Below are 55796 nucleotides of genomic sequence, written 5' to 3' on the forward strand. Positions count from 1 at the left end.
CTGGATGTTTTCCTTCACCGTCAGCGCCGAGAACAGCGCTCCATGCTGGAAAAGCACGCCGAGCCGCATGTCGACCGTCATCCGCTCTTCTTCGGACGCGTTGTCATAGTCGACGCCGAGGATCTTGATCGTTCCGGAGCGATGCTGCAGCAGCCCGAGAACGGTTCGCATCAGCACCGACTTGCCGGTACCGGATGCACCGACGAAGCCAAGGATCTCGCCGCGGTAGATGTCGAGGTTCAGCTTGTCGAGGACGATCTTGTTGCCGAAACCGACCGTCACGTCGCGCACGGACAGCACAACCTGCCGGTCGTCCGATTTCGCCGTGGCCATGTCCGCCTGCCTCGTTTCCACATCCCCCTCCATCAGAAATCGATCGCGGAGTAGAAGATGGCAAACAACGCATCCATGAGGATGACGACGAAGATCGCTTTGACCACCGAAGCCGTCACGTGCTGGCCAAGTGACTCGGCGCTTCCGCCGACCTTCATGCCTTCGACTGCCGCGACGATGCCGATGCAGAGCGCCATGAACGGCGCCTTGATCATGCCCGATGCAACAGAGGTGTGATCGACGGCCTCATGCAGGCGCGAAAGGTAGGTGTCGAGTGTTATGCCGGAGTAGGCCCAGGCAACTACGGCCGCACCTGTCAGTGCCGCAAAGTTCGCGACGATCGTCAGCAGGGGAAGAGCCACCGTCAGCGCCACGAGGCGGGGGAAAATCAGCACGCCGACCGGGTTGAGGCCGATGACCGTCAGCGCGTCGATCTCCTCGCGCATCTTCATCGAGCCTATTTCGGCGGTGATCGCACTTCCCGATCGACCGGCGATCATGATTGCCGTCAGGAGCACGCCGATCTCGCGAAGCTGCAGGATGCCGACCAGATCGACCACGAAGATTTCCGCTCCGAAATAACGCAGCTGGAACGCCCCCTGCTGCGCGATGATCGCGCCGATCAGGAAGGACATCAGCACGATGATCGGAACCGCGCGAACACCCATCCGGTCGATGTGCGTCACCACGGACGCCGGTGACACACCCGCTCCTCGGCCGAACTTCATTTGCGCACCGCGCACGGCCGAACCGAGGATATGCATGGCCGCGTAGAAATCCGCCCCCAGTGCGACCATCACCTCGCCAACGGGTTCAAACGTGCGCTGGAACAGGTTGCCTTGTCGGCCTTGGTCGCGCGGTGGTGCTGGTGCCTTCTCAGGCAGAACGCCCACCAGTTCCTGGATTGGGCCTTCGCCACCAACGAGAACCGCCTCGCGCCCCTGCTCCGACTTCGCCGTCAGGAGCCGCCGGATCAGCCAGGCGCCGGCTGTGTCGATTCCTTCCACCCTGGTGAGGTCGATTTCGACCCGACCTTGTCCGCCCTGTTTTTCAAGCCGCTCGAAGTCGCTCAGGACCGAAGAAATCGTCGTGCCGCGCCATTCGCCGGCCAGCACATATCGCTCCCCGCCGCCGCCTGACATATCCTCGGCGTTGATTTGAGCTGCCTTCGACGTCACTGAGTTCTTTCACCAACGATTCAAGGAAACGGATGCGACAGGTTGATCGCATTTTCGGTAGGCGCAATATAGCCGCCTCGCCAGCTTTTACCATAACAGGACGCGTCGAAAACCATGGGCCGTAACCTCGAAGCCACAATCGAAACCTTCCCGATCGCAGGCACGTTCACGATCTCGCGAGGGTCGAAGACTGAAGCCGAAGTTATCGTTTGCACCATCACGGACGGCGCGCACTCCGGGCGCGGCGAATGCGTGCCCTACAAGCGTTATGGCGAAAGCCTTGAGGGTGTGCTTGCCGATATCCAGGCGATAGCTCGGAAGATCGAAGACTGCCTTTCCCGCGAGGACCTTCAGCGTGCGATGAAGCCGGGCGCTGCCCGCAACGCCGTCGACTGTGCGCTCTGGGATCTGGAGGCGAAACGCTCCGGCCTGTCGGTCAGCGAGTCGATTGGCGTGACCGGCGCCAGACCGCTTGCCACCGCCTTCACGCTCTCCCTCGGTGAGCCCGAAACCATGGCGGCGGAAGCGACAAAGAATGCCCATCGCCCGCTCCTGAAGGTCAAGCTCGGCACCGACAATGACGAGGCGCGGCTGCGCGCGATCCGCCACGCGGCGCCCAACGCAAAGCTTATCGTCGATGCCAACGAAGGCTGGACGGAAGAAAACCTCGCGCACCACATGGCCATTGCGGCGGAGCTCGGGGTGTCCCTCATCGAGCAGCCTCTACCCGCGGGCCGGGATCACGCGCTCGCCGGCATTGCCCGCCCCCCCGTCAGCATCTGTGCCGATGAAAGCGTCCACGCAACAAAGGATCTTGCGGCCCTGCGCGACCGTTATGATGCGGTCAACATCAAGCTCGACAAGACCGGCGGACTGACTGAGGCACTAGCGATGAAGGCGGAAGCGAAACGACTCGGCTTCCAGATCATGGTTGGCTGCATGGTCGGCTCATCGCTTGCCATGGCGCCCGCGGTGCTGCTGGCGCATGACGCCGACTACGTCGATCTCGATGGCCCGTTGCTCCTGGCGCGCGATCGCGTGCCCGCCTTGCGCTACGAAGGTTCGCTTATTTACCCGCCGGAGGCTGCGCTCTGGGGCTGAATGCGTGCGGCGAGCGCTATGATGCCCAGTCCGATCAGCGCCAGCAGCGCCATCGCCACATAGCTCGCCGCACCGAACTGGTGGTAGAGCACGCCGGACAGCAAGGTGGAGAGCGCCAGGAACACGCCGTTGTAGAACACATAGGCGCCCTGCACGGACGACTCCTGGTCCTCCCGCACCGAGTCGACCAGCCTGTTCTGCATGCCAATATGAATGAAGGCGAAGGTGAAAGCGTGTAGCGCCTGCAGCGCCGCAAAACCCCAGACGCCGAAATCCAGCGGGAACAGCGTCCAGCGGATCAACGCCACCGCGCAGCCTACCCGCATCAGCGTCCACGACGAGACGCGCCTCACGAGCCATCCGGAGATGAAGAACACCACGATCTCGCAGATCACGGAGATGCTCCACAAGATCCCGATCGTCCCGCTTGAGAAACCCATCGCCTGCCACTGGATGGCGCCGAACGTGTAGAACATGCCATGGCCGGCCTGCGCTACCGAAGCACCGATCATCAACAGGTGCAGGTCCTTGCGTTTCAGCGAGCTTGGTTTCAGCACACCGCTGGCGTCCGGCTGGACGATCGACCGCCCGAGACGCGGCGCCGCGAAGGCAACCAGGATCGTGAACAGGAAGCCGAGGGCCATGATGGCGGGAATGGCGTTAAGGCCCCAAAGCCCGCGCGCCTCCCCGGCAAGCAGCGTTACCGTCACAAAACCGATGGAGCCCCAGACCCGCATCGAGCCATAGTGGAAACCCCACCGGCGCACGCCGGAGACCGCAATCGACTCGACGATCGGCGCATAGGGCGCAAAGACCGTGGCCTGCACTGCAATCACCAGCAGCACGGCGAGGAAGTTATCCGTGAAGAACATGGCGAGCGCGGTAACGAAGGAAAGCCCGCCCGACCACGCAAGCATGGTCGTCTTTTCGTCCAGCCGGTCGGCCAGCAGGCCCGCCACGGGTGCCGCCAGCAGGCGCAGCACAAGCTGCATCGCCAGCACCAGGCCGATCTGGTAGTCGGAGAACGCCAGCCCAGAAAGCCAGACGGGAAGGAAGGGCAATACGACGCCGTTCACTCCCAACGGCGCAGCATAGGCGAGCGAGCAGCGGAGCTGGAAGAACGGCGGCGCGGCAGGCGCCTGTGCTTGGGGAATCACGGGTGACACGCGACAGTTGGAGAGACTTTGCAGGTCGTACCACAGGCCCTGAACGCAGCCTATGCCAAGTTGTGGCAGAGCGGTACGCTCGTGCGTGGCTTCGGCATTCCTACGAGCGCGACGATACGCCCTTTGCAATGTTCCAATTTCCGCCATCACTGCAAATTACCGGCTGTCGTGGCGGGTTGATTGATGTAATGAGGAGGCCTCCCGCCCAATCAGAAAAGACGAACGAAAAGCCCAGGAGCGAACAATGAACGCGCAGGACAAACCGAAGTCACCCGCAACCGCGGTCAGCGGTGATCTCGACGAACAGGCGCTGTTCTTCCACCGCTATCCGCGCCCGGGCAAGCTCGAGATCCACCCGACCAAGCCGCTCGGCAACCAGCGCGACCTCGCGCTTGCCTATTCCCCGGGCGTTGCAGCGCCGTGTCTGGCGATCCGTGACAACCCGGAAATGGCAGCCGATTACACGGCACGCTCCAATCTCGTCGCCGTTATTTCCAACGGCACCGCCGTTCTCGGCCTTGGCAACATCGGCCCGTTGGCCTCCAAGCCGGTGATGGAAGGCAAGGCGGTCCTCTTCAAGAAATTCGCAGGAATCGACGTCTTCGACATCGAGATCGATGCAGCCAGCATCGACTCCATGGTCTCCACCATTTCCGCGCTTGAGCCGACCTTCGGCGGCATCAACCTGGAAGACATCAAGTCTCCGGAATGTTTCGAGGTCGAGCGTCGCCTGCGCGAAAAGATGAACATTCCGGTCTTCCACGACGACCAGCATGGCACGGCCATCATCGTCGCGGCCGCGATCCTCAACGGCCTTGAGCTCGCCGGCAAGAAGATCTCCGACGTCAAGATCGTCACCTCCGGCGCCGGTGCTGCCGCGCTCGCCTGCCTTCACCTCCTCGTTTCGCTCGGCGCCAGGAAGGAGAACATCTGGGTCCACGACATCGAGGGCCTGGTTTATGACGGCCGCAACACGCTCATGGACGAGTGGAAGGAAGTGTACGCCCACAAGTCCGACAAGCGGGTGCTCGCCGAAAGCATCGACGATGCCGACGTTTTCCTCGGCCTGTCTGCCGCCGGTGTTCTGAAGCCGGAACTGCTGGCCCGCATGGCACCCAACCCGCTGATCATGGCGCTCGCCAATCCGACGCCTGAGATCATGCCGGAGCTTGCCCGTGCGGCGCGCCCGGATGCGATGATCTGCACCGGCCGGTCGGACTTCCCGAACCAGGTCAACAACGTCCTCTGTTTCCCGTATATCTTCCGCGGAGCGCTCGATTGCGGCGCAACGACGATCAACGAAGAAATGAAGATGGCGGCCGTGAAGGCGATTGCGGCGCTGGCCCGCGAAGAAGTTTCCGACGTCGCCGCGCGTGCCTATTCCGGCGAAACCCCGATCTTCGGTCCGGATTACCTCATTCCCTCGCCGTTTGACCCGCGCCTCATCCTGCGCATCGCGCCGGCCGTTGCCCGCGCTGCAGCCGAGACCGGCGTTGCATCGCGCCCGATCCAGGATTTCGACGCTTACCTCGACCAGTTGAACCGGTTTGTCTGGCGTTCCGGCTTCGTCATGAAGCCGATCTTTGCGGCAGCCAAGGATGCCGAAAAGAAGCGGGTGATCTTTGCCGAAGGCGAAGACGAGCGCGTTCTACGCGCAGCCCAGGTTCTGCTCGAAGAAAAAACCGCGACGCCGATCCTCATCGGCCGTCCTTCGGTCATCGAGGCGCGGCTGAAGCGCTTCGGCATTCGCATCCGCCCGGAAACCGATTTCGCCGTCGTCAATCCGGAAGACGATCCGCGTTACCGTGAATATGTCGACGAGTATTTCTCGCTCGTCGGCCGCAACGGGATCAACCCGGAGGCTGCGCGCACCATCGTGCGCACCAACACCACCGTCATCGGTGCACTTGCGGTGAAGCGCGGCGATGCCGATGCGCTGATCTGCGGCGTCGAAGGCCGCTACGACAAACATCTCGCCGATGTCCGGCAGATCATCGGCCGGCGCGAAGGTGTCTGCGCCTTCTCGGGCCTCAGCCTTATCATCTCTCAGCGCGGCGCGATCTTCTTCACGGACACCTTCGTGAACTACAACCCGTCCGCCCAGGAGATCGCCGAGATCACGGTTCTTGCGGCCGAAGAAATTCGCCGCTTCGGCATCACGCCAAAGGCAGCACTCATCTGCCATTCCAACTTCGGATCGCGCGATTCGGAAAGCGCCCAGAAGATGCGCGCTGCCCTGAAGCTGGTGCGCCAGCGTGCGCCGGATCTCGAAGTGGACGGTGAAATGCAGGGTGGCTCGGCGCTGTCCGAAACGCTGCGCAAGCGCGCCATGCCGAACAGCACGCTGACGGGCGAAGCGAACCTCCTGGTGTTCCCGAACCTCGACGCTGCCAATATCTCTCTTGGCATCGTTCGCAACATGACGGACGCCCTGCATGTCGGGCCGATCCTGCTCGGTGCAGCCATGCCGGCCCACATCCTGTCGCCGTCGGTCACGTCGCGTGGCGTCGTCAACATGGCAGCACTTGCCGTGGTCGAAGCCTCTCCGCCGATCGGCCGCGTCGTGCCTTAACTCCATCGTATGGCCGCGGCACCAGTGCCGCGGTCGCGCATTAGAGTATTATCAACCGGCGCAGGCCATGCTGCCGGTGCCTTGAACATCCTGCCGGACATCCCAATGCCCGCTCGCGCCATGCTCGCCGCTCTTCTTTTCCTCGCGCCCGTCGCGGCGTCTGCGAGGGACATTGCGACCTGCGCGGCGCTCTACAACCAGTTGAACAACACCCGGCAAGTCATTGGGAATACCGCTGAACGACGCCGCTATGCCCAGGAACTTTCGTTGCTCGGCAGCCAGATCCGCACGCTGCGCATCGAGATGCGACGTGCCCATTGCGCCGGCGGCAGCATCGTCGTGATCGGTGGAAATCGCGCGGCCGACTGCAAGGACAAGGAAGACCAGCTTCGGGCACTGGAAGCGGAACGCCAACGGATCACCACCGAACGGGAAGAGGCGCGGCTGAACCCCCCGTCTGAACGGGAAGCGCTGCTGGTATCGATCCGCGAAAACGCCTGCATTCCATCCGACCTGCAGGCGGTGGAGCGGGAGCGGCGCAAGCTGCAGGGCATCGCGCTTCCGAAGGAAGATGCATATTCGGCGATCACTGATCTCCGCACGACGACGCCGGTCGAAGCCGTCTCGGCTGCCGAGACAGTCAATCTTCCCGGCCCGGAGCGGCCATATGATCCGATCAAGAAGGTTCGCATGGTCGGGCCGATCTTCCTGCCCGAACAACAGATAGACCTCGCTAATCCTCGCCTTGGCGGCCCGCAGCCGCTGCAATAACCCTTGTTGCAGGTCAGACGGGAAAGTAACGGACGTACGCAAACTCGTCGCCAGCCGGTGACCAGTTCGGCGAGTTCATCGTGCCCTGCCCGCCAAACACCTCGAACAGCGTCTCGACATTGGCGCCGTCCATGTCCATCAGCCGGACCTCGATCTGCTGGTCCCGCGGATGGTCGAAGACGTCCGGCTTGTAGGAGATGAAGACCACCTTGTCGCCCTTCGGTGACGGATGCGGAAACCAGTCGCCGCTATTGCTGTTGGTGATCCGCTCGGCGACACCACCTTCTGCCGGAACGCGCCAGATCTGCATCAAGCCCGTCCTGCTCGAGTTGAAATAGATCCACGTGCCGTCCGGCGAATAGTCCGGTCCGTCATTGCGGCCCTCGCCAAAGGTCAGCCGCTTTTCCGCGCCGCCGTTGATGCCGATCGTGTAGATATCGAACTCGTCGTTGCGAATGCCGCAATAAGCGAAGCTTCCGCCATCCGGCGACCAGCCATGCCAGTAGGATGGCAGGTTTCGGGTCACCAGTTTCGGCGCACCACCGATGGACGGCAACACATAGATCGCGGACTTTCCGAACTCGGCCTTGTCGGAGATGGCGATCAGGCTTCCGTCCGGCGAAATGCCATGGTCGTTGTTGCATTGGGTGGCAAAGCCCGTATCGACCTTGACTGGCACCGGATCACCCGAAAGCGCCAAGCGGTAAATCAGCCCCTCGCTGTTCAGCATCAGGTACTGGCCATCCGGCGACCAGTTCGGTGCCTCGAACAGCGCCTGCGTCTGCCAGACCACCCGCTGCTCGCGCGTGCGGATGTTGAAGACCTCGATGGAACTGCGGAGCGCTGCCATGCCTCTACCTGTCGCGGAAGCGGTTGGTGATCGGGTAACGGCGGTCACGCCCGAAGTTCTTGCGGGTGATCTTTACACCCGGCGCCGATTGCCGCCGCTTGTATTCGGCAAGGTAAAGCAGATGCTCGATCCGTTGCACGGTCGCCACGTCGTGCCCGCGTGCCACGATCTCCTCCGTGCTCATCTCGAGCTCCACCAGGCATTCGAGGATGTCGTCGAGCACAGGATATGGCGGCAGCGAATCCTGGTCCGTCTGGTTCGGGCGAAGCTCGGCGGAGGGTGCCTTGCTGAGGATGTTCTTCGGGATCACCTCGCCCGACGGCCCCAGCGCCGTCGGCGGCACGTGCTCGTTGCGCCAGGCCGCCAAGGCATAGACCTGCATCTTGTAGAGGTCCTTGATCGGATTGAAGCCGCCGTTCATGTCGCCATAAAGCGTGGCGTAGCCCACCGACATCTCGGACTTGTTGCCGGTGGTGACCACCATCGAGCCGAACTTGTTCGAGATCGCCATCAGGATGGTGCCGCGGGCGCGGCTCTGGAGGTTCTCCTCGGTAATGCCTTCCTCGGTCCCTTCGAAGAGGTCCGCAAGCGACGAGGAGAAGCCGTCGACCGGCTCGGCGATCTGCACGATGTCATAGCGGCAGCCAAGTGCCTTTGCGCAGTCGGCCGCGTCCTTCAGCGACTCCTGGGAGGTATAGCGATACGGCAGCATCACAGCGCGCACCCGCTCCTCGCCGAGCGCATCGACGGCAATCGCCGCGCAAATGGCGGAATCGATTCCGCCCGAGAGACCGAGCACCACGCTCTTGAAGCCGTTCTTGTTGACATAGTCCCGAAAGCCGAGCAGGCAGGCGCGATAATCCGCCTCTTCCTTTTCCGGGATGCGTGACATCGGACCGCGGGCGCAATACCAGCTGTCGCCGATGCGACACCATTCCGTCACCGTAACGGCAGGTTCGAACTGGCTCATCTGAAAAGCCAGCGTCTTGTCTGCGTTGAAGGCAAAGCTCGCACCATCGAAAACCAGCTCATCCTGGCCGCCGAGCTGCGCCGCATAGATCAGCGGCAGGCCGGTCTCGATCACCTGCTTCAGCACCACCTGATGCCGGATATCGACCTTTCCCCGGTAATAGGGCGAGCCGTTCGGCACCAAGAGGATTTCGGCGCCACTTTCCGAGAGCGTTTCGCACACACCGAGTTCGCCCCAGATGTCCTCGCAGATCGGGATGCCGAGCCGCACGCCGCGGTAGTTCACCGGCCCCGGCATGTTGCCGGCAATGAACACGCGTTTCTCGTCGAACTCGCCATAGTTCGGAAGATCGACCTTGTCGCGGATCGCGATGATCTTGCCACCGTCGAGCACCGCAACAGAATTGAAGCGGCCCTTCTCGTCCTGGCGAGGAAAACCGATGATGACGCCCGGACCGCCATCCGCCGTGTCCGCGGCCAGCACCTGCACCGCGTCAAAGCACCGCTTGATGAAGGCTGGTTTCAGCACCAGGTCTTCCGGCGGATAGCCCGAAATAAACAATTCGGTGAAGAGAACGATATCTGCCCCTTCCCGTGCCGCATCGCGCCGGGCTTCGCGCGCGAGTGCCAGATTGCCGGCGATATCGCCGACCGTCGGGTTGAGTTGAGCAATGGCGATACGGAAGGTCTGGGCGATGTCCTGAGTCATGCTTCCGGTGTAGCGCCCTCATAAAAAACGGGCAATGTGGTCGCGCAGATTCTTCGCATCACCGAGTGGAGACCCCATCAGGAGGCATGAAAAAAAGGCCGGCGTCTCCGCCAGCCTTTGTGTCGTCTTTGATGCGTCGGGGCTTAGCCGTTGACGACCATCCGCTTTTCATCGCGACCGCTCTTCATGCGCTCGGCGAGCAGGAAGGCCAGTTCAAGCGCCTGATCGGCGTTGAGACGCGGGTCGCAATGCGTGTGGTAGCGGTCGTGCAGGTCGTCGGCGCTGACGGCGCGTGCGCCACCGGTGCATTCCGTCACGTCCTTGCCGGTCATCTCGATATGGATGCCGCCCGGATGCGTGCCTTCGGCGCGGTGAATCTGGAAGAAGCTTTCCACTTCCGACAGCACCCGCTCGAACGGACGCGTCTTGTAGCTGTTGAGCGTGATCGTGTTGCCGTGCATCGGGTCGCAGGACCAGACCACCTTCTTGCCCTCGCGCTCGACGGCGCGGATCAGCTTCGGCAGGTTGTCGGCCACCTTGTCGTAACCGAAACGGCAAATCAGCGTCAGGCGCCCGGCTTCGTTGGTCGGGTTCAGCGTATCGATCAACTCGATCAGGTTGTCCGGCTGCAGTGACGGGCCGCACTTCAGGCCGATCGGGTTCTTGATGCCGCGGAAATATTCGACATGCGCGTGATCGAGCTGGCGGGTTCGGTCGCCGATCCAGATCATGTGGCCCGAAGTCGCGTACCAGTCGCCCGAGGTCGAGTCGACGCGGGTCAGCGCTTCTTCATAACCCAGCAGCAGCGCTTCGTGGCTGGTGAAGAAGTCGGTCTCGCGCAGGCTCGGCTGGTTTTCCGCCGTAATGCCGATCGCATGCATGAAGTCCATCGTCTCGCTGATGCGATCAGCGAGCTTACGGTAGCGTTCAGCCTGCGGGCTATCCTTCACGAAGCCGAGCATCCACTTGTGGACGTTCTCGAGGTTCGCATAGCCACCCATGGCGAAGGCGCGCAGCAGGTTGAGCGTTGCCGCAGACTGGCGATACGCCATCATCTGCCGCTCGGGATCCGGAATGCGCGACTCCGGCGTGAAGTCGATGCCGTTGATGATGTCACCACGGTAGGACGGCAGTTCCACGCCGCCCTGCACTTCGACATTCGACGAGCGCGGCTTGGCGAACTGTCCGGCAATGCGGCCGACCTTTACGACAGGAAGCTGCGCACCATAGGTCAGAACGACCGCCATCTGCAGGAAGGAGCGGAAGAAGTCGCGGATATTGTCCGCGCCGTGCTCGGCAAAGCTCTCGGCGCAGTCACCGCCCTGCAGAAGGAAGGCATTGCCTTCCGCGACATTGGCAAGCTGCTTCTTCAGGCGGCGGGCTTCACCGGCAAAAACCAGCGGCGGAAACGTTGCGAGTTGCGCTTCCGTCGCGGCCAGCGCCGCTGCATCCGGATATTCCGGGACCTGCTGGATCGGCTTCTGCCGCCAACTGTTTGGGGTCCAGTTCTGTGCCATCTCACTCACCTAGTTCCGCCACGGCGTAAAGCGCCGAGGTCGCCTTCCTCGAAATTGAGGCGGCTTATAAACCTTAACGACTCGTTTGCCTAGACGCTGCGGACCGTCAGTGCGTGCTGGATAAACGTTAGATGCGCTCGCCGTTCTTCACCCGATAGGACGGGCTATACATGGTGACGAACTCCTCCGCCGCCGTCGGGTGAACGGCCATTGTGCGGTCGAAATCGTCCTTGGTGACGCCGGCCTTCAACGAGATGCCAAGCAACTGCGCCATCTCGCCAGCGTCGTCGCCAAGCACATGGGCGCCGAGTACCTTCCGGCTTGCGGCATCCACGACCAGCTTCATGATCATCTTTTCCGCACGGCCCGAAAGCGTCGCCTTCATCGGCCGGAACTCGGCGCGGTAGATCTCAAGCTCCTCGTAACGCTTGGCAGCCTCTTCCTCGGAAAGCCCAACGGTGCCGATTTCCGGCTGCGAGAAAACCGCTGTTGCGATGAGGTCGTGGTCGGGTGCCGTCGGATTGCCGCGGTACTCGGTCTCGATGAAGCACATTGCCTCATGGATTGCGACCGGCGTCAGTTGTACCCGATCGGTGACGTCGCCGAGCGCGTAGATATGCTGCACGCTGGTGCGGGAGTATTTGTCGACGACGATCGCGCCCCGTTCGTTCACCTCGACCCCTGCCGCCTCAAGGCCCAGCCCTTGCGTGTTCGGATCGCGACCAAGCGCCAGCATCACGACATCGGCATTGATCGTCGCGCCACACAACGTGTGCGCGCTCAACCCGCCTTCAGGCGCCTTGGAAACCTCTTCGATGACATCGGTGAGCACAATCTTGATGCCCTTCTCCACCATCGCCTTATGCAGTCCCTGTCGCATGTCCTGGTCGAAACGCGAGAGGATTTCCTTGCCGCGATAGATCAGCGTCGTGTCGACCCCAAGACCGTGGAAGATATTGGCGAACTCGACGGCGATATAACCGCCGCCGGCGATCAGGATCGAACGCGGCAGTTCCGGCAGATGGAAGGCTTCGTTGGAGGAGATGCAAAGCTCGTGGCCCGGCAGCGCCGCATGCGGATTGGGCGTGCCCCCTGTCGCGATCACGATCCTGTCGGCAGTCACCGTCTGGCCGGTACTGACGATGCGGATGGTATGCGCATCCACGAGTTCGGCGCGGCTCTCGAAGATCTGCGCCTTGTTGTTCTCCAGCCCCTTGCGGTAGAGGCCTTCGAGCCGGGTGATTTCCTTGTCCTTGGCCTCAATCAGCTTCTTCCAGTCGAAGCTGCTCTCGCCCACCTGCCAGCCATAACCGGCGGCATCCTCAAAATGCTCGTGATATTGCGAGGCATAAACGAAAAGCTTCTTGGGCACGCAGCCTCGGATGACGCATGTGCCGCCGAAGCGATATTCTTCGGCGATCGCAACCCGCTTGCCGAGCGAAGCAGCCACGCGGCCTGCCCGCACCCCTCCGGACCCGCCCCCAATCACAAACAGATCGTAGTCATAGGCGGTCATCGGATTCTCCTTCAACGGCGCACGGAACGGCGGAGCCCATATAGCGATCCACCGGCAAAAAGCAAAATGGCTGGTCAGTTGCGGGCGAGTTCGCTCTCGTCGTATCGCTGCCGCGCGGCCTTGACCGAGGCGTGATTTTGTTCAGCCCACAGAAGGACCTGGGCGAGCGGCTGAAACAGCGAATGCCCGAGATCTGTCATCCTGTATTCGACGCTCGGCGGCTTTGTCGGGAACACCTGCCTGTCGATATATCCATCGCGCTGCAGGTCGCGAAGCGTCTGCGTCAGCATGCGCTGGGAAATATCCGGCACGAGACGCCGCAGTTCGCCGAAGCGATAAGGCCGCTGCGCCAGCGCCTCCAGAAGCAGTGTTGACCACTTGCCGGCAATCCGGTCCATCACGTCCCGAACCGGGCAATTGCTCATGTCGGACGCGCTGTTGCCGCACGCCCCACTAGTTTGTGACTCCGCCTGAAGTAGCTTGCTGGACAAGGCAGGTGGTTCCTTTGAGGAAACGATGTGCCGAAAACCTGCCTCCTTTACCGAAGGCGGTCAATCACTATTGTAGTGCTGGTCTCTTTTTGAGAGCATCTTCAAGGTTCAATCCTTCCACCAGAGGAATTCACATGCCCAAGCTTCTCGTCACCGGTGCCGCTGGCCATCTTGGTCGCGCCGTCATTCACCACCTGCTGGAAACGGAACAGGTTGCGCCTGCCGATCTGATTGCCGGCAGCCGCGATCTGTCCAAGCTTTCAGACCTTGCGGCAAAGGGCGTCGAGATCCGCCGGGTGGACTTCAACGACGCCGAGGGTCTGGCCTCGGCTTTTGCCGGCGTGGAGCGCGTGCTGCTGATTTCGACCGATGATCTTGCAACGCCTGGCGGGCGCCTGAAGCAGCACCAGGCCGCAGTATCCGCCGCCACCAGCGCGGGCGTCAGGCACCTTGTCTACACCTCGATGCCGAACCCGGACCGATCGCTCGTCAGTTTCGCACCCGATCATCTTGGCACCGAAAAGGCGATCCAGCAGAGCGGCCTTGCCTATACCATCCTGCGTAACGCCTGGTACCACGACAACTACCTGATGGGCATGCCGCACAACCTCCAGGTTGGAAAGTGGTTCACCGCAATGGGCGACGGCCGCATCACCAACATCTCGCGCGACGACTGCGCCCGTGCTGCGGCCGCAGCGCTCGCCAGACCGGCTGCGGAAAACCGGATCCTCACTCTCACCGGCTCGCGGTCTTTGAATGCTCACGAGATCGCATCGCTTGTGACAGAAGCAACCGGAAAGCCGCTTGAGGTCGTGCCTGTGAGCGATGAACAACTGGCGCAGGGGCTGGCAGGCGCGGGCCTCCCCGACTTCGTCGTGAAGATGCTGGTTTCCGCCGATGCAAATGTCCGTGCCGGCTATTTTGATCTCGTCACCAACGACTTCAACGCCTTGACGGGCAGAGAGCCACAGTCACTCAAGGACTTCCTGGCGGCCCACCGGGATGCGCTGGCCACCGGACAATAGTGGCAGGATTGCTTTTCCAATCAGAAAGCGATAATTAGACAATCATTCTAATTTCGCTTCTGTTTGGAGAACATATGCGTCGCATCGGCTTGATTGGCGGAATGAGCTTTGAAAGCACCGCGGTCTATTATCGCCTGATCAACGAGATGGTGCGGGACCGCCTCGGCGGCCTCGCCTCAGCCGATATCCTGCTGCATTCCGTGAACTTTTCGGAGGTCGTTGAACTGCAGAAGGCGGGTCGATGGGATCTCGCCGCGGCGCATCTTGCAGCGAGCGCCGGTAAGCTTGCCCAGGCCGGCGCCGACTGCGTGCTGATCTGCACCAACACGATGCATTTGATCGCCGATGAGGTCCAGGCGGCCGTCGACGTTCCACTCATCAACATCATCGATGAGACGGCCGAGGCTCTCCAGGCGCGCGAACTGAAGCGACCGCTCCTGCTCGCGACCCGCTACACGATGGAGCACGGCTTCTATGCAGATGGCATGCGCAAGCATGGCATCGAGATCATGGTGCCCGACGAGCACGACCGAGCAGCGATGCACGACATCATTTTCGGGGAACTCTGCGCTGGCACCGTCAGCGATACCTCCCGCGCCAGAGCGCTGGCGATGATCGAGAAGGCGAAGGCGCAAGGCGCCGACAGCGTCATTCTCGGCTGCACGGAAATCTGCCTGCTGCTCGATCCCGAAAGCCTGCCGCTGCCGGGGCTCGACTCAACCGCGGTTCATGCCTGCGCCGCCGTTCGGTTCGCGCTCGCCGACCACGAAGGTGCACGCGTCGCCGCCTGAGACCGTGAGCCCGGCTGAGACGATCAGACGTCCTGGCCGCAGGCGCGCCTGAAACGCCGCACGGTTTCGGCCATCCCGTATTCCAGCGCGTCCGCCGTCAGGCCGTGTCCGATCGACACTTCCGCCAGATAGGGGATACGGCGCACGAGCGCCGGAAGGTTGGCGACCGTCAGGTCGTGCCCGGCATTCACCTCCAGCCCTTCGTCACGCGCGGCATCCGCCGTGGCACCGAGGTCGCGAAGAATGGGTTGCGCCCTCTCCTCGTCATCAAAGCAGCCGCCATAGGGACCCGTGTAAAGCTCGATCCGGTCCGCACCAGTCGCCTTAGCCAGTTTCACCGCTTCAACATCGCCATCCCCATCGGCAAATAGCGAAACCCGCATGCCGCCCCTCTTCAGGCGCGCCACGATCGGCTTCAGCATCTCGCCGCTCGCGCGGAAGTCGAAGCCGTGGTCAGAGGTTGCCTGGCTCGGATCATCCGGCACCAGCGTCACCTGTTCCGGCTCCGTCTTTTCGCAAAGTTGCAGGAAGTCTTCGCTCGGATAACCCTCGATGTTGAACTCGGCCTGCGGAAACTCGTCATCGATCAGTGCACGCAGCACCGGAAGATCGCTGAACCGGATATGCCGCTGGTCCGGTCGCGGATGAACCGTCAGCCCTGACGCGCCGGCCTCTAAAGCAATCCGCCCGATATTCTCCACGCTGGGCCATGGCAGGTCGCGTCGATTGCGCAGCATGGCGATGGCATTGAGATTGACGGAAAGCTTGGTTGGCATCGGGATCACCCTCTTTAGGCGCATTGGGGAGTGTTCTAGATCAAGCTTTGACCCGGCGCCATTCGCCTGCGTGAATTACACTCATAAAGAGTTTTTACAGGCGAGAATTCAGGTTAACGAAGATCTACCAATCGGAACAATTTTCTGTAAGTTGCCAATAACAGAATTCGCGGTTGAAGCCATTGGCGGCGGGACGGCGGATGCGGCGAATTCTGTTGTTTTTCTGCAGCACAAGGCACCGCAGCCCCATTCCCACGGATCTTGCACCACGACAACCTGTGGCTGCACCAGATTCCGCTGCATCCACCCTTTTGGGCCCTCTTCTCATTGTAGAATCAGCGAACCACCGTCAGCGTATCGGCCGCACGGGTGATCGCCGTATAAAGCCAGCGCTCGCGGGTATCGCGGAAAGCCCAGCTTTCATCGAATAGGACCACGTTGTTCCACTGCGAGCCCTGCGCCTTGTGCACCGTCAGCGCATAGCCGTAGTCGAACTCGTCGTAACGCTTGCGCGTTGTCCACGGAATCTCTTCATCGGTCTCGAACGCCTGCTTCAGGAGCTTGATCTTGGCCGCACCACGATCCATGTCGTCGTCTTCCGGGCGGATCATCAGGTTGATGCCGGGCTTCACCGTCTCGCGCGACGAACTCATCACCTGCCACAGCGAGCCGTTCAACAGCCCCTTCACCTGATCGTTGCGCAGGCAGACCAGTTTGTCGCCTGACTGCGGATAATCCGCGGTAAAGCCCTTCAACTCGCGAAGACGCTGGTTGTAGCGCTTGCGGGTCTTGTTGGTGCCCACCAGAACCTGGTCCGCCTCCAGCACCAGTTGCTGCGTCACCTCGTTGCGCGAGATCACCTGGGCCTTGCCGTAGTCGCCATACATGATCTCCTTGCCCTCGCGCACATTCATGGCGAGTTGGATGATCGGGTTGTCGCGGGCCTGGCGATGAATATCAGTGAGAAGGTAGTCCGGCTCCTGCTCGGTAAAGAACCCGCCGCCGGTAACCGGCGGAAGCTGTCCCGGATCGCCAAGCACCAGGATCGGCGTGCCGAAGCTCATCAGGTCCTTGCCCAGCGCCTCGTCCACCATCGAACATTCGTCGATGATGATCAGCGCCGCCTTGGCGAGCGGGCTTTGCCGGTTGATCGAGAACATCGGCGAGATGGACGTCTTGCCGGTTTCCTCGTCCTCGACCGCCTCCTCGCCGCGTGGGCGATAGATCAGCGAGTGGATCGTCTTGGCATTACGGGCGCCACGCGACCGCAGCACCTGCGCCGCCTTGCCGGTAAAGGCCGCGAACAGCACCTCGCCATCCACATGCTCGGCAAAGTGCTTGGCAAGCGTCGTCTTGCCCGTGCCGGCATAACCGAACAAGCGAAAAACCTGGCTGCGGCCATCCTTCAGCCAGCGTGAAACGGCCTTGAGAGCCTCATCCTGTTGGGGAGCAAATTGCATGGCCGGACTTGGCAGGATTCGGACGCGAATCGCAACCAAAAAAGAACGAAAGCGGAATCAAGCTTGTTGAGATGCAAGCAGCGGATCGTTGGCGAGTTCGATCGGCCTGCCATGCGGCGTCGCCTCCGCAGCGCGCTGCCAGCTGTGCTGCAGGGCAAGTATAGTCTCCTCATCCGCCAGCCCCTTGGCAGCCAGAAGACCCGAAAGCGCGGCGATCCAGCAGTCAAAGTAGTCGCTTCCATCCTCGGCGCGGCCCGCTCGGTGCACCTCGGTCGACAGCGCCTCGGCCCATTCACTCCAACTGAACAGGCCCCGTTCGTGCAGGTGCACGGTCATGGCAAAGGCCTCGGCCGCCCATGGTTCGGGAAAGACCGGCGCACCTTCCGGTGACTTCGGCAGCCCGACGGACTGAACAAGCGGTGACGTGGTTTCACAGGTGCTCAAGATAACTCTCCCAGGCATCGATCGACACGGTCAACATCGGGTCGGCGCCCTCGCCCCAGATTTCACCGGCATCGAACACCACGGTATAAACCCATTGCGGGTTTTCGCCCTTCCCATGGGCGTTTTCGTCCGGGAAAACGAAGGAGCCCTGAACCGCCTCGACCACACCGGTCTTGGCGCGCGCGTATCGCGGCAGCCGGGTATGGGTCTCCGGGTTGAAGTTCCTCGTGCGCACCTTGTCGCCCGGCCGGAACAGAGGTTGCGTCTCCACCGGCCGATCACACGGTCCGCCCTTGGCCAATACAGCCGGCACCATGTCCGCCTTCAGGATGCGCTTCGGCGTCGCCGGTTCGGTCAGCTTGACGCTGGCATCAATCTCGGCACGCGTCGCAAAGCCGTGTCGCTCCAGAAGCTCCTCAAGAGCACGCGTCCAGATCTCGTAGTAGCTGGCGGACAGGTATTCGGCCGGTGGGATCTTTTCGCGCGCATGCCGGCTTTCATCAATCGACCAGGCACCGAAGGCGCCGCAGGACAAAGTGATCCCGAGCGCCCTCTTTTCCCACTCGGCGTGGAAATACGGCTCGTTCTTTTCCGGCGCGACAGGTCCAAAGCCCATCTGTCCGCCAAGGTCATGCGGGCCGTTCATCGTGGTGCTCCGGCAACCGCCGTACCGATCATCGAGTCGCGGCTGACGAGTGCGGCCAGTTCCTCTTCGCTCAGCGCCTCGGTGCCGTCCGGGCGCTCCGGAATGACGAGGTAGCGAAGTTCAGCCGTGGAATCCCAGACCCGGATCTTCTTGGTCTCCGGCAGCCTCAGGCCGAACTCCTCAAGCACGCCGCGCGGATCGATGACCGCACGCGACCGATAGGCCGGCGCCTTGTACCACATCGGCGGCAGGCCAAGCACGGACCATGGATAACAGGAACAGAGCGTGCAGACGACGAGATTGTGCGTCTCCGGCGTGTTGAACACGGCGCGCATATGCTCGCCCTGGCGACCGGTATAACCAAGGCTGGCGATCGCGGCTGTCGCGTCTTCCTTCAGCCACTGCGCGAACTTTTCATCCGTCCAGGCCTTGGCGACGACGCGGGCGCCGTTGCGCGGACCGATCTTGGTCTCGTAGGTCTCGACAATGGCGTCGATCGCCGCCGGATCAATCAGACCCTTCTGCACCAGCACCGTTTCCAGTGCCTTCACCCGCGCCTGCATGTCGCTGTAGCGGTTGTCGTGATGGTGGTCGTGCCCGTGGGAGTGACCATGTTCGTGATCATGGTGATGATCATGATCGTGGGAATGATGATGGTCACCCGACATAGGACGTTCCCTCACTTCAGCATGGGCCAGAGGCTCGCAACCAGCAGCACGGCCATGGTGATGTTAAACCATTTCAGGCGTGCCGGAACAGAGAGCCATTCGCGCAAAGCCGAGCCGAACCCGGCCCAGGTAGAAACACTCGGCACGTTGACGAGTGCAAAGGCGACCCCGACCAGCAGCACCGTCATCCAGTAGGCGTCCGGATTGGTATAGGTCGCCATGGCGGTCACGGCCATTACCCATGCCTTCGGGTTGACCCACTGGAACGCGGCAGCCGCAAGGAAGCTCATCGGCTGCGCGCCGGCCTTGCCGTCGGAGAGCGTGCGGGAGCTGCCGATCTTCCAGGCGATCCACAGAAGATAGGCACCGCCAGCGAATTTCAGGATGGTGTACACGATCGGCACCGTCTGCAGCAGGGCGCCGAGCCCGAAGCCCACGCCGATCAGCAGCGTAAAGAACCCGACGCCGATTCCCAGCATATGCGGCACCGTGCGGGCGAAACCGAAATTCACACCGGATGCAAAAAGCATCATGTTGTTCGGCCCTGGCGTGATGGATGTCGTGAAGGCAAACAGGACGAGAGCCAGAAATGTTTCCAGCGGCATGCATACTCCTTCGATGCCAAGGGTCCCGTTGTTACTGCCATCTCGTTTAGCGGATGGCCGTGCTGCGTCATAGGATTGTTGCCGGCGCTGTTCAAGAAGAACTTGGAAGCGCTTGGCAATGCGTTATGTCTTGACCAATGCGCCACCCATAAAAAAACGAGTTCCATCATGGCTGAGATTCCGACTGTTGCACTACCCGGCGGCGCCACCGTTCCCGCCATTGGGCTCGGCACCTGGATGATGGGCGAGGATCCCGCCAAGGCCCAGATCGAGATCGAAAGCCTGCGGCGCGGGCTCGATCTGGGCATGACGCTGATCGACACGGCCGAGATGTATGGCGAAGGCGGCGCCGAAAAGATTACCGGCGCTGCGATCGAGGGCCGCCGCGACGAAGTCTTCCTCGTCAGCAAGGTCTATCCTTGGAACGCCAGCCGCCAGGGCGTGGTCGAAGCCTGCGAACGCAGCCTCAAGCGTCTCAAGACCGATCGTCTTGATCTTTACCTCCTGCATTGGCGCGGCGAGCATCCGCTGGCGGAAACGGTTGCCGGCTTCGAGGCGCTTCGCCAATCCGGCAAGATCGGCGCCTGGGGCGTATCGAACTTCCACCTCGACGACATGCAGGAACTGACGGCCGTGCCCGGCGGCGAGAATTGTGCGGCAAACCAGGTGCTCTTCAACCTGTCGCGGCGCGGCATCGAATACGACCTCCTCCCTTGGTGCCAGGAACGCGGCATCCCGGTCATGGCCTATTCGCCGATCGAACAGGGCCGGCTTGCCAAAAGCCCAGAACTGATCCGCATCGCCAAGGCTTACCAGGCAACGCCGGCGCAGGTGGCGCTTGCCTTCCTGCTCGAGAGAGACGGCGTGATCGCCATTCCGAAGTCGGCCAGTCCACACCGCGTCGAGGAAAATGCAGAGGCGGCAGAGCTTGATCTGAGCGACGATGACTGGTTGGCGCTCGATGCAGCTTTCCCGCCGCCAGAGCGCAAGACGCCGCTGGAAATGATCTAGTCGAGGTTCATCTGGCGGCGCTCTGCGGCCAGTGTTTCGATCGCCGTGAACACGTCGATTTCCCGCCAGCCGTTGGTATCGCGGTAGCACGGGTAGAGGCTGAAAGCGGCGGCCACCAATTGGTCGATGGAAGGCCTCGCCCTGCGCCGCCTCGCCACGACCCGTGATTTCCCTTCGAAGTGGTCGTCGGTCAGGCCCCACCCGGCGTAGGATGGCGCCGCATAACACCGCACCGGTGTCCCGCGGATCAACGCATCGAGGCCCATCTGGCTTGAAACCGTCCACACCTCGTCGATCACCTCGAGCATCGACGCAACGGAGACGGGCTCGGCAGTCACCACGACACCCGGCGTCCGGCGCGCCTGTTCCGTCAGGTAACCCTTGCGGAAACCCGCCATCACATCCGGATGGGTGCGCACCACGCATTGCATGTCGCTGGCAACCGCGTCCTGCAGCATGCGCTCGAAACTCGCCGCCGAGCCGCCAGCCATCGGCACGGAAACATCGCCGTAGACCTGGTCCACCAGCAGCACGCGGCGGCGGGTGGTGGCTTCAAGCTTTGGCGAGCGGTGCGGCAGGTTGTTGTATTTGGAAAGCTTCTCGCGGATCAGCGCCGCCCGGATTTCGGAGCCAAGTCCTCCGAAATTCATGCCCGCAGAGGCAGCAATCAACACCTCCAGACGTGACGGCCGCGACGCATCGACAGGCATGCCAAGGTCATCGATCTGGATGGAAATCGGCAAGGTATTTTCCTTGCCGAGCCCGACCGACCGAAGGAACCCGTCCTCCAGGTACCAGGACGGCAACCCGCGCAGCTTCGCAATGGCGCGCGCCGTCTTTGCGGGAATGCGTCCGCCCCATAATACGACCCCGCCGATGCCGGGCGCCAGGGTCGCGTCAAGCCGGTCGATGCCGAAATAGTGGCTCAGCCATGGCTGGGACCGGCGAACATAGAATGTGGCGCCAAGGCGCGTTCCAGGCTGAGGAAGCCAGTCTTTGTCCATCTGCCGTCCTCAGCCTGACGCGCGTTACATTCCCTGTTGCCCGCGGTTCATCGCTGCGATCCCCGTGCGGCAGACTTCGATCAGCCCGAGCGGCTTCAGCACCGCCACGAACTGGTCGATCTTTGACGACTTGCCGGTGATCTCCAGGATGAAGTGCTCCACGGTGGCATCCACCACCTTCGCATGGAAGGCGTCGGCCAGGCGCAGCGTTTCGGCGCGGCGTTCACCGGTGCCGACAACCTTCAGCAATGCCACTTCGCGTTCGATCGGGCGCTCCTGGCCCTGTTCACGCGCGCGCACCGTCAGGTCCACCACCCGGTGAACCGGCACGAGGCGATCGAGTTGGGCCTTGATCTGCTCGAGCACCGAAGGCGTGCCACGGGTGACGATGGTGATGCGCGACAGATGCGCCTCATGCTCCGTTTCCGAAACCGTCAGGCTTTCGATGTTGTAGCCACGGCCGGAAAACAGGCCGATGACGCGGGCAAGTACACCCGGCTCGTTGTTGACGAGAACGGAAAGCGTGTGGCTTTCGGCCTTGGCCGTTTCCGGCGCGATGAAATATGCTGATCCCGTCGGTTGCTGATGCGCATTCATGATGTTGGATCCGGTTCCTCAGTATCTGGTTGAAGAGCGACGGCCCGTCCTTAGACGAGCTGGCGACCCTTGGCATCGATGGCCGTGGCAACGGCTTCATCCGTCGCCTCGTCCGGCAACAGCATTTCGTTATGCGCTTTACCCGATGGGATCATGGGGAAGCAATTGGCAAGGTTCGCGACGCGGCAATCGAAGATCACCGGCTTCTTGACCGCAATCATCTCTTCGATCTTGCCGTCCAGTTCCTTCGGATCATCGCAATACATGCCGACCGCGCCATAGGCTTCCGCCAGCTTCACAAAGTCCGGCATGGCTTCCGTGTAGGAGTTCGACAGGCGGTTGCCGTGCAGCAACTGCTGCCACTGGCGCACCATGCCCATGTACTGGTTGTTCAGGATGAAGATCTTGACTGGCAGGTTGTACTGGATCGCGGTCGACATTTCCTGGATGCACATCTGGATCGAAGCGTCACCGGCAACGTCGATGACCAGCGCATCCGGATGCGCAACCTGCACGCCGAGTGCAGCCGGGAAGCCGTAGCCCATCGTGCCGAGACCGCCCGAGGTCATCCAGCGGTTCGGCTCGTCGAACTCAATGAACTGTGCCGCCCACATCTGGTGCTGGCCGACTTCGGTCGTGATGAAGGTATTGCGTCCGCGCGACAGCGCATTCAGCCGCTCAAGCGCATATTGCGGCATGATGACGTCGGTCGAATGCTTGTAGGAGAAGCTCTTGCGCGCGCGCCAGCGCTCGATGTCGCTGCGCCATTCTTCCGTCTGCGCCTTGGCCGGCTTTGCCGTGCGGGCACGCCATACGCGGACCATGTCTTCCAGAACAGTACCGACATCACCGATGATCGGGATATCGACATGGACGTTCTTGTTGATCGACGACGGGTCGATGTCGATGTGGACCTTGCGGGAGTTGGGCGAGAAGGCATTCAGACGACCGGTGATGCGGTCATCGAAGCGTGCACCGATGCAGACCATGACGTCACAGCTGTGCATCGCCATGTTCGCTTCGTAGGAGCCGTGCATGCCGAGCATGCCGAGCCAGTTGGGACCAGACGCCGGATAGGCGCCGAGACCCATCAGCGTGGAGGTGATCGGGAAGTCGGTCAGCTCAACCAGTTCACGCAGCAGCTTGGAGGCTTCCGGACCGGAGTTGATGACGCCACCGCCGGTGTAGAGGATCGGCCGACGTGCGGTCGCCATCAGTTCAACGGCTGCCTGGATGGCTTCAAGGTCACCCTTGGTTTTCGGCTGATAGCTGATATTGGCCGCCGTTTCCGGCTTCGGCGTATAGGTACCGGTCGCGAACTGGATGTCCTTCGGGATATCGACGACAACCGGGCCCGGGCGACCGGTCTGGGCGATACGGAAGGCCTCGTGGATGATGCCGGCAAGCTCGTTGACGTCCTTGACCAGCCAGTTGTGCTTCGTGCACGGGCGGGTGATGCCAACCGTGTCGCATTCCTGGAAGGCATCCGAGCCAATCAGCGTGGTCGGAACCTGGCCGGTGAGGCAGACGAGCGGGATGCTGTCCATCAACGCGTCCTGCAGCGGCGTAACGGCATTGGTCGCGCCCGGACCGGAGGTAACCAGCATGACGCCGACCTTGCCGGTGGAGCGGGCATAACCTTCGGCAGCATGGCCGGCACCCTGCTCGTGGCGAACAAGGATGTGCTGGATTTCGTCCTGCTGGAAGATCTCGTCGTAGATCGGAAGTACGGCGCCGCCCGGATATCCGAAGATATGCTCGACGCCGTTGTCCTTCAGCGCACGCAATACGATCTCCGCGCCTGTCATCCTGTTGCTGTCATCGGTCATTGTTCTCGTCCATTCGCTGCTGGATTTTTACCGGCGGCTCCCCTGAGCCGGATTAAAGGCATAAAAAAAGGCCCCTTGAGGAGCCTGTCTTTCCGCGCATGGGTGGCTAACGCCGGACGGTTACACCGTCCTGCCCATGCGCGTTCCCACCACAATAAGAGCGATCGAAAATTTCATGGGGCGGAGTGTTAGACAGATTAGGGACATTCGTCAACGCTGCGACGCACGAAAATTTCGCATGATGATGATTTTGCTGCAATTCCGCTCACAAGAGCCGAGATCGCTACACCAGTTATTAAGGGTCACAAGTTACATATCGCCCATACGTCGAGCAAACCCGCCAACCCCGACAAGGGGGAGATGTTGCTGAATAACGACCTACAACGTTCCGCGTCCGCCGGAGAGCAGGACCGCCGCGACATCCAGAGCTCGGGAAACCGCCTCCTCGGACGTGTCGTTGCCTGCAACGGCTCGCATGCCACGATTTCCGCAGTTGCCGAACATGGCGATACCGACCTGACCGAACTCTGGTCGGTCGGCCGACTGATTTCCATCAGCGTCGGACAAAACCGCGTCGTCGCCCTTGCCTTCGGCATGGAAGCCGATGACCGCGCCTGGAACGAGGGCAGCAACACCCAGTTCCGCATCGAATGCGAACTGCTCGGCGAAGTGCGCAAGAATGGCGAGGGACGCGACGAGTTTTCGCGCGGCATTTCGCGTTACCCTTACCTTGGCGCCGTCGCCCACCGCATCCGCGCAGCGGACCTCCTGCGCATCTATGACAGCGGCCTGAACGACACCTGCGTCATCGGAAAGCTGACGCAGGACGAAAACGTCGACGCCGCGATCCATATTCCGTCCATGCTGTCGAAGCATTTTGCGATCGTCGGCTCCACCGGCGTCGGCAAGTCGACGGCCGTCTCGCTGCTGCTGCACAAGGCGGTGGAAGCGGATCCCAAGCTGCGGGTACTGATTCTCGATCCGCACAACGAATTTGCGGCTGCCTTCCCTGATCATGCCGTCGTCATCGATACGGATACGCTCGATCTTCCCTTCTGGCTGATGCGGCTTGAGGAGTTCGCCGAGGTACTGTTTCGCGGTCGCCCGGGCGTGGCCGAAGAGCTGGACATCCTGCGCGACCTCATTCCCGAGGCCAAGCGCGCATTCCGCGGCAGTGATTCAAGCCTGATGCGCCGCGCCACTGAAAAGAGCTCGCTCACTGCCGATACGCCCGTTCCGTATCGCATGGCTGATCTCCTGGCGCTCATCGACGAGCGTATTGGGCGGCTCGAAGGCCGTGGCGAAAAGCCATTCCTGCGCTCGCTCAAGATGCGCATCATGTCGGCGATCAACGATCCGCGCTACCACTTCATGTTCTCCAACAACACGATCAATGACACGATCATGGAGACCATCGCGCATATCTTCCGCATTCCCGGCGGCGATCGCCCGATCTCGACCTTCCAGCTCTCGGGGATCCCGTCGGAAGTCGTCAATTCGGTTGCCTCGATCCTCTGCCGCATGGCCTTTGAGCTTGCGCTTTGGAGCAATGGCGCGATCCACATGCTCGTTGTGTGCGAAGAAGCGCACCGTTACGTGCCGGCGGACCCGAATCTCGGCTTTTTCCCGACACGCCAGGCCATCGCTCGCATCGCCAAGGAAGGCCGCAAATACGGCGTTTCGCTTGGCGTGATCACCCAGCGCCCGGGCGAACTCGACCAGACTATCCTGTCGCAGTGCTCGACAGTGTTTGCGATGCGCCTGTCGAACGATGTCGACCAGGACATCATCAAGTCGGCGATCCCGAATTCCTCGATCTCCACCACCAGCTTCCTGTCGTCCATCGGCAATGGCGAGGCGATTGCCTTCGGCGAAGCAATCTCTGTCCCGATGCGCATGAAATTCGCGCGGGTGGAGAAAAAATACCTTCCCAAGGCGAATGGCGCGCTGGACAAGGGTTCCGACGAAACGCCGGACACGGTGGATCTTCGAACCGTCGTCGCCCGCATGCGCGCAGTAAACGGCCCCGACATCTCATCTTTCCAGCAGAGCTATACTGCTGCGACCGTGGCGCCGCAGGACGGTTCCGCAACGGGCGACGAAGTTGATGACTACGGCCAGGAGAAGGATGCGGAACTGGAGCGTTGGGAGCGGGAGCTTCGCGCGAACGGCCATGTGACGGCCAACCCGGCAGCACCTGCGCCTCCCCGCCAGAGCCAGCCGGAACCCTACCGGCCCGACATGCTGCCGCGGACATCGGCGGAGCCCGCTCCAGCGCCACGCCCCGATCGCTACGCCGATCTGCGCCGCGAGCGCATGCCGGACCCGCAGCCGGTGTTCCAGCGCCCTGCCCAGCCGGAGATCGCGCCGCGCCCGAACCCGCTTCTTCGCCGTGAAGGATCGTTGCGCGAAAGCTTGCTCCGCAAACCCTTGAGCAGCCTCTACGACAAGGATTGAGCGAGCGCCGCCTGCTCGCCTAGTTCACCCGTCGCCAGGTCTGGTCCATCTGGTTGCGGAACCATGTCATCTGGCGCTTGGCATACTGGCGGGTCAGTGCCGAACAGCGCTCCACCACCTCGTCTGGCGTCATCCGCCCCTCGAGCATCTCGGCAATCTCGCGAACGCCGATCGCCTTCATCACGGGCGCATCGGCTGCGGGCTCCTTCGCCAGCAGCGCCCTCACCTCGTCCAGCGCGCCACTCTCCATCATCCGCTGGAAACGCTGATTGATCCGCTCGTGCAGCACCGCCCGGTCGGGAAGCACAACGAGTTTCGTCGCCCGCGCCGGATCAACGATCAACGGCCCGCGACGTTCCTGGAAGGCAAGCAGCGACGTTCCCGTCTCCTCCAGCACCTCGAGCGCACGAACGATCCGCTGGCCGTCGGTGGGCTGCAGTGACCTCGCCGCCTCCGGATCACGTTCGGAAAGCGCGGCATGCAGCGCCGGTGCACCCTGCTCCCTCAGCCGCAGCCGCACGGCACAACGGGTGTCCTGGGAAATTTCCGGCATGTCCGACAGGCCGCCGGTCAGCGCCTTGAAATAGAGCCCGGTGCCGCCGACGATCACCGGCATCCGCCCTTCGCCCTTCAGCGTCTCCAGGAGCGGCGTCACCTCCCGCAGCCACTCGCCAGTGGAATACGTCCTCGTCGCCGGAACATGTCCGTAAAGGAAATGCGGCACCCCCTGCATGTCCTCCTCGGACGGCCGCGCCGTCAGCACTTTCAAGGTGTCGTAAACCTGCATGCTGTCGGCATTGATGACGACGCCGCCGACATGCTTCGCCACCTCGACGGCAAGCGCGGACTTGCCGCTGGCCGTCGGCCCCGTTATCAGAACGGCGTCCGTATCTTCCAAAAGGTCAAACTTCATATGGCTCTCGTTGCCACGCTCATCGCCCATCCGTCAAACCCTGTTCTGACGCCCGCCCTGGGTGAAGCAGCCGCGGCAGCCGTTCAAGCCTCCGGGCTTTACTGGCTGGCAGACGGCGTGGCATGCGACATTGCCCTGCGTGATGGCGCGGATACGGCAGCAGCGGAGGCCGCGCTGCTGTCGGTCATCGGCCAGGCGCCGATCGACCTCGTCATCCAGCAGGCGGAAACCCGGCGCAAGAAATTCGTTATTGCCGATATGGATTCGACCATGATCGGCCAGGAATGCATCGACGAACTCGCCGACCTCGTGGGCCTGAAGGACAAGGTCGCGACCATCACCGCCCGCGCCATGAACGGCGAGATTGCCTTCGAGCCGGCACTGCGGGAACGCGTCGCACTCCTCAAAGGTCTGCCGATCAGCGTCGTTGACGACGTGATTGCCCAACGCATCACGCTTACGTCCGGCGGACCCGAACTTATTGCCACGATGAAGGCCAAGGGCTTTTATTCCGCACTCGTCTCCGGTGGCTTTACGGTCTTCACCAGCAGGATCGCCGCGACGCTCGGCTTCGATGAAAACCGCGCCAACATTCTTCTCGAGAAGGACGGATACCTCACTGGAGAAGTGGCCGAGCCCATTCTTGGCAAGCAGGCGAAGGTCGACGCGCTCACACAGATTTCAGCCAAGCTCGGCATTTCCACAGACGATGTGATGGCCGTGGGTGACGGCGCCAATGACCTTGGTATGTTGGAACTTGCAGGCTCCGGCGTCGCGCTGCACGCCAAGCCCGCCGTTGCGGCGCAGGCGAAGATGCGCATCGACCACGCCGACCTCACCGCATTGCTTTACATCCAGGGCTACCGGAAGACAGACTTCGTGACGCCATGACCGGCGCGCGGGTCGTCCTCCAAACCAAGCGCCTGCTGCTGCGGACATGGGTTTCGAGCGATCGGCACCTGTTTCGCGAGATCAACGCCGATCCGAAGGTGATGGAGTTCTTTCCGTTTCGTCGGAGCCATGACGAGGCAGACGCGCTGCTGCCGAAGCTGAACCAGATGATCGAGGACAACGGCTTCGGGCTCTTTTGCGTGGAGCTTCGTGATGAGGCAGAGCCGATCGGCTTCTGCGGCCTGTCTTATGCGAACATGCCGGACATCTTCCCGAAGGAAGTGGTCGAGATCGGCTGGCGGCTTGCGACCCGATATTGGGGCAATGGTTACTCCACCGAAGCGGCCCGGGCGGTACTGGAGTTTGGCTTCGTGGAAAAAAGCCTCGACGCCGTGCTCGCCTTCGCCGTCGCGGACAACCAACGCTCGACCGCGGTCATAGAACGCATCGGCATGCAGCGTATCAAGGCTATGGATTTCGACCATCCGCGCGTACCGGACACGCATCCTCACCTCAAGCGCCACGTCGTGTACGCGGCGACCAGGGATGCGTGGCAGGCGCAGTCGCGCGCCTGATCTGCCTTGGCTGGCTATTCCAGCGGCATCGCCACGAAACGCAGGTTGCCGGCCGTATCGGACACCATCACATGGGCGTTGCGGCGGCCTTCCGCCTTCAGCGCGTTGATGCGCTTCAGCACGTCTTCGGGCTTTTCGACGAAATCCTGCCCCACCTCGACGATCACCTCGCCAACCTTGACGCCCTTCTGCGCCGCAGGTGAATTCGGCGCCACCGCCGTCACGACCACGCCCTCGACGCTTTCAGCGATGTTGAAGCTCTTGCGCTGCTCCTCATCCAGCACCGCCAGCGTCATGCCGAAGGTCGAAGCGGCGCCCTTGTCAGCCTGGTCAGCCTGTCCGGATTGATCCGGCTGGTCGCCTGGAGGTGTTGCCTGCGGATCATTGTTCTCGCCCTGCTCATCGGGTGCATCGGGCTTGTCGGAATCGTCATCCGCATCGACGCTGTCTTCCAGGCGTCCGAGCGTCACCTTCACGGTCTGCTCCTTGCCGTCCCGCAGGATCACCACGTCGACCTGCTTGTCGACCGGGCTTTCGGCGACGATGCGCGGCAGGTCGCGCATCTCGTTCACCGGCTGGCCGTCAAAGGTGAGCACCACGTCGCCAGCCTTGATCTCACCGTTCTTGATCGGGCCATTGTTGACGACGCCGGAAACAAGCGCACCGCGCGCACGATCGAGGCCGAGGCTTGCGGCGATATCGTCGGTCACCGGCTGGATACGTACGCCGAGCCAGCCACGCCGCGTTTCGCCGAACTCAATCAGCTGGTGGACGATGTTTTCAGCCAGCTCCGTCGGGACTGCGAAGCCGATGCCGATCGATCCGCCGGACGGCGAGATGATCGCGGTGTTGATGCCGATGACTTCGCCGCGCATGTTGAACAGAGGCCCACCGGAATTGCCCTTGTTGATCGCCGCATCCGTCTGGATGAAGTTGTCATAAGGGCCGGCGTTGATGTTGCGCCCGCGCGCCGAGATGATCCCGAGCGTCACCGATCCGCCAAGACCGAACGGGTTGCCGATCGCCATCACCCAGTCGCCGATGCGCATCTGGCGCGAGTTGCCGAACCGCACTGCCTTCAACGGCGCCTTCGGCTCCACCTTCAGCACCGATAGGTCGGTCTTGGTGTCGGTGCCGACAAGCTTCGCCTTCAGCTTGCTGCCGTTCGGGAAGATGACTTCGATGTCGTCGGCGCCCTCGATCACGTGGTTGTTGGTGACGACGTAACCGGACGGGTCGATGACGAAGCCGGAGCCGAGCGAGGAAACCTTCTGGTTGCCGCCCTGGTTGCCCTCGCCGTCAAAGAAGTCGTCAAAGAACTCCTGGAAGGGCGAGCCTTCCTGGATCTGCGGCTGCGGTCCCGCGCCGTCGTCCTTGACGCTCTGCGACGTCGAGATGTTCACAACCGCATCCAGAAGCCCCTCGGCCATGTCGGCAATGGAGGCCGGTCCGGCAGATGCCATGGGCGCCGGCGCCGGAGGCGGATTGATGGACGGCGAGGCCGTCGGCGGAACCGGCAGCATCTGGCCGCCCGGATTGGCCGGCGCCGGATTTGCGTTCGGTGCGGCGGTACCACCTGGTGCAGGTTGCAAGGGTTGTGCAGGGGCCTGAGCCAGGGCCTCCAGCGGTCCACCGAGCAGTGCCAGGACTGCCGCCAGACTGACGGTACGCTTGAAGGTCGACTGAACCGAATGGGCCATCTGGCATCCTCGCTCATGCGTTAGTTGCTTCACCCGGAGGAGCAGGACTCAGCCGGTGGTTGGATAGGAGCCTTTGAATAGGGCGTAGTTTCGGCAGAAGATAGGACGGAACTGCATTGGAGGAAATTACCTTTTCGTGACCCCCTCGGGCAAGGTTCTAGAGCCTGAACCAGCCGATACGAAAAAGGGGCGGCCATGGCCGCCCCCTTGGGATCAGTTCGCCGGAGCCGGCGCCGCTGGCGCGGCCGGTGCCGCAGGCGTTGCGGTCCCTGCTGGCGCCGCCGGTGCCTGTGCACCCGCGGAGTTGAAGAACTTGAAGAACTCCGAGTCGGGCGACAGCACGAGGCTCGTTTCGCTGTCGGCCAGGGCGGCGACATAGGCACGCATCGAGCGGTAGAACTCGAAGAAGGCCGGGTCGCGCTGGAAGGCTTCGCCGAAGATCCGGTTGCGCTCGGCATCACCCTGACCACGCAGGATCTCAGAGTCACGCTGGGCTTCAGACACAAGCTCGACCACCTGGCGGTCTGCGATGGCGCGCCGCCGCTGGCCCTGCTCGTTACCGCGGGCGCGGATGAGCTCGGCTTCGGCAAGACGTTCGGCCTTCATGCGCTGGAAGGTCTGCTGCGAGACTTCCTGCGTCAGGTCGGTGCGCCGGATACGAACGTCACGGATGGTGAGACCAAGCGTCTCTGCCGCAGCGCTGAGATCGGTACGAACCTCCTGCATCATCGACGAACGCTCGTCCGAAAGAGCGGCATCGAAGTTGCGCAGACCGTAAACACGGCGCAGGGCCGCGTCGAGACGGGTGCGAAGGCGCGATTCGGCCGACTCGCGGTCGCCGGAAACCGTTTCACGGAAAATCCGCGGATCGGTGATCGCATAGACCACGAAGGCATCGACTTCATAGAAGGCGCCGCCACGGACCTGCACACGGATGTTGTCGAGGTCGAAACGAAGCGCGCGGTCTTCGACATACTGGACACGGTCGGCGTCCATGAACGCAAACGGCAGCTTGAAGTAGATGCCGGGCTCGCGCTTGACGTCCTGGATCTGACCGAAGCGGACGACGATTGCCTGTTCGCGCTCGTTGACCACGAACACGGACGAGTAGATCAGCACGAAAAGAACGGCCAGTGCGATCAGGAATGCTGGAAGCTTGCTCGAGTTCATCGGTTGCCCCCCTGCGTCGCCTGCGACTGCTTCATCAGTTCATTGATAGGCAGGTACGGAACGACCCCCTCCTTGTTGTCCAGGATGATCTTGTTGGAGTTCTTCAGGACAGCTTCCATGGTTTCGAGGAAGATACGGCGACGCGTCACGTCGGGCGCATTGGCGTATTCGTTGTAGATCGAGACGAAGCGCTGCGCTTCACCCTGTGCCTCGTTGACGACCTTGTCCTTATAGGCGGATGCCTCTTCGCGGATCTGTGCCGCCTGACCACGTGCCTGACCAAGCTTCTGGTTGGCATACTGGTTGGCTTCTTCCACGAAACGATCCTCGTCCTGCTCTGCACGCTGGACTTCTTCGAACGCGTCGGCCACTTCGCGCGGCGGCGCAGCGTCCTCGATCGGCACGGCATTGATGGAGATGCCCGAACCGTAGCTGTCCATCGTGCCCTGGATGATGTTGCGAACTTCCGTCGAGATGCCTTCACGGTTGTCGCGGAAGATATCCTGCGCCGGACGGCGACCGACCACTTCACGCATGGCGCTTTCGGCAACCTGCTGCAGCGTCGCAGCCGGGGTTTCCAGCTGGAAGAGATAGGCCTTTGGATCCGTCACCGTGAACAGCACCGAGAACTGCACGTTGACGATGTTCTGGTCGCCGGTCAGCATCCAGCCTGCGTTGGAGTTGGAACCGCGCGCCGCACCGATATTCTGCTGCTGCTCGGTGACCTTGACGATCTCCACCGATTCCAGCGGCCACAGATGGAAGTGCAGCCCCGGCATCGAGATTTCTTCCTTCGGACGACCGAAGCGCAGTTCTACGCCGCGTTCATCCGGCTGCACCGTATAGATCGACTGGAAGGCAAGGAATGCCAGAACGACCAAGAGAACGATGACGAAGGCGCCGCCGTTGAAGCCGCCGGGCATGACGCCACGCAGCCTGTCCTGGCTTCGCCGAATGATATCCTCCAGGTCGGGTGGGCCGCCATTGTTGCCGCCGCCACCGCCGCGTGGGCGGTTCGGTCCCTGCCCCCAGGGCCCTTGGTTATTGCCGCCACCGCCGCCCCAAGGACCGCCGCCGCCATTCTGATTGCTCCAGGGCATTCAAACCTCTTTGTTGTCTCTCCCGACCCTCGACCCTGCCATGCACAGGCGGAGCCAGCCAATGCCGTTATAGGTATGTGGCAGAGCGCTTTCAACGCGGCTTCAATAACTTCCAGTTCAACGCTAACGAAATGTTCCAGCTAAAGCGGCTCGACGCCTCAAAGGCTTTGAATGAAATTCAACTGCTGCTGCTCGATCTCGCTCTCTTTTCCAGGAGACACACCGTTCACCATCTCGTCCCAGCGCTTCTCGAATATTGGATTGCTCGCCTTGAACTCAGAGATGAAACGCTGCCGATGCTCACGCTTGCGCCGAACGAGATACGAAATCCTGAAATCAAAATCATCGACATCGGACTTGCGGAATTCGCGCTCATAGCGGAAGGACCACTCATTCGGAGGAAATTCGTAGTCAAACTTGGCATCTCCGTTTATCGGCCCAGTAAATACATCGGTCAAGAATATACCGTTGATGTATTTTGAGAATATGCCGTAGATATTCTCACCACCAATTACAAAGAACTGATTTTTGGCCATACAAATGGAATAGTAATCAGCGAGCAGAAGAGCCGTTTCCGGATTACGTGCCCACTTCAAATTTTCAGTGTCCTCAAGCTCTTCCCGAGAAAGAACAATGTTCACACGCCGCGGAAGAGGTTTCCCGATGGACTCGAAGGTTTTTCTTCCCATGATGATCGCGTGATCTTGTGTCAACGCTTTGAAGTTCTTCAGGTCTGTTCCAAGATGCCAAGGCAACTGGTTCTCGATACCAATGATGCGATCCGGGTAGCTTCTCGCCACAACCGTTACGGCTGACGGCATTTTTGCTCTCGGTTTATGGGACACTGCACTTACCTTCGTACTAGCTAGCTGTACCAACGCTTGGATGGCGCCACCTCATTCCACAGTTAATCAGCGGTGACAACCTCACCATTTCGACCACCACACGCGCGCCGCGCCCGACTGACACTGCAAGAAGAGGCGCCACCAGATGGATAAGGTGAGGTAGGGCTTAGGCAATTTGTCTCATTTTCAAGTTGGCAAAACTGCGTATGGGACCATGCGAGTTCTGTCAAAGCATGGCGTGCTCCTTCGCTACCGGGGGTAAGCCAGGGTTGACCAGCCTCACGCAATGGCCAGATGCTGGTTGTGTTGTGGCCTTCAGGGTTAGATAGATTCGGTTGCGGGTTATCCGCTCAAGCAAGAGGTTGAGAACAACCTGGTGTCTTTGTCCATGCCACTTCCCCAATCCGATCCCGCCCACATCCTGGTTGTGGACGACGACGGGCGGATCCGACAGATGCTGACACGCTACTTCGAAGGCGAAGGTTATATCGTCAGCGGCGCCGCCAATGGGGAAGAGATGCAGGCGCAGCTGGCGCAAAAGAACATCGACATCATCCTTCTCGACCTGTCACTGCCTGGTGGCAAGGATGGGCTGGACCTCGCCCGCGAGATCCGCGCCACCTCCGACATCCCGATCATGATGCTGACCGGGCGCGATGACGTCATCGACCGCATCATCGGGATCGAGATCGGCGCCGATGACTACATCGCAAAACCGTTTCACCTGCGCGAAGTGCATGCGCGGCTCAAATCCATCCTGCGCCGTCGCCATCCAATTCAACAGAAGCCCGCGCCCGCCGAAGACCAAATCGTTCGCTTCGACGGCTGGGCACTCGATCTCGTGCGCCGCCAGCTCCGTTCGCCGGCCGGAGCCGATGTCGAACTGACCACCGGCGAGTTCGACATGCTGGCGACCTTTGTGCAGCACGCCGGGCGAGTGCTGACCCGCGACTTCCTGATGGACGCCACGCGCGGCCGGCAGCTCGAAGCCTTCGACCGCACCATCGATGCGCAGATCGTTCGCCTGCGCCGAAAGATCGAGGCGGATGCCACCCAGCCGCAACTCATCAAGGCCGTGCGCGGCGTGGGTTACGTCTTCACCGGCAAGGTGGAGCACTAGGCCCCACCCCGGACACGATCAGACCGCCACCGGCGCTTCGATGGCAGGATAAGGATCGTAACCCGTCACCTCGAAATCCTCGATCCGGTAATCGTCGATCGATGCCGGACGCCGCGTCAGGCGCAGCTTGGGGAATGGTCGCGGCTCGCGCTCCAGCACGGTTTCCGCAAGATGCTGGTGGTCGAGGTAAAGGTGGGTATCGCCACCGACCCAGATCAACTCGCCCGGCACCATGTCGACCTGCTGCGCCACCATCGCCAGCAGTGCTGCCTGCTGACAGATGTTGAAGGGATTGCCGAGCCCGATGTCGCAAGAGCGCTGGTTGACCATCAGCGAAAGCCGCGGCTGGCCCTGGCCATCGAGGTTTGCCGCGTAGAACTGATAGGTCATGTGGCACGGATGCAGCGCCATCTGGCCGAGCTCCGGCACATTCCAGGCGTGGAACAGCATGCGCCGGCTCGACGGGTTCTTGCGCAGCGTCTCGATCACGTCCGCGACCTGGTCGTATTCCTTGCCGTCTGCGCCGAGCCATCGGCGCCACTGCTTGCCGTAGACGGGGCCGAGATCGCCCCACTGCCGCGCGAAATCGTCGTCGGCAAGGATTTTCGCCTCGAACTCTTCTTGCGAAATCTGTGTGCCCGTGGCCTTGCGATAGGCGGCAAGCGGCCAATCGGTCCAGATCCGCACGTTTTCGCGCAGGAGCGACTGGATGTTCGTCTGCCCGGTCAGGAACCAGAGCATCTCCTTGACCGCCGTCTTCCAGAACACCTTCTTCGTCGAATAGACAGGGAAGGTTCCGTCCGACAGGTCGAAGCGCATCATCGCACCGAACATCGAAAGCGTGCCGACACCGGTGCGGTCGATACGCTTGTCTCCCTTTTCCAGGAGATGCCGGATGATATCGAGATACTGGTGTTCAGGATGTCTGAGCATGGGCTCCAGGTCCTTCATTCGCTTGGTCGCGGCGCGGACGGCACGGCATTCGGCCGATTCGACGATCAGCAGTTCATACCGGGTATGGAAGGCGCCACCAATCGCGCACCCGCGATATCCCCACTTCAAAAGAAGTTATCCTGCGCACCCCGCCACCCCTTTTCATGTCGGCGGGGATTGCCTATATCTGTCCTTGCCGGGCGCAAGTCCGGCTATGGCAATAAACGGTCGGTGTAATAAACCTATTGGACCCGGGGGCGGTACCCGGCGCCTCCACCAAAAACCGGTCGGACTGGATGGTTATCTGGACCGGCTTTTGATGGGGGCGAAATAGGATCGACAAGGGCGTAAAGATCGAACTTTTGCTCGGCATGATACCACCGTTATCGGGTCAAAAAGTGTAGTTGCAAACGACAACAACGCTAAGGAATACGCTCTCGCTGCCTAATGGCGGTGCGGGAATTCCGACCTAAGTCCTTGGAGGTAGCACTTTAAGGCGGGGTCCGAAGGCACCTGGCAACAGAAGCCTTCACCTTAACGCGCCACTCGAATATCATCCTGCAAATCGGAGCATCAGGCGGGGCTTTCCTCCCTCGGCTTCCGCATGGCATAAGGCGTTTGATTCGTGAGACGAGATTAGGAAAGACAGGACCTTATGGGGCAGGATCATATCCGTTACGACATTCTGGCACAGGACGCTCTTCGTGGCGTCATTCGCAAGGTTCTGTCGGAAGTAGCGGCGACCGGCCGGCTGCCGGGTGACCACCATTTCTTCATCACCTTCCTGACCGGGGCACCGGGTGTTCGCATCTCGCAGCACCTGAAGGCAAAGTATGCCGAGCAGATGACAATCGTCATCCAGCACCAGTTCTGGGACCTGAAGGTCACCGAAACGCAGTTCGAAGTCGGCCTTTCCTTCTCCGACACGCCGGAACGCCTCGTGATCCCGTTCAACGCGATCCGCGGCTTCTACGACCCGTCGGTCAATTTCGAACTCGAGTTCGAAGTTCCGCTCGCCGAGGAAGACGAGCAGGCTTCCGCAGAGATCACAGCGATCCCGGTTGAGCCGGTCGCGAAGCCCGCCGAAGCAGACGAAGCGCCCAAGGGCGACGAGGAAAAGAAGCCTGCCTCCGTCGTTTCGCTCGATTCGTTCCGCAAGAAGCAGTAGCGGCTGAGCGATGAGTGCCGAGATCGTCAATCTTCGCCAGGCCCGCAAGGGAAAGCTGAGGGCGCAAAAAGAAAAGGCGGCGGAGCAGAACCGTCTTTCCTTCGGACGCAGCAAGGCCGAGAAGACGCTGACCAGGGCGCTCAACGAAAAAGCGTCGAAAACACTCGACCAAGGTCGCTTGGACGCTCCAAAAAGCGACAACTGAAACAGCGTGAAGCCACACGTAAATGCTTGGTTAACTTCTGGCCGAGCGCTTGGCTTGACGCTCCAATGTTCCCGGTATGAATAGCGGCAATTGTTCCGCCCCTCCCGGAGAGCTCCGTGATCCGCAAACATTCCGCGACGTTGCATGGGCATCGCACCAGCTTCTCGCTCGAAGACGAGTTCTGGACTGAACTGAAGGCGATCGCCGCCGAGCGTGGCGTCAGCCTTGCGAACCTCATCGCGGAGGTCGACGACCAGCGGCAGGCCAGCAGCAATCTGTCATCGGCCCTGCGCGTCTATGTGCTGCTGCAGCTAAAGGCGGCAGGCACCCGCTAAGCCAGCACCCGGGACTCGCATCCAACGTTTCGACGGTCCCGGAGAGCCCGGTGTCGCAGGCAGGCCGATGCTGCAGCTTGTCAACATATAAAGGAACCTTTATGTCTTTCGCGACAAAGGAGATCCTATGACGCCGCAGCCCAATCCCCTCTCAGATCTTCTTTCCGAAAAAGGCGTCCTCCTCGCCGATGGCGCGACCGGCACCAACCTCTTCGCCATGGGCCTCGAAGCGGGCGAAGCGCCCGAGCTGTGGAACGAGACCGAACCTGCCAAGATCACCAAGCTGCATCAGGATTTCGTGGATGCCGGTGCTGATATCATCCTCACCAACTCCTTCGGTGGAACACGCCACAGGCTGAAGCTGCACAAGGCTGACGACCGGGTTCACGACCTCAACAAACGCGCCGCCGAAATTGCACGAAATGTGGCTGATGCCGCTGGCCGCAAGGTCATCGTCGCGGGCTCGGTCGGCCCGACCGGTGAATTGCTCATCCCGCTCGGTGCACTTTCCTATGAGGATGCGGTTGCCGCCTTTGCTGAACAGATGGAAGGGCTGAAGGCTGGCGGCGTTGACGTCGCATGGATCGAAACCATGTCTTCGGCCGATGAGATCCGCGCCGCGGCGGAAGCGGCCGCCAAGGTCGGCCTGCCCTATACCTATACGGGCTCCTTTGACACGGCGGGCAAGACGATGATGGGCCTCCACCCGAAGGACATCCACGCCGTCGCAAAAGACGTGGGTGACGGACCTGTCGCCGTTGGCGCGAACTGCGGCGTTGGCGCGTCCGACATTCTTTCAAGCCTCCTCGACATGACGGCCGCCGAGCCGGATGCCATCACCATCGTCAAAGGCAATTGCGGCATTCCCGAATACCGCGGCGCCGAGATCCATTATTCCGGCACGCCGCCGCTGATGGCGGAATATGCCCGCCTCGCCCGCGATGCCGGCGCCCGGATCATCGGCGGCTGCTGCGGCACGTCCTGCGAACATCTGGCGGCCATGCGCAAGGCGCTCGACGATTATACACCGCGACCACGGCCAACGATCGAGGAGATTGTCGACAAGATCGGCCCGCTGCGCAATAAGACGGCCAGTGAATCAGGCGGCGACGCCGGCAGGGAAAGACGCCGGCGCCGCGGCTGAACAAGTCGAGGCAGGTGTCATGGCAAACATATCTCCAATCGGCAGCAGGGAAACCGTTGCAGAAAGTCTGGCCGGGTTTTCGCTCGAAAACCAGAACTGGCTGAAGCTGCTGATGGACGACCCCGCATCTGACGAGATGCTGCTGGAAGGCCTGCACCTCTTCCTCGACCAGGCGTCCGAGGCGAAGTTCCTCAACTCGTTGAAGCTCGGCAAATCCGGCGAGTGGATCGGTGAAAATGCCCCGGCCCGGCTGCAGATCCGGCTGATGGAAGCCGCCCGCTAAAGCCAGCATCCGGCCTATCAGGCGTTCAAGGATGGGCTGACCCGCTCCGGCGGACTGGAGCGCGCCTATCCTAAGGCGAAGATTTAAGAACACAGCCCATCCATGTGAAATCGCAGTTGTGCGGGCGGATAGCGATATTCTGCGCCGACCGGGCACGCATTGCGGGCGACGCAGCCTGATGCGAGGCATGTCGAGCGAGCGGCTTCGGTCCTCAGATAGGCGCGGCAGCTGGCAACGTCGAATCCGTCGGCTCGCACGGCACCGACCGGGCACGAGGTGGTGCAGGGTTTCGTCGAGCAGGATGCACAGGGATGTGGTGACGTTTCCGGAACGGTCTCGGTCGGATGGCGAAATGCCAGCGCGCCGCGATATCCGTGCCAGAGGCCGTAGACTGGATGAATGAGGATCCCGAGCGGCGAGGCCTGCATCGCTTCCGCCTTCATCGCCCATTGCTGGAACGGCTGCCACGGCGGATCGGACGGAAAGAAGGCTTCCGCCCCCATCTGCTCTGCGATGGGCTGGATGATTGCCTTCGACCATTGATCCAGCGGATGTAGCCCATCATAGTTTTCGCGCCACGCGTCAAAGCTCGTCCAGATGGACCCGCCCACGTTCCCTAGCAACACCACCGACCGCGCGGATGCGCCGTCGGCCAACACCGGCCCCTCGCCCGCCGCAAAATTGACGACGCCCCGCAAGTGAATGCCATGCGGGGCGAGTGCGTCTGATAGCTCTTTCAACATTTGGCGTGCCGCTCATCGCGGCCCCTTGTACCGGTAGTGCGGACGCCAGACCCCCTCTTGGATGAAGTCGGCGACCAGCCTCGCGCCGCCTTGCTCCCTGGCGGCATCGGGCTCTCTTCAGGTGAAAGCGTCCGGCATTGAATCCTTGCGGTCCTTGATGAAGGCCAGCAACGCCTCGTCCACAGCCGGGTCGAGCGGCGGCGCCTCGTAGGAGTCCAGCCAGGCGCGGCAAAGCGCATTGGCGCGTTCCTCGACACGCTTCTGCCCTTCGATCTCCCATTGCTCGAAGGAATTGTTGTCGGCAAGCGGCGAGCGGTAAAATGCCGTCTGGAAATGCGCCTGGGTGTGCGAGCAGCCGAGGTAGTGGCTGCCCGGTCCCACTTCACGAATGGCGGAGAGCGCCTGGCCTTCTTCCGAAAGATCCACGCCCTCAGCCATCTTCTGCATCATGCCGAGCTGGTCCTGGTCGATCATGAACTTCTCGTAGGACGACACCAGGCCGCCCTCCAGCCAGCCGGCCGCATGCAGGACGAAGTTCGTGCCGGCCAGGAGTGTCATGTTGAGCGTGTTCGCCGATTCATGCGCCGCCTGGGCATCGGGAACTTTCGAGCCGCAGAGCGAACCGCCGGTACGGAACGGCAGGCCGAGCCGCCGTGCCAGCTGCGCGGCGCCATAAGACACGAGCGACGGCTCCGGCGTCCCGAAGGTCGGGGCACCCGACTGCATGGAGATCGAGGCTGCGAAAGTCCCGAACAGCACCGGCGCGCCCTTGCGGATCAGCTGCGTTGTTGCAGCACCCGCGAGAACTTCCGCCAGGATCTGCGTCAGCGTGCCGGCCACCGTCACGGGGCTCATTGCACCCGACAGGATGAACGGTGAAACGACGCTTGCCTGGTTGTGGCGGGCGTAGACCTTCAGCGCGCCGAGCATCGTGCCGTCGAACACCATCGGCGAATTGGCGTTGATGAGGTTCAGCGTCACGCAGTTGTTTTCAACGAACTCGTCGCCGAACACGAGCTTCGCCATGGCAATCGTGTCCTCGGCGCGCTCCGGAGCCGTCACCGACCCCATGAACGGTTTGTCGGAATATTTGATGTGGCTGTAGACCATGTCGAGGTGGCGCTTGTTGACCGGGATATCGACCGGCTCGCACACCGTACCGCCCGACGAATGCATCGACGGCGCAAGGTAGGACAGCTTCACGAAATTGCGGAAATCCTCGATCGTCGCATAACGACGGTTGCCGTCGAGGTCGCGCACGAAGGGAGGACCGTAGACGGGCGCAAACACCGTCGCATTGCCACCGATATGGACGCTGCGCTCCGGGTTGCGGGCGTGCCAGGTAAATTCCTTCGGCGCTGTCTTCAGGAGTTCGCGGCAGAGCCCCTTCGGAAAGTGAACGCGGCTGCCGCGTACATCCGCACCTGCCTTGGCCCACAGGTCCAGCGCCTCCTCGTCGTCACGGAACTCGATGCCGATCTCCTCGAGGATCGTGTCGGCATTGCGCTCGATGAGCTGCAGCCCTTCCTCGTCAAGCACTTCGTAGACGCCGATCTTGCGGGTGATGAACGGCAGCGACTGGCCCGGACCGCTTCCCGAACGCGCTGCACGCCGCCCGGCTGCCCCTCTCTCGCCCCGGCCTCGCCGACCGCTCCCGCCTGCCGCCGTTTCCGTGTTCTGGGTGATCTCGTCCATGTCTCGTCCTCGCCTCGCGCCGTCCCGCGTCCTTTGTCTTGATGTGCCATGCTAGGGCGAACTGCAAGGCGAACCCTGCCAGTCTGCGCCACGGTTTTGCGCAACACAGACATCGGCGCACCCTCGCCGTCGTTTTTCCGACGTCGCGTTGTCGCAGTTGAAAGAAATCAACGGACATTTTGCGGCTAAAGATAAAGGCAGACGGAGGAGCGTCTGATTTGCCTTTCCCTCGTCATTGGCACTCGAACCCCAAGGGAAGCAGTCCATGTCCGACGACGAAATCATCCTTTCGGAGCTTTCCGACGAGGAACTCGTGCAGCAAATGCACGACGACCTTTACGACGGATTGAAGGAGGAGATCGAGGAAGCGACCAACATCCTCCTCGAGCGCGGCTGGACGCCTTACGACGTCCTGACCCAGGCGCTGGTCGAAGGCATGCGCATCGTCGGCATCGACTTCCGCGACGGCATCCTCTTCGTGCCGGAAGTGCTGCTGTCAGCCAATGCGATGAAGGCGGGCATGAACATCCTGCGCCCGCTCCTGGTCGAGACCGGCGCTCCGAAGCTCGGCAAGATGGTGATCGGCACCGTCAAGGGCGACATCCACGACATCGGCAAGAACCTCGTCGGCATGATGATGGAAGGCGCGGGCTTTGACGTCGTCGACCTCGGTATCAACAACCCCGTCGAAAACTACCTTGAGGCGATCGAGCGCGAGAAGCCGGATATTATCGGCATGTCGGCACTGCTGACGACCACCATGCCCTACATGAAGGTCGTGATCGACACGTTGAAGGAAAAGGGCATGCGCGACGACTATATCGTCCTGGTCGGCGGCGCACCGCTGAACGAGGAGTTCGGCAAGGCTGTCGGCGCGGATGCCTATTGCCGTGATGCCGCGGTCGCCGTGGAAACGGCCAAGGACTATATTCGCCGCAAGCACAACAGCCTAGCGGCCGGCGTCTGAACACAGGACCGGCCGCGGCTGCAGTTGATTGAGGCTTAGCGTGCTGCGCGATCGACCCGGCGGCCGGCATCCTGCGTTGCATCAACGGCATTTGCCGTATCCTGGCCTACGCCGCGGATCGTATTGCCGCAGGAAGAGAGAGAAACCATCGTCGCGAAAAGTGCGGCGATTACCGTGACTGTCTTGGCCGTCATGATGGAATACTCCGATGGATGTGGATCATATGGGTCCGGAAATCCTGCTTCCTGAGGAAGCCGCTTCTCCGGCTAAGGAACGTTCAACTTCTGAAAAAGTTCACGTGATCGCTTGCGGCGCGATTGCACGCGAAGTGCTGGCCGTCTGTCGCCAGAACAATCTCGACCACATCCACCTCAACTGCCTGCCCGGCATCTGGCACGCCTACCCGCAAAAAATCGTGCCCGGACTGGAGCAGGCGATCCGTGAAGCCCGTGATGCCGGCTTTTCGCGGATCTTCCTCGCCTATGCCGATTGCGGCACCGGCGGCGGCATCGATGAGCTCTGCCAGCGCGAAGGCGTCGAGCGCATTGCTGGCCCGCATTGTTATTCCTTCTTCACCGGCAACGAGCGCTTTGCCGAGCGGGACGACGACGTCTTTTCCTTCTTCCTGACGGACTTCCTTGCCCGCCAGTTCGAGGCCTTCGTGGTCGAGCCGCTCGGGCTCGACCGGCATCCGCAGCTGAAGGAGATGTATTTCGGCAATTACCGCAAGCTCGTCTACCTCTCCCAGGAAGAGGACGAGGCCCTGCAGCGCAAGGCCCGCGAAGCAGCCGATTTCCTCGGGCTGGAATATGAGTACCGCTTCACCGGCTACGGCGATTTGCGCCACGCCCTGCACTCCGTTTAACGGTTTTTTCTCTCACTCGCCGCAAAAGTGTCGCCCAGGAACAAGGAGTGGCACATGCGGGAGCAGGATCCCCTGGTCGTTGTGATGACTACTGGTGGAATGAACCCGCAGGTGATGATCAATGCACTGAGCGAGCGCTTCCCCAACCTGCACGTCATCGAGGAACAGCCGGAGACCAAGGGCATGCTCTTGAAGCGGCGTGCCCGTCGCTTCGGATGGATCACCGCGCTCGGCCAGCTCGCAACCATGGTCGCGTCGCGGTTGGGCAAGAGTGTCGCCGCTAGGCGCTCGGCCGAGATCCTTCGTGACTACGGCCGCTCTGCCGAAAAAGACCCGTCCGTGCCCGTCACTCGCGTTGCCTCGCTCAATGACCCCACCTGTCACGCAGCGGTGACAGCCCTGCAGCCGAAGGCCATCTTCACCATTTCCTGCCGCATCCTCTCGGCCCGAACACTTGCCGCCATGCCCTGCCCGGTCATCAACTTCCATGCCGGGATCAACCCCATGTATCGCGGCCAGATGGGCGGCTATTGGGCGCGTGTCGCGGGCGATGAAGAGAACTTCGGTGCCACCGTACATCTGGTCGACAAGGGCATCGATACGGGCGGCTCCCTGTACGAGAAGCGCATCAAGCCTTCTCCCTCCGATAGCCTTGCGACCTACCCGCTCCTGATGACGGCAGCCGCCGTCGACATCAGCATCCAGGCGATCGAGGATGCGCTGAACGGTACGCTGAAGCCTTACCAGCCGAGCGGCCCGTCGCATCTGCGCTATCCGCCACCGGTCTGGACTTGGGCCTATCACGGCTTGACCAGGCGGATCTGGTAGCGACGTCCCTCCACGTCGCTTTTCGCGCCTGCTACGTCGTGGCAAGCGCAGTGTGGCGTCCTCCTCCGGTGCATGCTCGGACTGAACGGAGGAGTTCATGGCAGATCGCATCATCGTCTACTGGCGCGACATCCCGGCTCAGGTGATCATCAAGCAGGGTCGCAAGACCGCAAAGCGCGAGCTGTCGCTCCGGTTCACGGAAGCGATCGACATGTGCGCCATGCGAACCGGCGCAGCCGAGACCGATGATTATCTTGCCGAATGGCGCAAGGCCGATCCGGTGCCGGTCTCGGACGATCTCGAGGCCGAAGCCGACAAGGCGGCCGCCGAACTCGAACAAGCATACGACAAGCAACGCCTCGTCGCGCTGGTGAAGGCCGGCGGTCGCGAATTGCAGCAGACGCAATGAGATTGGCACCCGCCGATACGGCACAGGGATCAGGAGCTATAGACCAGGGATGACCCGCACGATCGTCGCATCCGCCACCCGCGAAGTTGTCATCGGCTTCGACCAGCCCTTCTGCGTCATCGGGGAACGCATCAATCCCACCGGCCGCAAGAAGCTTGCCGCCGAGATGATCGAGGGTAACTTCGACACCGTCATCAAGGATGCGCTTGAGCAGGTTGCGGCCGGCGCCACCATGCTCGATGTCAATGCAGGCGTCACCGCTGTCAATCCGAACGAAACCGAGCCACCGCTGCTCGTGCGCACGCTCGAAATCGTCCAGAACCTCGTGGACGTGCCGCTGTCGATCGATTCCTCCGTCACGGCCGCCATCGAGGCCGCGCTGAAGGTCGCCAAGGGACGCCCGCTCGTCAATTCTGTCACTGGCGAGGAAGAAAAGCTCGAAGCGATCCTGCCACTCTGCAAAAAGTACGACGTGCCGGTCGTGGCGATCTCCAACGACGAAACCGGCATTTCCATGGATCCCGACGTGCGTTTCGCTGTCGCCAGGAAGATCGTCGAACGGGCTGCCGATCATGGCATCAAGAGCCATGACATCGTGGTTGACCCGCTGGTGATGCCGATTGGTGCGCTTGGCTCCGCCGGGCTCCACGTCTTCGCCCTGCTTCGGCGCTTGCGCGAGGAACTGAAGGTCAACACGACCTGCGGCCTTTCCAACATTTCCTTCGGCCTGCCCCACCGCCACGGCATCAATGCAGGCTTCATCCCCATGGTCATCGGCGCCGGCATGACGAGCGCCATCATGAACCCCTGCCGCCCGCAGGAAATGGAAGCGGTGCGCGCCGCCAATGTCTTGAATGGCACGGACCAGAACTGCTCGAACTGGATCATGACCTATCGTGACTACAAGCCCGCCGAAGCCGGAGTTGCCGCGACAATGGCCGCTCCGGCAGCCTCGGCCGGTCGTCGTGGTGGTCGAGCAGCCCGTGCCGGCGCGGCCGCTCGCATGGAATAAGAACTCGGCTCCCGGAGCCGCAGGCAGAAATGAAATGAATGACACGCCCTCGCATCCCCTCGTCCTTTTCATGCCCTCCGGGAAGCGGGGTCGGTTCCCGGTGGGCACTTCCGTGCTCGATGCCGCCCGCCAGCTTGGGGTCTACGTGGAGAGTGTCTGCGGCGGGCGGGCCACCTGCGGCCGATGCCAGGTCTCCGTCCAGGAAGGGCATTTCGCCAAGCACGGCATAAGTTCCGCGCAGGACCATCTTTCGCCGTTCGGCCCAAAGGAAGAGCGTTACGATCGCGTAAGAGGCCTGCCGGAGGGGCGTCGCCTGTCCTGCTCTACCCAGATCCTCGGCGACCTCGTCATCGATGTGCCGCAGGACACGGTGGTGAATGCCCAGGTGGTGCGCAAGGCGGCCGACGAGCGGGTTTTCGAACGCAACCCGGCGGTGCGCATGTGTTATGTCGAGGTCGAGGAACCCGACATGCACAAGCCGCTCGGTGACCTCGATCGCCTGCTGGAGGCCCTGAAGCGAGACTGGCAGTTTGAACGTCTGGACATCGACGTTCACCTCTTGCCCAAGGTGCAGAAGATCCTGCGCCAGGGCGAGTGGAAGGTCACCGCGGCGGTTCACCACGACCGCGCCGCCGACAGTGCGCGGGTCATCGCGCTCTATCCGGGCCTGAAGAACGAGGCTTATGGCATTGCCTGCGACATCGGCTCGACGACGATTGCCATGCATCTGTCCTCGCTCCTGTCCGGGCGCACGGTGGCGTCTGCCGGCACCTCAAACCCGCAGATCCGCTTCGGCGAAGACCTGATGAGCCGCGTGTCCTATGTGATGATGAACCCGGATGGTCGCGAGGCGATGACGGCCGCGGTCAGGGACGCGCTCAACAGCCTGATCGACAAGGTCTGCGAGCAAGGGGGCGTGTCGCGCACCGACATCCTCGATAGCGTCTTTGTCGGCAACCCGATCATGCATCACCTGTTCCTCGGCATTGATCCGACGGAACTCGGCGGTGCGCCCTTTGCGCTCGCCGTATCCGGAGCAGTCGAGCTGAAGTCTTCCGACATCGGCTTGCTCATGAACGAAGGCACGCGGACTTACGTCCTGCCCTGCATCGCCGGCCATGTCGGCGCGGATGCCGCCGCCGCGGCCCTTTCGGAAGGGCCGCATCGACAGGACGAGATGATGCTGCTGGTCGATATCGGTACCAATGCCGAAATCGTGCTCGGCAACGCCGCTCGTGTCGTCGCAGCGTCCTCGCCCACCGGTCCCGCCTTTGAAGGCGCGGAGATCTCCGCCGGGCAACGTGCAGCACCCGGCGCCATCGAACGCGTGCGCATCGATCCCGTGTCGCTCGAACCGCGCTTTCGTATCATCGGCGCCGAGCAATGGTCGGACGAGCCGGGCTTCGCCGAGGCTTCCACGGCAACCGGCATTACCGGCATCTGTGGCTCCGCGATCATCGAGGTCGTGGCGGAAATGTTCCTCGCCGGCATCATATCCGAAGACGGCGTCATCGACGGCGCGCTTGCCGCCCGCAGCCCTCGCATCCTGCAGAACGGCCGCACCTTCTCTTACCTGCTGCACGACGGCGAGCCGCGCATCACCGTCACCCAGAACGACATCCGGGCGATCCAACTTGCCAAGGCCGCGCTTTATGCCGGGGTCAAGCTGCTGATGGACAAGCAGGGCGTCGATCATGTCGACCGCATCGGGCTTGCCGGCGCCTTCGGCACCTTCATCGATCCGAAATATGCGATGGTGCTCGGTCTGATCCCTGACTGCGACCTCGAGAAGGTGAAGGCGGTCGGCAACGCTGCCGGCACGGGTGCGCGCATGTGCCTGCTCAACCGCGACTACCGGCGCGAGATCGAAGACACCGTGCGCCGGATCGAGAAGATCGAGACCGCGCTTGAGCCGAAATTTCAGGAACACTTCGTTGCCGCCATGGCGTTGCCGAACAAGGTCGACCATTTCCCGCAACTGTCACGCGTCGTAACGCTGCCGGAGCGGAAGCAGTCGGCCGATGCGACAGCCGACGGCGGAGCAAGACGCCGCCGTCGCTCGCGCGAAAGCGGCGGTGCTGTTCCGGAAGTTTAAGCCGCAGCCGCCGACATCGAACCGAAGGCTTCGCGGATACTCTGCGCCACGGCCTTGGCGGGCACGGAAAGCTGCGGGCTCGTCAGCAGCCGGATGTCGAAGGTCATCAGTTCCGGCAGGCCCTCCTTCGGCCCGAGGATCTGCATGTCGCTCGTGACATAGGACAGCGGGAACGGTGCGATCGCCAGATCCGACAGAACCGCCGCACGCTGCGCCATCGTATGCGCGCTTGCATACGCGATGCGGTAGTTGCGCTTGTGCTTCTCGAGTTGCGTGATTGCATCCTGGCGCCAGACGCAGCCGTCCTCCCAGACCGAGATCGGCAGCGGATCGCGCAGATGTGCCGTACCGCATTTGACACCCGCCCACACGAGCTTTTCCGTATGGATGATCTCGCCGCTCGTCGGGAATGGCCGCGTCGCGCAGTTGAAGAGCGTCAGGTCCAGCCGCTGCTCCTCGATGCGCTTCCTCAGAGCCAGGCTCATGTCGACGGTCACGTCGACCATGATGCCCGGAAACCGCTCGCCAAAATCCTTGAGCACCTTCGGAAGCAGCCGCTCGGCAATGTCGTCCGGCGCACCAAGCCGCACGACGCCGGAAAGCTCCGGCATCACGAAGCGCGACACGGCCTCATTGGAGAGCGCCAACATCCGGCGCGCGTAGGACAGCAACATCTCGCCGTGCTGGGTGAGCGTCACCGAACGCGCGTCGCGCAGGAACAGCGTCGTGCGCAACTGCTCCTCGAGTTTCTTGATCTGCATGGAAACGGCCGACGGCGTACGTAGCACGGCTTCGGCCGCCGTGGAGAAGTTACCGGTCTCGGCGATCGCCACGAAGGTACGCAGGACGTCGTTGTCGAGCAGCGGCAGCGGCTGGCGGAACGGAACGGTCATGACGCCTCCTGTCAATTTTCTTGAACTTTAACACCATATCATTTCGTTTGATTGAAAGTCAATCGAGGCGCATCTTGAGCATCGTCGAAGGCAGCACCGATTTCCACCATCACGGAAAATCATCAATGACATCTGCGGCATTCGATTGATTGATGGAATGTAGAGATCCATCCTCCCAAAGATCAAGATGAAGAAGGACTAGAAACAATGGCTTTGACCAGCTTCAACGACCTTGGAAGGTCGTCCCTCTCCTCCGCAGGCCTAGGCACCGTGCTGCGGTATCCGTATCAGCTCGCTCTCAAGGGCCGGGAAAACTGGCGGCGCCGGCAAACCCAGAAGATGATCGAGTCGCTCGATCCTGAAATCCGCAAGGACATCGGCTGGCCCACCAGCTTTACACGGGACGGCAAGTAAACGATGCCGCATTTCAACTCCGGGTCCGCCCGTTTTAACATGTGCGGACCCGCTTCCTTCAGGACCAAACCCTGGCGCTGAAGCAACAGCGCAGAAGCGACGCAGCAATGTCGCAAAAATGTTCATGGCCGGTCGCCAAAACCCCTTTCCGGCTTCCAGATTTCGTGTCAGTGTCGCTTTTAAAGCAGAAGCAGGCCACACAATAACAGGGCGCGCCGAAGGGGAAGACACAATGGATTTCATCGGCAAGAGCCAGAGCAAGAAACGCTCGATCGTTTTCTTCCTCGTCCCCAATTTCACCTTGCTTCCCTTCTCCGCCGCCATCGAAACCTTGCGCATCGCCAACCGCATGCTGGGCTACTCCGCTTATACCTGGCGCCTGTGTTCGGCGGATGGTGAGAAGGTGCAGTCCTCGAGCGGCATCTGGCTCGAAGCAGACTCCTCGCTTGCCGACGAGCGGCGCTACCTGTCTGGCGAAAACCGGCCGAACATGGTGCTGGTCTGCTCCGGCGTTTATGTCGAGGAATTCCAGAACAAGTCCGTCAATGCCTGGCTGCGCGAAACCTACAACCGCGGCATCGCTGTCGGCAGCCTTTGCACCGGCGCCCATGTGCTGGCCCAGGCCGGCCTCCTCAACGGCAAGCGCTGCGCAATCCATTGGGAGAACCTTCCGGGTTTTGCCGAAGCCTTCCCGCAGGCGGAAGTGTATGCCGACCTCTACGAGGTCGACTCCAACCTTTACACCTGCGCCGGTGGCACCGCCTCGCTCGACATGATGCTGAACCTCATCGGCCAGGATTTCGGCGACAACCTCGTCAACAAGGTCTGCGAGCAGCAGCTGACGGACCGCGTGCGCAACCCGCATGACCGGCAGCGCCTGCCGCTGCGCGCCCGTCTCGGCGTCCAGAACGCCAAGGTCCTGTCGATCATCGAGGTGATGGAGAACAACCTGTCGGAGCCGCTGTCGCTGGTGGAGATCGCCGATGATGCCGGCCTTTCGCGCCGCCAGATCGAGCGCCTGTTCCGCCAGGAAATGGGCCGCTCGCCCGCCCGGTATTACCTCGAGATCCGGCTTGATCGCGCCCGCCACCTGCTGGTGCAGTCGTCCATGCCGGTGGTTGAAGTCGCGGTTGCCTGCGGCTTCGTCTCGGCTTCGCATTTCTCCAAGTGTTACCGCGAGGTCTATAACCGCTCGCCGCAGCAGGAGCGCGCCGAGCGCAAGCTGAGCGTCACCAACGCCCGCGCCGGCATCGCAGCCTGAGCCAGGATCAGCTTCGCAGCCGGTAGCCTGTCTTGAACATCCAGCCGATCAGCGACAGGCAGGCGACGAGGAACAGGCACACCATGCCCAGGCTCACGATCGGATTGACGTCGGCAATCTCGTAGAAGCTCCAGCGGAACCCGCTGACGAGGTAGAGTACCGGATTGAGGTGGCTTACCGCCTGCCAGAAGGGCGGCAGCATGTCGATCGAATAGAAGCTGCCGCCAAGGAAGGTCAGCGGCGGCACCACCAGCATCGGCACGATGTTGAGCTGCTCGAAATTTTTCGCCCAGATCCCGATGATGAAGCCGAACAGGCTGAAGCTGATCGCCGTCAGCACCATGAACACCAGCATCATGAACGGATGCGCGATCGAGATATCGACAAAGAAGGATGCGGTAAGAAGGATGATGAAGCCGATGATCAGCCCCTTGCTGGCGGCCGCTCCCACGTAACCGATCAGGATCTCGGTCATGGCGATTGGTGCGGACAGGATCTCGTAGATCGTGCCGGTGAATTTCGGGAAATAGATGCCGATCGAGCCGTTGGAGATGCACTGCGTCAGCAGCGTCAGCATGATCAGCCCGGGCGTGATGAAGGAGCCATAGGAGACACCCTCGACGCTCTCGATGCGCGAGCCGATCGCCGTGCCGAACACGATGAAATAAAGCGAGGTGGTGATGACTGGCGAAATCACGCTCTGCAGCAGCGTGCGGCGCATGCGGGCCATCTCGAACGAGTAGATCGACTTGATCGCTTCCGTGTTCATGCCTGTTCTCCCGCCTGCTGGGCCACCAGCGCCACGAAGATGTCCTCGAGCGAGCTTTGCCGGGTGGAAAGATCCTTGAAATGGATGTCTTCGGCCGCGAGCATGGCAAGCAGCGAGGCGATGGATCCTTGGCCCTCATCACCCTGGTATTCGTGAACCAGCGCACTGCCGTCGTCGCTCAGCGCAAGGTCATAGGCGGCGAGGCTCGCCGGCAGCGTCGCCAGGGGTTCGGCCAGTTCCAGGCGCAGCTGCTTGCGGCCGAGCTTGCGCATCAGCGCGTTCTTTTCCTCGATCAGCAGCAGCTTGCCGCCGTTGATCACGCCCACCCGGTCGGCGATCTCCTCCGCCTCCTCGATGTAGTGCGTGGTGAGGATGATGGTGACGCCGTTGGCGCGCAGCTTTTCCACCACCTGCCACATCTCGCGGCGAAGGTTGACGTCAACACCCGCGGTCGGTTCGTCCAGAAACAGGATCTTCGGCTCGTGGGCCAGCGCCTTGGCGATCAGCACACGGCGCTTCATGCCGCCGGAAAGCTCACGCAGCATGTTGTCCTTCTTGGACCATAGCGAAAGATCCCGCAGAACCTGCTCGATCACCTGGGGGTTCGGCTTCTTGCCGTAAACGCCGCGGGAGAAGCTCACCGTGTTCCACACGGTCTCGAACATGTCGGTCGTCAGTTCCTGCGGCACCAGGCCAATGAGCGATCGTGTCTGGCGAAAGTCGCGCACCACGTCATGACCGCTGACCAGCACCTGTCCAGCGCTCGGGTTGACGATCCCGCAGATGATGGAGATCAGCGTGGTCTTGCCGGCACCGTTCGGGCCGAGAAGCGCGAGGATCTCACCCTCGCGGATCTCCAGATCGACGCCCTTCAGCGCCTGGAACCCGTTGCCATAGGTCTTGGTGAGGTTTTGGACGGAAACGATCGGAGCCATGCAGGATGCATCTTCTGAAATGATTTTGCAAAGGAAGCCGGCAATATAGGCGGCGTTTCTCGCCTGACCATCCTTGTTGGGAGAACATAGCGGACGATTTCAGAGGACAATCGTCAGGAAGAACTGGATGGAGATCAACGTCAGGAAGATCCCGAAGCCAGCTTCGAGCTGCCGTTTGGACATCGCATGTGCAATCCTCGCACCGACCGGCGCGAGATAAAGCGTGATCGGTATCAGCAGCAGCACCGCAATCCAGTTGACGTAACCGGTGGAGAACGGCGGCAGGCCAGGCGTTCCCCAGCCGCCAAGGATATAGCCCGCAAGCCCCGGCAGCGAGATCAGCACGCCAACCCCGGATGAGGTGGCGACGCCTTGGTGAATGGTGCGCCCGTACAGGGTCATGAAGGTGTTGTTGAGCACGCCGCCCCCAATCCCCATCAGGCCGGACAGCACCCCGATGCCAGCACCGACGAGAAAGCGGATCGGGTTGCCCGGCAGGTCATCGCCCAGCCGCCAGCTGGCCCGGTTGAAGATCATCCGGAAGGCCAGCACCAGCGCGATGATTGCGAAGATCACCCGCAGTTCCGCGCTGGAAGCCTTGGCCGCAACGGCGGCAGCAACCAGCGTACCGAGCGGCACGGCGATCGTCCAGCTGCGCAACAGCGCCATGTCGACCGCGCCACGCTGCCGATGCGCCATGAAGGAACGCACCGATGTGGGAACGATGATGGCAAGGGAGCTGCCCAGCGCCAGCTGCATTCGGACATCTTCCGGAATGCCAAGCAGTCCAAAGACGTGGAAGAAGATAGGTACGAGTATCGCGCCGCCGCCGATGCCGAACATGCCGGCGAGGATCCCCGCCACGGCCCCCGCGGCGACCAGCGCCAGGATGAAGGGCAGAAGTTCGGTGAGAAATTCCATGTCGGATGCGTGCTCCCGCAGGCTCCGGAATCACTCCCGCTCCGACGCCGTCACTGGGCTTTGATCACGAATATGCGGCGGCACACAAGCGGCTGCACCAACATGGGACGTGGCTGCGCCGGAGGTGAAAGGCAGTGGAGACCCGGAACGCGGGGCATGGGTCAGGTCGTGTACCGGGTCTCCCGCTGCAGGCGGGGTACGTCGGGGGGACGGACTGCAGCACAGGCATAGTTGCTGCGCCGCCGCTTATGGTTCCAGTTCCGTTGCCCAACGTGGTTTACGAAGCATTGATCTCCACAGCCTGGGACAGCGACAGCCGCCGACGCAGCCGCTCGTCAGAGGCTGCAGTGGCGCTTGCCTGACTTCCGCGATCGCAGGTCGAAGTGGAAGTGGTTCCAGTGTTCGGCGTTGCTGCCCGGGCCAAGCACGGTGTTGAAATACTTGCAGCTGTCGCTGCGCACCGATTTCAGCAATCCGCCTTCGCGCAGCGAGAAGAGCCCCTTCTTGCGCACGTCGATTTCATGGCCGTTCTTCAGCACGATCTGGCCGATGTCGATCGCATTGCCCTTGGCGTGTTCCGACATCGAGTTGTTGCGCTGGCGGCTGTTGTTCATCCGACGGCAGGAATAGCCGCCCATCGGCACGATCTTCTTGACGCCGGTGAGGTAACGCATGCGCGCCGATGGCGCGAGTTCGTTCTTCACCCACTTCGCAAAAGCCAGTGTCACCTGGCAGTTGAGCGTCACGGCCGGCTTCACGTCGATATTGCCCGAGAGGCCCGACAGCTTGACTGGATGCGCAATGCCGCAGCTTCCGCCCTGGCTAATCCGCGGCCGGTCCTCAAACGCAACGCCGAGACGACGCAGCTCGGCCCGGCAACTCACCTCGGATTGCGGCATCACTTCCCGCGGCCACGACTGTTCGCGCTGGCTCATCGGCGCATCGCTTCTCGTCGGGTTGTTGGGGCGAAGCATGGCGACCTGCTGCGTTCCCGCTGGCGCATGATTTGGCGCCCTCACCCGCGATCCGTCACCCCAGGTCATCGAACCGGCCGTGGAGGGTTCACGTTTCAAACCCGCGCCCGTCCGCTTCGGCGGTACGTTGACATAATCGCTGCCGATATCCTGGGCGATCGCCTGCCGGCGCGGCTGCAAGGCCACCGGATTGTCCGTACCAATGCCATCCACCACTGGCTGGTCGCCCACGCCTTCGGCGATGTCGCTGTCCTGCTCTTCGGCGAGGCCCGTCACTTCGCTTTCATCGGGACCGAAGCCGAGCTCAGCGTCGATATTGACGCCCTCGTCCGGGATGCTCATAGGCCCGACGGGTGCGGCCGCCCGCGTCGTTCTTTGCGGGCCGAGCGACGCCTGCTGTTGCATCGCCTCCTCGCTGTCGATCATCGGCAGGCGGCTCGCCTGGATCGTTGAACCACTCATCGAGAGTGTGCCGAGATTGGACGGCGGCGCGCCCAGCACCTGCCCTTGGCCCTTGTACGGCTGGTTCTGGTCGGGCGCGCCGAGATACTGCCCCCCAGTGCCGGCCTGGATGTCACCTTGCGGAGACGGTCCGGTGGAATAACCGTAGTCGACGGCGCTCGCCTGGCTCACCGGCGCCTGGTTCAACGGGTAGGCTTGCTGCGAGACTGGCTCGCGCGGCAGGCTGCGCACCGGCGTGATGGCGCCAACCTGCGTGCCGGTATCGATGGACCCGGGCGGAACGAGATCGCCGGAAGAACAGGCCACCAGCATTGTTGATATCATCAACGAGCTGATCGCCCGCCGAAAAAGGGAAGCATACGCCATACAGATTGCCACTCTTCCGGTGCCGAAATGACACAGAACCTCAAATTAGAGGAATCGGGTAAACGAAGCCTTGAGCAACCAAGGCCATTTGGTGACGCGTAGGCGACGAAGAGACGGCGCCCGGTATGGGATTGCTGGTGTGAGGCAGGACAGCGAAAGGCCCACCGGACGTCATCCGGTGGGCCTTCTTGTCGGGTACCCTTCGTGGCTTAGGCCGCGTGCGACTGCCAGCCCTGCGCCTGCTGGGCACGACCATGGTCGAGCTTGAAGGCGGCAAGCAGGTTGCGCAGGTGCACGCTCTGCTCGGCCAACGTCTGGCTTGCAGCCGTGGTTTCTTCCACCATCGCGGCGTTCTGCTGGGTCATCTGGTCCATGTGGTTCACGGACGAGTTGATTTCCTGCAGGCCGGTCGCCTGTTCGCGGGCGGCCGTCGCAATCGTGTCGACATGCGCGTTGACCCGGTCAACGAGCGTCGCGATCTCGACAAGCGCATCACCGGTGGAGCGAACCAGCGCCACGCCACCTTCCACCTCGCGGGCGGAGTTGGAAATCAGCGTCTTGATCTCCTTGGCGGCCCCCGCCGAACGCTGAGCCAGTTCGCGCACTTCCTGCGCCACGACTGCAAAGCCGCGGCCTGCCTCACCCGCACGGGCGGCTTCGACACCGGCATTGAGCGCCAGCAGGTTCGTCTGGAAGGCGATCTCGTCGATCACCGAGATGATCTGGTTGATGCGGTTCGAGCTGTCCTCGATGCGGCCCATGGCGTCGATCGCATTGCGGACGATCTCGCCGGAGCGACCCGCACTTTCCTTCGTCTCGCTCACCATCACGCGAGCCTCGCTGGCCCGCTCGGACGCCGTGCGAACCGTGGCAGTGATCTCGTCGAGCGCCGCTGCGGTTTCTTCCAGGGCCGCCGCCTGCTGTTCGGTGCGCTTGGAGAGATTGCCGGTCGCACCCGAGATGTCGGAGGCGCTGTCACGAACCACGAAGCTCGTCTCGGCGATGTCGGAAATCGCGCGGTGCAGCGAACCGACGGCCGCGTTGAAGTCGTCACGCAGCTTGGCATATTCCGGGCCGATGTCGTCGAGAACGACCGAGAGGTCCCCGGCAGCGAGCTGCTCCAGCGCATGGCCAAGCTCGTTCATGGCGTGGGCATGGCGCTCGGCATTGGCCGACAGCACCCGTTCCTTGCCGGAGCGTTCCTCGGCAAGCGCCCTGCTCTGCTCCGCTTCGCGGGCCTGCAGCTCGGCGCGTTCGGCAACCGATTCCCTCAGAACGTCGAGTGCGCGGGCCATCTCGCCCAGTTCGTTCTTCTGACC

The 55796-nt window shown here is 61.9% G+C and carries 54 protein-coding genes, 1 other RNA gene and 1 pseudogene (2 of these 56 only partly in view); 24 read left to right on the forward strand and 32 right to left on the reverse strand.

Annotated elements, in window-relative coordinates:
• Positions 1–333 carry the start of an ABC transporter ATP-binding protein gene (locus CYG48_RS07330; protein WP_118849764.1) on the reverse strand. It extends 483 nt beyond the left edge of the window, so 333 of the gene's 816 nt are visible here — the first part of the coding sequence; the start codon lies at positions 331–333; the stop codon falls past the left edge of the window.
• A gap of 32 nt (positions 334–365) precedes the next feature.
• The gene (locus CYG48_RS07335; protein ID WP_118851539.1) at positions 366–1475 is read right to left on the reverse strand and encodes an ABC transporter permease; all 1110 of its coding nucleotides are present in this window, start codon (positions 1473–1475) and stop codon (positions 366–368) included.
• 150 nt (positions 1476–1625) lie between these two features.
• Between CYG48_RS07335 and dgcA the strand changes: the two genes are divergently transcribed.
• On the forward strand, positions 1626–2612 hold the full coding sequence (gene dgcA / locus CYG48_RS07340; protein ID WP_118849765.1) for an N-acetyl-D-Glu racemase DgcA: 987 nt from the start codon (positions 1626–1628) through the stop codon (positions 2610–2612).
• Here dgcA and CYG48_RS07345 read toward each other — a convergent pair.
• Positions 2582–3769 carry an MFS transporter gene (locus tag CYG48_RS07345; RefSeq protein WP_245450441.1) on the reverse strand — a complete coding sequence of 396 codons (1188 nt, stop codon included), beginning with the start codon at positions 3767–3769 and terminating at the stop codon, positions 2582–2584. The genes dgcA and CYG48_RS07345 overlap by 31 nt on opposite strands.
• Positions 3770–4022: 253 nt before the next feature.
• On the opposite strand from CYG48_RS07345, the gene CYG48_RS07350 reads away from it, so the two are divergent.
• Together CYG48_RS07350 and CYG48_RS07355 are read left to right on the forward strand one after the other, a co-directional pair.
• Positions 4023–6350, forward strand: coding sequence for an NADP-dependent malic enzyme (locus CYG48_RS07350; protein WP_118849767.1), 2328 nt, complete (start codon positions 4023–4025; stop codon positions 6348–6350).
• Positions 6351–6455: 105 nt separating this feature from the next.
• On the forward strand, positions 6456–7121 hold the full coding sequence (locus tag CYG48_RS07355) for a hypothetical protein (RefSeq protein ID WP_150132707.1): 666 nt from the start codon (positions 6456–6458) through the stop codon (positions 7119–7121).
• Between the two features lie 13 nt (positions 7122–7134).
• Here the strand turns inward: CYG48_RS07355 and CYG48_RS07360 are convergent, their stop codons facing one another.
• The 5 genes from CYG48_RS07360 to CYG48_RS07380 all read right to left on the reverse strand — a co-directional run bounded on the left by CYG48_RS07360 (position 7135) and on the right by CYG48_RS07380 (position 13173).
• The gene (locus CYG48_RS07360; RefSeq protein ID WP_118849769.1) at positions 7135–7971 is read right to left on the reverse strand and encodes a TolB family protein; all 837 of its coding nucleotides are present in this window, start codon (positions 7969–7971) and stop codon (positions 7135–7137) included.
• A gap of 4 nt (positions 7972–7975) precedes the next feature.
• On the reverse strand, positions 7976–9649 hold the full coding sequence (locus CYG48_RS07365; RefSeq protein ID WP_118849770.1) for an NAD+ synthase: 1674 nt from the start codon (positions 9647–9649) through the stop codon (positions 7976–7978).
• 143 nt (positions 9650–9792) lie between these two features.
• Positions 9793–11166 carry a class II 3-deoxy-7-phosphoheptulonate synthase gene (locus CYG48_RS07370; protein WP_118849771.1) on the reverse strand — a complete coding sequence of 458 codons (1374 nt, stop codon included), beginning with the start codon at positions 11164–11166 and terminating at the stop codon, positions 9793–9795.
• Between the two features lie 127 nt (positions 11167–11293).
• Positions 11294–12682, reverse strand: a complete 1389-nt coding sequence (gene gor, locus CYG48_RS07375) for a glutathione-disulfide reductase (RefSeq protein ID WP_118849772.1) — start codon at positions 12680–12682, stop codon at positions 11294–11296.
• A 74-nt stretch (positions 12683–12756) separates the two neighbouring features.
• Positions 12757–13173: a winged helix-turn-helix transcriptional regulator gene (locus tag CYG48_RS07380; protein ID WP_245450442.1), complete on the reverse strand. Its 417-nt coding sequence runs from the start codon at positions 13171–13173 to the stop codon at positions 12757–12759.
• A 134-nt stretch (positions 13174–13307) separates the two neighbouring features.
• Between CYG48_RS07380 and CYG48_RS07385 the strand changes: the two genes are divergently transcribed.
• Positions 13308–14198 carry an SDR family oxidoreductase gene (locus tag CYG48_RS07385; protein ID WP_118849774.1) on the forward strand — a complete coding sequence of 297 codons (891 nt, stop codon included), beginning with the start codon at positions 13308–13310 and terminating at the stop codon, positions 14196–14198.
• Positions 14199–14272: 74 nt separating this feature from the next.
• Positions 14273–14989, forward strand: coding sequence for an aspartate/glutamate racemase family protein (locus tag CYG48_RS07390; RefSeq protein WP_118849775.1), 717 nt, complete (start codon positions 14273–14275; stop codon positions 14987–14989).
• Positions 14990–15012: 23 nt separating this feature from the next.
• Here CYG48_RS07390 and CYG48_RS07395 read toward each other — a convergent pair whose 3' ends face one another.
• The 6 genes from CYG48_RS07395 to CYG48_RS07420 all read right to left on the reverse strand — a co-directional run bounded on the left by CYG48_RS07395 (position 15013) and on the right by CYG48_RS07420 (position 19588).
• Positions 15013–15765, reverse strand: coding sequence for a pyridoxine 5'-phosphate synthase (locus CYG48_RS07395; RefSeq protein WP_118849776.1), 753 nt, complete (start codon positions 15763–15765; stop codon positions 15013–15015).
• 335 nt (positions 15766–16100) lie between these two features.
• Positions 16101–17225, reverse strand: a complete 1125-nt coding sequence (locus tag CYG48_RS07400; protein ID WP_118849777.1) for an ATP-dependent DNA helicase — start codon at positions 17223–17225, stop codon at positions 16101–16103.
• 57 nt (positions 17226–17282) lie between these two features.
• Positions 17283–17669, reverse strand: a complete 387-nt coding sequence (locus CYG48_RS07405; RefSeq protein ID WP_118849778.1) for a nitrile hydratase accessory protein — start codon at positions 17667–17669, stop codon at positions 17283–17285.
• Positions 17656–18315, reverse strand: coding sequence for a nitrile hydratase subunit beta (gene nthB / locus CYG48_RS07410; protein ID WP_118849779.1), 660 nt, complete (start codon positions 18313–18315; stop codon positions 17656–17658). Before nthB ends, CYG48_RS07405 begins: the two co-directional genes overlap by 14 nt.
• A complete protein-coding gene (gene nthA, locus CYG48_RS07415; RefSeq protein ID WP_118849780.1) occupies positions 18312–18983 on the reverse strand; it encodes a nitrile hydratase subunit alpha in 672 nt (223 codons plus the stop codon). The genes nthB and nthA overlap by 4 nt, the downstream gene beginning before the upstream one ends.
• Before the next feature lie 11 nt (positions 18984–18994).
• Entirely contained in the window at positions 18995–19588 is a 594-nt protein-coding gene (locus tag CYG48_RS07420) for a LysE family translocator (protein ID WP_118849781.1), read from the reverse strand.
• Positions 19589–19756: 168 nt separating this feature from the next.
• Here CYG48_RS07420 and CYG48_RS07425 point away from each other — a divergent pair, with 168 nt between their 5' ends.
• The gene (locus CYG48_RS07425; RefSeq protein WP_118849782.1) at positions 19757–20599 is read left to right on the forward strand and encodes an aldo/keto reductase; all 843 of its coding nucleotides are present in this window, start codon (positions 19757–19759) and stop codon (positions 20597–20599) included.
• On the opposite strand, the gene CYG48_RS07430 is transcribed toward CYG48_RS07425, so the two are convergent.
• Genes CYG48_RS07430 through CYG48_RS07440 form a run of 3 tightly spaced genes read right to left on the reverse strand, consistent with a single transcriptional unit; the run spans position 20596 to position 24008 of the window.
• Positions 20596–21603 (reverse strand): capsular polysaccharide export protein, LipB/KpsS family, encoded by a 1008-nt coding sequence (locus CYG48_RS07430; RefSeq protein WP_118849783.1) that lies wholly within the window; start codon positions 21601–21603, stop codon positions 20596–20598. The two genes, CYG48_RS07425 and CYG48_RS07430, sit on opposite strands and share 4 nt — an antisense overlap.
• A 24-nt stretch (positions 21604–21627) precedes the next feature.
• Complete coding sequence (gene ilvN, locus CYG48_RS07435) at positions 21628–22200, reverse strand: acetolactate synthase small subunit (RefSeq protein ID WP_118849784.1); 573 nt, start codon at positions 22198–22200, stop codon at positions 21628–21630.
• Positions 22201–22250: 50 nt separating this feature from the next.
• Positions 22251–24008 (reverse strand): acetolactate synthase 3 large subunit, encoded by a 1758-nt coding sequence (locus CYG48_RS07440; RefSeq protein ID WP_445304351.1) that lies wholly within the window; start codon positions 24006–24008, stop codon positions 22251–22253.
• A gap of 384 nt (positions 24009–24392) precedes the next feature.
• Between CYG48_RS07440 and CYG48_RS07445 the strand changes: the two genes are divergently transcribed.
• Complete coding sequence (locus CYG48_RS07445) at positions 24393–26486, forward strand: ATP-binding protein (RefSeq protein ID WP_118851540.1); 2094 nt, start codon at positions 24393–24395, stop codon at positions 26484–26486.
• A 19-nt stretch (positions 26487–26505) separates the two neighbouring features.
• On the opposite strand, the gene miaA is transcribed toward CYG48_RS07445, so the two are convergent.
• Positions 26506–27399: a tRNA (adenosine(37)-N6)-dimethylallyltransferase MiaA gene (gene miaA, locus CYG48_RS07450; RefSeq protein WP_118849786.1), complete on the reverse strand. Its 894-nt coding sequence runs from the start codon at positions 27397–27399 to the stop codon at positions 26506–26508.
• Between miaA and serB the strand changes: the two genes are divergently transcribed.
• A complete protein-coding gene (gene serB, locus CYG48_RS07455) occupies positions 27400–28290 on the forward strand; it encodes a phosphoserine phosphatase SerB (RefSeq protein ID WP_118849787.1) in 891 nt (296 codons plus the stop codon). It begins immediately after the preceding gene.
• Positions 28287–28865 (forward strand): GNAT family N-acetyltransferase, encoded by a 579-nt coding sequence (locus CYG48_RS07460; protein WP_118849788.1) that lies wholly within the window; start codon positions 28287–28289, stop codon positions 28863–28865. Before serB ends, CYG48_RS07460 begins: the two co-directional genes overlap by 4 nt.
• A 14-nt stretch (positions 28866–28879) precedes the next feature.
• Here the strand turns inward: CYG48_RS07460 and CYG48_RS07465 are convergent, their stop codons facing one another.
• From CYG48_RS07465 to CYG48_RS07480, 4 genes are all read right to left on the reverse strand, one after another.
• Positions 28880–30565, reverse strand: coding sequence for a Do family serine endopeptidase (locus CYG48_RS07465; RefSeq protein WP_118849789.1), 1686 nt, complete (start codon positions 30563–30565; stop codon positions 28880–28882).
• Between the two features lie 213 nt (positions 30566–30778).
• On the reverse strand, positions 30779–31735 hold the full coding sequence (gene hflC / locus CYG48_RS07470) for a protease modulator HflC (RefSeq protein WP_118849790.1): 957 nt from the start codon (positions 31733–31735) through the stop codon (positions 30779–30781).
• Positions 31732–32835 (reverse strand): FtsH protease activity modulator HflK, encoded by a 1104-nt coding sequence (hflK, locus tag CYG48_RS07475; RefSeq protein WP_118849792.1) that lies wholly within the window; start codon positions 32833–32835, stop codon positions 31732–31734. Before hflK ends, hflC begins: the two co-directional genes overlap by 4 nt.
• Positions 32836–32993: 158 nt before the next feature.
• Positions 32994–33656 carry a dihydrofolate reductase gene (locus CYG48_RS07480; RefSeq protein ID WP_118849793.1) on the reverse strand — a complete coding sequence of 221 codons (663 nt, stop codon included), beginning with the start codon at positions 33654–33656 and terminating at the stop codon, positions 32994–32996.
• Positions 33657–34068: 412 nt separating this feature from the next.
• On the opposite strand from CYG48_RS07480, the gene CYG48_RS07485 reads away from it, so the two are divergent.
• Positions 34069–34800 carry a response regulator gene (locus CYG48_RS07485; RefSeq protein WP_118849794.1) on the forward strand — a complete coding sequence of 244 codons (732 nt, stop codon included), beginning with the start codon at positions 34069–34071 and terminating at the stop codon, positions 34798–34800.
• Positions 34801–34818: 18 nt separating this feature from the next.
• Here CYG48_RS07485 and thyA read toward each other — a convergent pair whose 3' ends face one another.
• Positions 34819–35733 (reverse strand): thymidylate synthase, encoded by a 915-nt coding sequence (thyA, locus tag CYG48_RS07490; protein ID WP_118851541.1) that lies wholly within the window; start codon positions 35731–35733, stop codon positions 34819–34821.
• A gap of 155 nt (positions 35734–35888) precedes the next feature.
• Between thyA and ssrA the strand changes: the two genes are divergently transcribed.
• The 6 genes and pseudogenes from ssrA (at position 35889) to CYG48_RS07520 (ending at position 38955) form a co-directional block, all read left to right on the forward strand.
• Positions 35889–36267, forward strand: a transfer-messenger RNA (tmRNA) gene (gene ssrA / locus CYG48_RS07495).
• A 121-nt stretch (positions 36268–36388) separates the two neighbouring features.
• Positions 36389–36901, forward strand: a complete 513-nt coding sequence (locus tag CYG48_RS07500) for an SspB family protein (protein WP_118849795.1) — start codon at positions 36389–36391, stop codon at positions 36899–36901.
• A 10-nt stretch (positions 36902–36911) separates the two neighbouring features.
• Positions 36912–37106 (forward strand): DUF4169 family protein, encoded by a 195-nt coding sequence (locus CYG48_RS07505; protein ID WP_118849796.1) that lies wholly within the window; start codon positions 36912–36914, stop codon positions 37104–37106.
• 116 nt (positions 37107–37222) lie between these two features.
• Positions 37223–37441, forward strand: coding sequence for a ribbon-helix-helix domain-containing protein (locus CYG48_RS07510; protein ID WP_118849797.1), 219 nt, complete (start codon positions 37223–37225; stop codon positions 37439–37441).
• Positions 37442–37568: 127 nt separating this feature from the next.
• A complete protein-coding gene (bmt, locus tag CYG48_RS07515; RefSeq protein WP_118849798.1) occupies positions 37569–38585 on the forward strand; it encodes a betaine--homocysteine S-methyltransferase in 1017 nt (338 codons plus the stop codon).
• A gap of 19 nt (positions 38586–38604) precedes the next feature.
• Positions 38605–38955, forward strand: a pseudogene (locus CYG48_RS07520) (hypothetical protein).
• On the opposite strand, the gene CYG48_RS07525 reads toward CYG48_RS07520, so the two are convergent.
• The gene (locus CYG48_RS07525) at positions 38952–39611 is read right to left on the reverse strand and encodes a 4Fe-4S dicluster domain-containing protein (RefSeq protein ID WP_118849799.1); all 660 of its coding nucleotides are present in this window, start codon (positions 39609–39611) and stop codon (positions 38952–38954) included. The pseudogene CYG48_RS07520 and the gene CYG48_RS07525 sit on opposite strands and share 4 nt — an antisense overlap.
• Positions 39612–39728: 117 nt before the next feature.
• Entirely contained in the window at positions 39729–41306 is a 1578-nt protein-coding gene (locus CYG48_RS07530; protein WP_118849800.1) for a trimethylamine methyltransferase family protein, read from the reverse strand.
• A gap of 265 nt (positions 41307–41571) precedes the next feature.
• Here CYG48_RS07530 and CYG48_RS07535 point away from each other — a divergent pair, with 265 nt between their 5' ends.
• Entirely contained in the window at positions 41572–42273 is a 702-nt protein-coding gene (locus CYG48_RS07535; RefSeq protein WP_118849801.1) for a corrinoid protein, read from the forward strand.
• A gap of 35 nt (positions 42274–42308) precedes the next feature.
• Here the strand turns inward: CYG48_RS07535 and CYG48_RS07540 are convergent, their stop codons facing one another.
• A complete protein-coding gene (locus CYG48_RS07540; RefSeq protein WP_445304330.1) occupies positions 42309–42422 on the reverse strand; it encodes an entericidin in 114 nt (37 codons plus the stop codon).
• 59 nt (positions 42423–42481) lie between these two features.
• On the opposite strand from CYG48_RS07540, the gene CYG48_RS07545 reads away from it, so the two are divergent.
• The 5 genes from CYG48_RS07545 (at position 42482) to CYG48_RS07565 (ending at position 47482) form a co-directional block, all read left to right on the forward strand.
• On the forward strand, positions 42482–43138 hold the full coding sequence (locus CYG48_RS07545; protein ID WP_245450443.1) for a DUF1638 domain-containing protein: 657 nt from the start codon (positions 42482–42484) through the stop codon (positions 43136–43138).
• Positions 43139–43192: 54 nt separating this feature from the next.
• On the forward strand, positions 43193–43966 hold the full coding sequence (locus CYG48_RS07550; protein ID WP_118849803.1) for a formyl transferase: 774 nt from the start codon (positions 43193–43195) through the stop codon (positions 43964–43966).
• 97 nt (positions 43967–44063) lie between these two features.
• Entirely contained in the window at positions 44064–44375 is a 312-nt protein-coding gene (locus CYG48_RS07555; RefSeq protein ID WP_118849805.1) for a virulence factor, read from the forward strand.
• Between the two features lie 49 nt (positions 44376–44424).
• Positions 44425–45387 (forward strand): methyltetrahydrofolate cobalamin methyltransferase, encoded by a 963-nt coding sequence (locus tag CYG48_RS07560; protein WP_118849806.1) that lies wholly within the window; start codon positions 44425–44427, stop codon positions 45385–45387.
• A 34-nt stretch (positions 45388–45421) separates the two neighbouring features.
• Positions 45422–47482, forward strand: a complete 2061-nt coding sequence (locus tag CYG48_RS07565; protein ID WP_118849807.1) for an ASKHA domain-containing protein — start codon at positions 45422–45424, stop codon at positions 47480–47482.
• Here the strand turns inward: CYG48_RS07565 and CYG48_RS07570 are convergent.
• Positions 47479–48375, reverse strand: a complete 897-nt coding sequence (locus tag CYG48_RS07570; protein ID WP_118849809.1) for a LysR family transcriptional regulator — start codon at positions 48373–48375, stop codon at positions 47479–47481. The two genes, CYG48_RS07565 and CYG48_RS07570, sit on opposite strands and share 4 nt — an antisense overlap.
• A 207-nt stretch (positions 48376–48582) precedes the next feature.
• On the opposite strand from CYG48_RS07570, the gene CYG48_RS07575 reads away from it, so the two are divergent.
• Together CYG48_RS07575 and CYG48_RS07580 are read left to right on the forward strand one after the other, a co-directional pair.
• Positions 48583–48789, forward strand: coding sequence for a hypothetical protein (locus CYG48_RS07575; RefSeq protein ID WP_118849810.1), 207 nt, complete (start codon positions 48583–48585; stop codon positions 48787–48789).
• A gap of 232 nt (positions 48790–49021) precedes the next feature.
• Entirely contained in the window at positions 49022–50050 is a 1029-nt protein-coding gene (locus CYG48_RS07580) for a GlxA family transcriptional regulator (protein WP_118849811.1), read from the forward strand.
• A 7-nt stretch (positions 50051–50057) separates the two neighbouring features.
• Here the strand turns inward: CYG48_RS07580 and CYG48_RS07585 are convergent, their stop codons facing one another.
• From CYG48_RS07585 to CYG48_RS07605, 5 genes are all read right to left on the reverse strand, one after another.
• Positions 50058–50819 carry an ABC transporter permease gene (locus tag CYG48_RS07585; protein ID WP_118849813.1) on the reverse strand — a complete coding sequence of 254 codons (762 nt, stop codon included), beginning with the start codon at positions 50817–50819 and terminating at the stop codon, positions 50058–50060.
• Entirely contained in the window at positions 50816–51754 is a 939-nt protein-coding gene (locus CYG48_RS07590; RefSeq protein ID WP_118849815.1) for an ABC transporter ATP-binding protein, read from the reverse strand. The genes CYG48_RS07585 and CYG48_RS07590 overlap by 4 nt, the downstream gene beginning before the upstream one ends.
• 99 nt (positions 51755–51853) lie before the next feature.
• Positions 51854–52675, reverse strand: coding sequence for a sulfite exporter TauE/SafE family protein (locus CYG48_RS07595; RefSeq protein WP_118849817.1), 822 nt, complete (start codon positions 52673–52675; stop codon positions 51854–51856).
• Positions 52676–53010: 335 nt separating this feature from the next.
• Entirely contained in the window at positions 53011–54423 is a 1413-nt protein-coding gene (locus CYG48_RS07600) for an extensin-like domain-containing protein (protein ID WP_445304325.1), read from the reverse strand.
• Positions 54424–54686: 263 nt separating this feature from the next.
• Positions 54687–55796: the 3' portion of a methyl-accepting chemotaxis protein gene (locus tag CYG48_RS07605; RefSeq protein ID WP_118849821.1), read on the reverse strand. Its footprint extends 723 nt past the window's final position; the window shows 1110 of its 1833 coding nt (coding positions 724–1833); its start codon lies off the right edge, out of view — the gene reads right to left on this strand; its stop codon occupies positions 54687–54689.

Origin of the sequence: Neorhizobium sp. SOG26, from assembly GCF_003491345.1 — a bacterium.
In the GTDB taxonomy this organism is placed as follows: Bacteria; Pseudomonadota; Alphaproteobacteria; order Rhizobiales; family Rhizobiaceae; genus Neorhizobium; species Neorhizobium turbinariae.

Excerpts from the sequence above, each read along its gene's own strand:
- dgcA (WP_118849765.1), top strand. The coding sequence starts at position 1,626 with ATGGGCCGTAACCTCGAAGCCACAATCGAAACCTTCCCGATCGCAGGC.
- gor (WP_118849772.1), bottom strand. The coding sequence starts at position 12,682 with ATGACCGCCTATGACTACGATCTGTTTGTGATTGGGGGCGGGTCCGGA.
- CYG48_RS07570 (WP_118849809.1), bottom strand. The coding sequence starts at position 48,375 with ATGACCGTTCCGTTCCGCCAGCCGCTGCCGCTGCTCGACAACGACGTC.
- CYG48_RS07545 (WP_245450443.1), top strand. The coding sequence starts at position 42,482 with ATGGATGTGGATCATATGGGTCCGGAAATCCTGCTTCCTGAGGAAGCC.
- thyA (WP_118851541.1), bottom strand. The coding sequence starts at position 35,733 with ATGCTCAGACATCCTGAACACCAGTATCTCGATATCATCCGGCATCTC.
- serB (WP_118849787.1), top strand. The coding sequence starts at position 27,400 with ATGGCTCTCGTTGCCACGCTCATCGCCCATCCGTCAAACCCTGTTCTG.
- CYG48_RS07465 (WP_118849789.1), bottom strand. The coding sequence starts at position 30,565 with ATGGCCCATTCGGTTCAGTCGACCTTCAAGCGTACCGTCAGTCTGGCG.
- hflK (WP_118849792.1), bottom strand. The coding sequence starts at position 32,835 with ATGCCCTGGAGCAATCAGAATGGCGGCGGCGGTCCTTGGGGCGGCGGT.
- CYG48_RS07535 (WP_118849801.1), top strand. The coding sequence starts at position 41,572 with ATGTCCGACGACGAAATCATCCTTTCGGAGCTTTCCGACGAGGAACTC.
- nthA (WP_118849780.1), bottom strand. The coding sequence starts at position 18,983 with ATGTCGGGTGACCATCATCATTCCCACGATCATGATCATCACCATGAT.
- CYG48_RS07575 (WP_118849810.1), top strand. The coding sequence starts at position 48,583 with ATGGCTTTGACCAGCTTCAACGACCTTGGAAGGTCGTCCCTCTCCTCC.
- CYG48_RS07365 (WP_118849770.1), bottom strand. The coding sequence starts at position 9,649 with ATGACTCAGGACATCGCCCAGACCTTCCGTATCGCCATTGCTCAACTC.
- CYG48_RS07500 (WP_118849795.1), top strand. The coding sequence starts at position 36,389 with ATGGGGCAGGATCATATCCGTTACGACATTCTGGCACAGGACGCTCTT.
- CYG48_RS07335 (WP_118851539.1), bottom strand. The coding sequence starts at position 1,475 with ATGTCAGGCGGCGGCGGGGAGCGATATGTGCTGGCCGGCGAATGGCGC.
- miaA (WP_118849786.1), bottom strand. The coding sequence starts at position 27,399 with ATGAAGTTTGACCTTTTGGAAGATACGGACGCCGTTCTGATAACGGGG.
- bmt (WP_118849798.1), top strand. The coding sequence starts at position 37,569 with ATGACGCCGCAGCCCAATCCCCTCTCAGATCTTCTTTCCGAAAAAGGC.
- CYG48_RS07595 (WP_118849817.1), bottom strand. The coding sequence starts at position 52,675 with ATGGAATTTCTCACCGAACTTCTGCCCTTCATCCTGGCGCTGGTCGCC.
- CYG48_RS07460 (WP_118849788.1), top strand. The coding sequence starts at position 28,287 with ATGACCGGCGCGCGGGTCGTCCTCCAAACCAAGCGCCTGCTGCTGCGG.
- CYG48_RS07355 (WP_150132707.1), top strand. The coding sequence starts at position 6,456 with ATGCCCGCTCGCGCCATGCTCGCCGCTCTTCTTTTCCTCGCGCCCGTC.
- CYG48_RS07395 (WP_118849776.1), bottom strand. The coding sequence starts at position 15,765 with ATGCCAACCAAGCTTTCCGTCAATCTCAATGCCATCGCCATGCTGCGC.
- CYG48_RS07525 (WP_118849799.1), bottom strand. The coding sequence starts at position 39,611 with ATGTTGAAAGAGCTATCAGACGCACTCGCCCCGCATGGCATTCACTTG.
- CYG48_RS07585 (WP_118849813.1), bottom strand. The coding sequence starts at position 50,819 with ATGAACACGGAAGCGATCAAGTCGATCTACTCGTTCGAGATGGCCCGC.
- CYG48_RS07580 (WP_118849811.1), top strand. The coding sequence starts at position 49,022 with ATGGATTTCATCGGCAAGAGCCAGAGCAAGAAACGCTCGATCGTTTTC.
- CYG48_RS07385 (WP_118849774.1), top strand. The coding sequence starts at position 13,308 with ATGCCCAAGCTTCTCGTCACCGGTGCCGCTGGCCATCTTGGTCGCGCC.
- CYG48_RS07600 (WP_445304325.1), bottom strand. The coding sequence starts at position 54,423 with ATGCTGGTGGCCTGTTCTTCCGGCGATCTCGTTCCGCCCGGGTCCATC.
- CYG48_RS07540 (WP_445304330.1), bottom strand. The coding sequence starts at position 42,422 with ATGGTTTCTCTCTCTTCCTGCGGCAATACGATCCGCGGCGTAGGCCAG.
- CYG48_RS07440 (WP_445304351.1), bottom strand. The coding sequence starts at position 24,008 with ATGACAGGCGCGGAGATCGTATTGCGTGCGCTGAAGGACAACGGCGTC.
- CYG48_RS07400 (WP_118849777.1), bottom strand. The coding sequence starts at position 17,225 with ATGCAATTTGCTCCCCAACAGGATGAGGCTCTCAAGGCCGTTTCACGC.
- CYG48_RS07530 (WP_118849800.1), bottom strand. The coding sequence starts at position 41,306 with ATGGACGAGATCACCCAGAACACGGAAACGGCGGCAGGCGGGAGCGGT.
- CYG48_RS07350 (WP_118849767.1), top strand. The coding sequence starts at position 4,023 with ATGAACGCGCAGGACAAACCGAAGTCACCCGCAACCGCGGTCAGCGGT.
- CYG48_RS07505 (WP_118849796.1), top strand. The coding sequence starts at position 36,912 with ATGAGTGCCGAGATCGTCAATCTTCGCCAGGCCCGCAAGGGAAAGCTG.
- CYG48_RS07590 (WP_118849815.1), bottom strand. The coding sequence starts at position 51,754 with ATGGCTCCGATCGTTTCCGTCCAAAACCTCACCAAGACCTATGGCAAC.
- hflC (WP_118849790.1), bottom strand. The coding sequence starts at position 31,735 with ATGAACTCGAGCAAGCTTCCAGCATTCCTGATCGCACTGGCCGTTCTT.
- nthB (WP_118849779.1), bottom strand. The coding sequence starts at position 18,315 with ATGAACGGCCCGCATGACCTTGGCGGACAGATGGGCTTTGGACCTGTC.
- CYG48_RS07550 (WP_118849803.1), top strand. The coding sequence starts at position 43,193 with ATGCGGGAGCAGGATCCCCTGGTCGTTGTGATGACTACTGGTGGAATG.
- CYG48_RS07480 (WP_118849793.1), bottom strand. The coding sequence starts at position 33,656 with ATGCCGTCAGCCGTAACGGTTGTGGCGAGAAGCTACCCGGATCGCATC.
- CYG48_RS07565 (WP_118849807.1), top strand. The coding sequence starts at position 45,422 with ATGAATGACACGCCCTCGCATCCCCTCGTCCTTTTCATGCCCTCCGGG.
- CYG48_RS07420 (WP_118849781.1), bottom strand. The coding sequence starts at position 19,588 with ATGCCGCTGGAAACATTTCTGGCTCTCGTCCTGTTTGCCTTCACGACA.
- CYG48_RS07425 (WP_118849782.1), top strand. The coding sequence starts at position 19,757 with ATGGCTGAGATTCCGACTGTTGCACTACCCGGCGGCGCCACCGTTCCC.
- ilvN (WP_118849784.1), bottom strand. The coding sequence starts at position 22,200 with ATGAATGCGCATCAGCAACCGACGGGATCAGCATATTTCATCGCGCCG.
- CYG48_RS07430 (WP_118849783.1), bottom strand. The coding sequence starts at position 21,603 with ATGGACAAAGACTGGCTTCCTCAGCCTGGAACGCGCCTTGGCGCCACA.
- CYG48_RS07360 (WP_118849769.1), bottom strand. The coding sequence starts at position 7,971 with ATGGCAGCGCTCCGCAGTTCCATCGAGGTCTTCAACATCCGCACGCGC.
- CYG48_RS07370 (WP_118849771.1), bottom strand. The coding sequence starts at position 11,166 with ATGGCACAGAACTGGACCCCAAACAGTTGGCGGCAGAAGCCGATCCAG.
- CYG48_RS07560 (WP_118849806.1), top strand. The coding sequence starts at position 44,425 with ATGACCCGCACGATCGTCGCATCCGCCACCCGCGAAGTTGTCATCGGC.
- CYG48_RS07390 (WP_118849775.1), top strand. The coding sequence starts at position 14,273 with ATGCGTCGCATCGGCTTGATTGGCGGAATGAGCTTTGAAAGCACCGCG.
- CYG48_RS07555 (WP_118849805.1), top strand. The coding sequence starts at position 44,064 with ATGGCAGATCGCATCATCGTCTACTGGCGCGACATCCCGGCTCAGGTG.
- CYG48_RS07485 (WP_118849794.1), top strand. The coding sequence starts at position 34,069 with ATGCCACTTCCCCAATCCGATCCCGCCCACATCCTGGTTGTGGACGAC.